The 56,680-nt window shown below is 63.5% G+C and carries 52 protein-coding genes, 1 other RNA gene and 1 pseudogene (1 of these 54 cut by a window edge); 9 read left to right on the forward strand and 45 right to left on the reverse strand.

Translation table 11 applies throughout. The features are described from left to right. Window positions 1-150: 150 nt before the first annotated feature. The 3 genes from NKI18_RS26990 to NKI18_RS27000 form a co-directional block, all read right to left on the reverse strand. On the reverse strand, window positions 151-1,164 hold the full coding sequence (locus NKI18_RS26990; RefSeq protein WP_352619528.1) for a substrate-binding domain-containing protein: 1,014 nt from the start codon (window positions 1,162-1,164) through the stop codon (window positions 151-153). A gap of 170 nt (window positions 1,165-1,334) precedes the next feature. After that, entirely contained in the window at window positions 1,335-2,240 is a 906-nt protein-coding gene (locus tag NKI18_RS26995) for a sugar phosphate isomerase/epimerase family protein (RefSeq protein ID WP_502896976.1), read from the reverse strand. Then, the gene (locus NKI18_RS27000) at window positions 2,240-3,274 is read right to left on the reverse strand and encodes a Gfo/Idh/MocA family protein (protein ID WP_352619526.1); all 1,035 of its coding nucleotides are present in this window, start codon (window positions 3,272-3,274) and stop codon (window positions 2,240-2,242) included. Before NKI18_RS27000 ends, NKI18_RS26995 begins: the two co-directional genes overlap by 1 nt. Before the next feature lie 196 nt (window positions 3,275-3,470). Here NKI18_RS27000 and NKI18_RS27005 point away from each other — a divergent pair, with 196 nt between their 5' ends. Further along, complete coding sequence (locus tag NKI18_RS27005) at window positions 3,471-4,496, forward strand: LacI family DNA-binding transcriptional regulator (protein ID WP_352619525.1); 1,026 nt, start codon at window positions 3,471-3,473, stop codon at window positions 4,494-4,496. A gap of 32 nt (window positions 4,497-4,528) precedes the next feature. On the opposite strand, the gene NKI18_RS27010 is transcribed toward NKI18_RS27005, so the two are convergent. The 6 genes from NKI18_RS27010 to NKI18_RS27035 are packed head-to-tail and all read right to left on the reverse strand — an operon-like array spanning window position 4,529 to window position 11,002. Continuing rightward, a complete protein-coding gene (locus NKI18_RS27010) occupies window positions 4,529-5,425 on the reverse strand; it encodes a ribokinase (RefSeq protein WP_352619524.1) in 897 nt (298 codons plus the stop codon). 31 nt (window positions 5,426-5,456) lie between these two features. Continuing rightward, complete coding sequence (locus tag NKI18_RS27015; RefSeq protein ID WP_352619523.1) at window positions 5,457-6,332, reverse strand: MurR/RpiR family transcriptional regulator; 876 nt, start codon at window positions 6,330-6,332, stop codon at window positions 5,457-5,459. Continuing rightward, window positions 6,329-7,306 carry an ABC transporter permease gene (locus tag NKI18_RS27020; RefSeq protein WP_352619522.1) on the reverse strand — a complete coding sequence of 326 codons (978 nt, stop codon included), beginning with the start codon at window positions 7,304-7,306 and terminating at the stop codon, window positions 6,329-6,331. Before NKI18_RS27020 ends, NKI18_RS27015 begins: the two co-directional genes overlap by 4 nt. 16 nt (window positions 7,307-7,322) lie before the next feature. After that, window positions 7,323-8,855, reverse strand: a complete 1,533-nt coding sequence (locus NKI18_RS27025) for a sugar ABC transporter ATP-binding protein (protein WP_352619521.1) — start codon at window positions 8,853-8,855, stop codon at window positions 7,323-7,325. A 56-nt stretch (window positions 8,856-8,911) separates the two neighbouring features. Further along, window positions 8,912-9,970 carry a sugar ABC transporter substrate-binding protein gene (locus NKI18_RS27030; protein ID WP_352619520.1) on the reverse strand — a complete coding sequence of 353 codons (1,059 nt, stop codon included), beginning with the start codon at window positions 9,968-9,970 and terminating at the stop codon, window positions 8,912-8,914. 42 nt (window positions 9,971-10,012) lie between these two features. Then, window positions 10,013-11,002 (reverse strand): TIM barrel protein, encoded by a 990-nt coding sequence (locus NKI18_RS27035; protein ID WP_352619519.1) that lies wholly within the window; start codon window positions 11,000-11,002, stop codon window positions 10,013-10,015. Between the two features lie 248 nt (window positions 11,003-11,250). On the opposite strand from NKI18_RS27035, the gene NKI18_RS27040 reads away from it, so the two are divergent. Further along, entirely contained in the window at window positions 11,251-12,729 is a 1,479-nt protein-coding gene (locus NKI18_RS27040) for an esterase-like activity of phytase family protein (protein WP_352619518.1), read from the forward strand. 146 nt (window positions 12,730-12,875) lie between these two features. Here the strand turns inward: NKI18_RS27040 and NKI18_RS27045 are convergent. Continuing rightward, window positions 12,876-13,663, reverse strand: a pseudogene (locus NKI18_RS27045) (L,D-transpeptidase). A 190-nt stretch (window positions 13,664-13,853) separates the two neighbouring features. Here NKI18_RS27045 and NKI18_RS27050 point away from each other — a divergent pair. After that, window positions 13,854-15,326, forward strand: coding sequence for an MATE family efflux transporter (locus NKI18_RS27050; RefSeq protein ID WP_352619517.1), 1,473 nt, complete (start codon window positions 13,854-13,856; stop codon window positions 15,324-15,326). A gap of 9 nt (window positions 15,327-15,335) precedes the next feature. Here NKI18_RS27050 and NKI18_RS27055 read toward each other — a convergent pair whose 3' ends face one another. After that, on the reverse strand, window positions 15,336-16,544 hold the full coding sequence (locus NKI18_RS27055; protein WP_352619516.1) for an MFS transporter: 1,209 nt from the start codon (window positions 16,542-16,544) through the stop codon (window positions 15,336-15,338). A 157-nt stretch (window positions 16,545-16,701) separates the two neighbouring features. Between NKI18_RS27055 and NKI18_RS27060 the strand changes: the two genes are divergently transcribed. Then, complete coding sequence (locus NKI18_RS27060; protein WP_023676740.1) at window positions 16,702-17,277, forward strand: TMEM175 family protein; 576 nt, start codon at window positions 16,702-16,704, stop codon at window positions 17,275-17,277. A 7-nt stretch (window positions 17,278-17,284) separates the two neighbouring features. On the opposite strand, the gene NKI18_RS27065 is transcribed toward NKI18_RS27060, so the two are convergent. Continuing rightward, window positions 17,285-17,566: a hypothetical protein gene (locus NKI18_RS27065; protein WP_023721174.1), complete on the reverse strand. Its 282-nt coding sequence runs from the start codon at window positions 17,564-17,566 to the stop codon at window positions 17,285-17,287. Between the two features lie 128 nt (window positions 17,567-17,694). Between NKI18_RS27065 and NKI18_RS27070 the strand changes: the two genes are divergently transcribed. Beyond that, the gene (locus NKI18_RS27070; RefSeq protein ID WP_352619515.1) at window positions 17,695-18,567 is read left to right on the forward strand and encodes an SDR family NAD(P)-dependent oxidoreductase; all 873 of its coding nucleotides are present in this window, start codon (window positions 17,695-17,697) and stop codon (window positions 18,565-18,567) included. Between the two features lie 69 nt (window positions 18,568-18,636). Here the strand turns inward: NKI18_RS27070 and NKI18_RS27075 are convergent, their stop codons facing one another. The 3 genes from NKI18_RS27075 to NKI18_RS27085 all read right to left on the reverse strand — a co-directional run bounded on the left by NKI18_RS27075 (window position 18,637) and on the right by NKI18_RS27085 (window position 20,462). Then, on the reverse strand, window positions 18,637-19,068 hold the full coding sequence (locus tag NKI18_RS27075) for a low affinity iron permease family protein (protein ID WP_031211766.1): 432 nt from the start codon (window positions 19,066-19,068) through the stop codon (window positions 18,637-18,639). Between the two features lie 167 nt (window positions 19,069-19,235). Further along, window positions 19,236-19,877 carry a DapH/DapD/GlmU-related protein gene (locus NKI18_RS27080; protein WP_352619514.1) on the reverse strand — a complete coding sequence of 214 codons (642 nt, stop codon included), beginning with the start codon at window positions 19,875-19,877 and terminating at the stop codon, window positions 19,236-19,238. A gap of 96 nt (window positions 19,878-19,973) precedes the next feature. Then, window positions 19,974-20,462 (reverse strand): CreA family protein, encoded by a 489-nt coding sequence (locus NKI18_RS27085; protein WP_023676745.1) that lies wholly within the window; start codon window positions 20,460-20,462, stop codon window positions 19,974-19,976. Window positions 20,463-20,667: 205 nt separating this feature from the next. Between NKI18_RS27085 and NKI18_RS27090 the strand changes: the two genes are divergently transcribed. Together NKI18_RS27090 and NKI18_RS27095 are read left to right on the forward strand one after the other, a co-directional pair. Then, a complete protein-coding gene (locus tag NKI18_RS27090) occupies window positions 20,668-21,246 on the forward strand; it encodes an SCO family protein (protein ID WP_352619513.1) in 579 nt (192 codons plus the stop codon). 11 nt (window positions 21,247-21,257) lie between these two features. Next, a complete protein-coding gene (locus NKI18_RS27095; protein WP_352570474.1) occupies window positions 21,258-22,130 on the forward strand; it encodes a 50S ribosomal protein L11 methyltransferase in 873 nt (290 codons plus the stop codon). Between the two features lie 39 nt (window positions 22,131-22,169). Here the strand turns inward: NKI18_RS27095 and NKI18_RS27100 are convergent, their stop codons facing one another. Continuing rightward, window positions 22,170-22,514, reverse strand: a complete 345-nt coding sequence (locus NKI18_RS27100) for a hypothetical protein (protein ID WP_352619512.1) — start codon at window positions 22,512-22,514, stop codon at window positions 22,170-22,172. 36 nt (window positions 22,515-22,550) lie between these two features. Between NKI18_RS27100 and NKI18_RS27105 the strand changes: the two genes are divergently transcribed. After that, window positions 22,551-24,395: an aminopeptidase P family protein gene (locus NKI18_RS27105; protein WP_353021195.1), complete on the forward strand. Its 1,845-nt coding sequence runs from the start codon at window positions 22,551-22,553 to the stop codon at window positions 24,393-24,395. Here NKI18_RS27105 and NKI18_RS27110 read toward each other — a convergent pair. From NKI18_RS27110 to mraZ, 25 genes are all read right to left on the reverse strand, one after another. Then, a complete protein-coding gene (locus NKI18_RS27110; RefSeq protein ID WP_352619510.1) occupies window positions 24,385-25,275 on the reverse strand; it encodes a LysR family transcriptional regulator in 891 nt (296 codons plus the stop codon). The genes NKI18_RS27105 and NKI18_RS27110 overlap by 11 nt on opposite strands. A 316-nt stretch (window positions 25,276-25,591) precedes the next feature. Continuing rightward, window positions 25,592-25,888 carry an AzlD family protein gene (locus NKI18_RS27115; protein ID WP_352619509.1) on the reverse strand — a complete coding sequence of 99 codons (297 nt, stop codon included), beginning with the start codon at window positions 25,886-25,888 and terminating at the stop codon, window positions 25,592-25,594. Then, window positions 25,885-26,613, reverse strand: a complete 729-nt coding sequence (locus NKI18_RS27120) for an AzlC family ABC transporter permease (protein ID WP_352619508.1) — start codon at window positions 26,611-26,613, stop codon at window positions 25,885-25,887. Before NKI18_RS27120 ends, NKI18_RS27115 begins: the two co-directional genes overlap by 4 nt. A 98-nt stretch (window positions 26,614-26,711) precedes the next feature. After that, the gene (locus NKI18_RS27125) at window positions 26,712-27,224 is read right to left on the reverse strand and encodes a hypothetical protein (protein WP_352619507.1); all 513 of its coding nucleotides are present in this window, start codon (window positions 27,222-27,224) and stop codon (window positions 26,712-26,714) included. Window positions 27,225-27,329: 105 nt separating this feature from the next. Then, complete coding sequence (locus tag NKI18_RS27130) at window positions 27,330-28,022, reverse strand: DUF2461 domain-containing protein (protein ID WP_352619506.1); 693 nt, start codon at window positions 28,020-28,022, stop codon at window positions 27,330-27,332. After that, window positions 28,022-30,229 (reverse strand): NAD-dependent DNA ligase LigA, encoded by a 2,208-nt coding sequence (ligA, locus tag NKI18_RS27135; protein WP_352619505.1) that lies wholly within the window; start codon window positions 30,227-30,229, stop codon window positions 28,022-28,024. The genes NKI18_RS27130 and ligA overlap by 1 nt, the downstream gene beginning before the upstream one ends. A 140-nt stretch (window positions 30,230-30,369) precedes the next feature. Beyond that, window positions 30,370-32,043: a DNA repair protein RecN gene (gene recN / locus NKI18_RS27140; RefSeq protein ID WP_352619504.1), complete on the reverse strand. Its 1,674-nt coding sequence runs from the start codon at window positions 32,041-32,043 to the stop codon at window positions 30,370-30,372. 13 nt (window positions 32,044-32,056) lie between these two features. Further along, window positions 32,057-32,926, reverse strand: coding sequence for an outer membrane protein assembly factor BamD (locus NKI18_RS27145; RefSeq protein ID WP_352456160.1), 870 nt, complete (start codon window positions 32,924-32,926; stop codon window positions 32,057-32,059). Between the two features lie 204 nt (window positions 32,927-33,130). Continuing rightward, on the reverse strand, window positions 33,131-34,078 hold the full coding sequence (gene lpxC / locus NKI18_RS27150; RefSeq protein ID WP_254818982.1) for a UDP-3-O-acyl-N-acetylglucosamine deacetylase: 948 nt from the start codon (window positions 34,076-34,078) through the stop codon (window positions 33,131-33,133). 279 nt (window positions 34,079-34,357) lie between these two features. Next, the gene (gene ftsZ, locus NKI18_RS27155) at window positions 34,358-36,028 is read right to left on the reverse strand and encodes a cell division protein FtsZ (RefSeq protein WP_352619503.1); all 1,671 of its coding nucleotides are present in this window, start codon (window positions 36,026-36,028) and stop codon (window positions 34,358-34,360) included. A gap of 68 nt (window positions 36,029-36,096) precedes the next feature. Next, window positions 36,097-37,404, reverse strand: a complete 1,308-nt coding sequence (gene ftsA, locus NKI18_RS27160) for a cell division protein FtsA (RefSeq protein ID WP_023676759.1) — start codon at window positions 37,402-37,404, stop codon at window positions 36,097-36,099. Continuing rightward, window positions 37,401-38,342 carry a cell division protein FtsQ/DivIB gene (locus NKI18_RS27165; RefSeq protein ID WP_352456163.1) on the reverse strand — a complete coding sequence of 314 codons (942 nt, stop codon included), beginning with the start codon at window positions 38,340-38,342 and terminating at the stop codon, window positions 37,401-37,403. Before NKI18_RS27165 ends, ftsA begins: the two co-directional genes overlap by 4 nt. After that, a complete protein-coding gene (locus NKI18_RS27170) occupies window positions 38,330-39,256 on the reverse strand; it encodes a D-alanine--D-alanine ligase (protein WP_352619502.1) in 927 nt (308 codons plus the stop codon). The genes NKI18_RS27165 and NKI18_RS27170 overlap by 13 nt, the downstream gene beginning before the upstream one ends. 314 nt (window positions 39,257-39,570) lie before the next feature. After that, window positions 39,571-40,536 (reverse strand): UDP-N-acetylmuramate dehydrogenase, encoded by a 966-nt coding sequence (gene murB / locus NKI18_RS27175; protein ID WP_352619501.1) that lies wholly within the window; start codon window positions 40,534-40,536, stop codon window positions 39,571-39,573. Further along, window positions 40,533-41,939 carry a UDP-N-acetylmuramate--L-alanine ligase gene (gene murC / locus NKI18_RS27180; RefSeq protein ID WP_352619500.1) on the reverse strand — a complete coding sequence of 469 codons (1,407 nt, stop codon included), beginning with the start codon at window positions 41,937-41,939 and terminating at the stop codon, window positions 40,533-40,535. Before murC ends, murB begins: the two co-directional genes overlap by 4 nt. Further along, a complete protein-coding gene (gene murG, locus NKI18_RS27185; RefSeq protein WP_023676764.1) occupies window positions 41,936-43,063 on the reverse strand; it encodes an undecaprenyldiphospho-muramoylpentapeptide beta-N-acetylglucosaminyltransferase in 1,128 nt (375 codons plus the stop codon). Before murG ends, murC begins: the two co-directional genes overlap by 4 nt. A gap of 1 nt (window position 43,064) precedes the next feature. Beyond that, window positions 43,065-44,216, reverse strand: a complete 1,152-nt coding sequence (ftsW, locus tag NKI18_RS27190) for a putative lipid II flippase FtsW (protein WP_352619499.1) — start codon at window positions 44,214-44,216, stop codon at window positions 43,065-43,067. Beyond that, the gene (gene murD / locus NKI18_RS27195; RefSeq protein ID WP_352570481.1) at window positions 44,216-45,616 is read right to left on the reverse strand and encodes a UDP-N-acetylmuramoyl-L-alanine--D-glutamate ligase; all 1,401 of its coding nucleotides are present in this window, start codon (window positions 45,614-45,616) and stop codon (window positions 44,216-44,218) included. The genes ftsW and murD overlap by 1 nt, the downstream gene beginning before the upstream one ends. An 8-nt stretch (window positions 45,617-45,624) precedes the next feature. Continuing rightward, a complete protein-coding gene (gene mraY, locus NKI18_RS27200) occupies window positions 45,625-46,707 on the reverse strand; it encodes a phospho-N-acetylmuramoyl-pentapeptide-transferase (protein ID WP_023676767.1) in 1,083 nt (360 codons plus the stop codon). A gap of 24 nt (window positions 46,708-46,731) precedes the next feature. Beyond that, window positions 46,732-48,165: a UDP-N-acetylmuramoylalanyl-D-glutamyl-2,6-diaminopimelate--D-alanyl-D-alanine ligase gene (locus NKI18_RS27205; protein WP_353021204.1), complete on the reverse strand. Its 1,434-nt coding sequence runs from the start codon at window positions 48,163-48,165 to the stop codon at window positions 46,732-46,734. Continuing rightward, entirely contained in the window at window positions 48,162-49,616 is a 1,455-nt protein-coding gene (locus tag NKI18_RS27210; RefSeq protein WP_023676769.1) for a UDP-N-acetylmuramoyl-L-alanyl-D-glutamate--2,6-diaminopimelate ligase, read from the reverse strand. Before NKI18_RS27210 ends, NKI18_RS27205 begins: the two co-directional genes overlap by 4 nt. A 54-nt stretch (window positions 49,617-49,670) precedes the next feature. Next, window positions 49,671-51,416, reverse strand: a complete 1,746-nt coding sequence (locus NKI18_RS27215) for a peptidoglycan D,D-transpeptidase FtsI family protein (RefSeq protein ID WP_352619497.1) — start codon at window positions 51,414-51,416, stop codon at window positions 49,671-49,673. Further along, window positions 51,413-51,790 (reverse strand): cell division protein FtsL, encoded by a 378-nt coding sequence (ftsL, locus tag NKI18_RS27220; protein WP_352619496.1) that lies wholly within the window; start codon window positions 51,788-51,790, stop codon window positions 51,413-51,415. The genes NKI18_RS27215 and ftsL overlap by 4 nt, the downstream gene beginning before the upstream one ends. Window positions 51,791-51,794: 4 nt before the next feature. Continuing rightward, entirely contained in the window at window positions 51,795-52,826 is a 1,032-nt protein-coding gene (rsmH, locus tag NKI18_RS27225) for a 16S rRNA (cytosine(1402)-N(4))-methyltransferase RsmH (protein WP_352619495.1), read from the reverse strand. Continuing rightward, window positions 52,823-53,281, reverse strand: coding sequence for a division/cell wall cluster transcriptional repressor MraZ (mraZ, locus tag NKI18_RS27230; protein ID WP_254818997.1), 459 nt, complete (start codon window positions 53,279-53,281; stop codon window positions 52,823-52,825). The genes rsmH and mraZ overlap by 4 nt, the downstream gene beginning before the upstream one ends. 405 nt (window positions 53,282-53,686) lie before the next feature. On the opposite strand from mraZ, the gene NKI18_RS27235 reads away from it, so the two are divergent. Then, window positions 53,687-54,802, forward strand: a complete 1,116-nt coding sequence (locus NKI18_RS27235) for a cystathionine gamma-lyase (RefSeq protein ID WP_352619494.1) — start codon at window positions 53,687-53,689, stop codon at window positions 54,800-54,802. Window positions 54,803-54,917: 115 nt separating this feature from the next. Here NKI18_RS27235 and NKI18_RS27240 read toward each other — a convergent pair whose 3' ends face one another. From NKI18_RS27240 to NKI18_RS27255, 4 genes are all read right to left on the reverse strand, one after another. Beyond that, window positions 54,918-55,112 carry a type II toxin-antitoxin system RelE/ParE family toxin gene (locus tag NKI18_RS27240; RefSeq protein WP_352619493.1) on the reverse strand — a complete coding sequence of 65 codons (195 nt, stop codon included), beginning with the start codon at window positions 55,110-55,112 and terminating at the stop codon, window positions 54,918-54,920. Then, entirely contained in the window at window positions 55,109-55,384 is a 276-nt protein-coding gene (locus tag NKI18_RS27245) for a type II toxin-antitoxin system ParD family antitoxin (protein WP_352453147.1), read from the reverse strand. Before NKI18_RS27245 ends, NKI18_RS27240 begins: the two co-directional genes overlap by 4 nt. Window positions 55,385-55,537: 153 nt before the next feature. Next, an RNA gene (rnpB, locus tag NKI18_RS27250) (RNase P RNA component class A) lies at window positions 55,538-55,936 on the reverse strand. Window positions 55,937-55,995: 59 nt separating this feature from the next. Next, a protein-coding gene (locus tag NKI18_RS27255) for a lytic transglycosylase domain-containing protein (RefSeq protein ID WP_352619492.1) crosses the window boundary here: on the reverse strand, window positions 55,996-56,680 show its 3' portion. Its footprint extends 59 nt past the window's final position; 685 of the gene's 744 nt are visible here — the last part of the coding sequence; its start codon lies off the right edge, out of view; it ends in the stop codon at window positions 55,996-55,998.

Here is a 56,680-nt window from a genome sequence, read left to right on the forward strand (position 1 = left end):
TTGGTGTTCTTTTTTCATCGTGGCCGGGGTGTCGGCGTCGTTGCTGGTGGTGGCGGGCGCGTCGGGGGCCGGGGCGTTGGTGGGGGGGGCGGGCCGGGGGGGGGGGGGCGGGCGGGCCGGGCCCCCCCCCCCCCCCCACGGCTTGGGAGGTCAGCGCAGCGCCTGTTTGGCGAGCTCGGCGACGATCTCGTAATTCTGTGGCGTGACGAAACCAGCGCCGGTGTCGACGGTCATCGGCGCAAGGCCGAGCACCACCTGCTGGCAGAGGCTGAGGATCGGCAGATAGCCTTGCAGGAACGGCTGCTGGTCGGCCGTCAGCTGGACCCAGCCGCCCTTGAAGCCCTCGACGATCTGCGGGCTGGTGTCGAAGCCGAAGTTGAAGATATCGCCCGGCTTCCTGCCCGCCGCCTGCATGTAAGTCGGGACGTTGCCCAGCATCTGCCCGCCGGGATAGCCAACTGCCTTGACGTCGGGATTGTTGAGCAGTGCCGCGGTGATCACCGGAATGGCCAGATTTGGGTCGGAAGCCCATTCACCGCTTGGCGGCGAGGAGAGCTGTATGACCTCGACGCCCGCTTCCTTGAGGGCAGCGACAGTGCCGCGCTCGCGCGCGCCGCGGCTCTCGTTCTCGAACGGGCCGATCATGATCGCCTTGTCGCCGGCCTTGAGCCCGGCCAGCTTGACCGCCTCGGCGCCGAGCGCGCGGCCCTGCTGCTCCTGCTGGGCGCCGACATAGCCGCCGCCGAACGCCGCCGTGACCTTCGGCACCGGCACGTTCTGGTACATCATCTTGATGCCGTCCTTGTGCGCCTGTTCGGCCAGCGGCATGATCGAAGCGTCGCCCGGGTGGCCCATCATGGCGATGCCGCCGGGCTTGACCGCGACAGCCTCGCGCAATTGCTGCACCATCTTCTCGACATCCCACTGGGAAAAGATGTAGTCGACCTTCGGCCCGAGATCGGCCGCCGCCTGCTTCGCGCCATTATAGACGATCGTGCCGAAGGCATCGCCCTCGGCGCCGCCGACGAAGAAACGGATATGGACATCCTTGCACCACTGGGCATCGAGCGCCTGCGCCGGCAAGGTCGAGAGTGCGGCGGCGAGTGCCGTGGCGGCCGCCGCGACGGTCGAGCGCAGAACTGTCCTTCTCATCGTAATGCTCATGCACTTATCCTCCCTTTGTTTCCCTCGCTAGCCGAGGGGTTTTGACGATCGCTTCGGCATTGCGCCGCAATCTTTCTCTGGCCGGCACCTCCCGCCGGCTTGTCCTGTTTTTATGCATGTGATTATCGCAAAACCGCTGGGCACTTTTGCGATAATCACATGCATTAGCCTCACACCGGGTTCGGCAGATAGCTCGCGCCTCCCCGGCATTGTTGGAGATAATCCAGTGCCCGCGCCTGGCCGGTGATCTCGAGATCGCCGCGGTAGACCGGGTCGTGCCAGCCCTCGATGTCGATGGCGCCCTTGTAGCCGGCCAGCCGCAGCTCGCTGATCACCCGCGTCCAGTCGCTATCGCCGAAGCCAGGGGTGCGCATCTGAACGAACGGCAGGCGGCCGAACACGCCATGTTCGCGGATCACGTCCCAGCGCACCGTCGCGTCCTTGCCGTGGACGTGGAAGATACGCGGCGCCCATTTGCGGATCTGCGGGATCGGATCGATCAGATAGACCAGCTGGTGGCAGGGCTCCCACTCCAGGCCGAGATTGTCGTCCGGCAATTCGTTGAACATCAGCTCCCAGGCGTCCGGATTGTGGGCGATGTTCCAGTCGCCGCTGGCCCAGTTGCCGTCCATGGCGCAGTTCTCGAAGGCGATGCGCACGCCCTTGTCGGCGGCCCGCTTTGCCAGCTTCCCCCAGACTTCGCGGAAGCGCGGCAGGCTGTCGGGCAGCGGCTTGCCGCGGATGCGGCCGGTAAAGCCGCTGACCACATTGGTGCCGAACAGATGCGCGTTGTCGATGATCGTTTCCCAGGCCTGGAGGACGCCGCGATCGACCTCGCCGCTCTCCAGCGGATTGCCGAACACCCCGATTGACGAGACGACGACATCGGCATCGCCGATCGCCTCGCGGATCTCGCCTGCCAGCCGTGGAATGTCCTTGCCGCCCAGCGTCTGCCAGAAGAACGGCTGGATGCTCTCGAAGCCGAGCGGCAGGATCTGCCTGACATAGGCGGCCGGGTCGTCCAGATTGGCCCGCACCATTGTGCCGATCCTGATGTCGAGCAGCGGGTTTGGCATCATGATCCTTCCTGTGCAGCGATGGCGACCCGGCGCCCGGTTTCGGCGCTCTCGATCGCAGCGAAAACCATGGCCAGGCTCTTGATGTTGTCGGCGCCGCGCGTCTCCGGCTCGGTGCCGGTCTCGACGGCGCGGACGAAATCCTGGATGATGCCGAGATGGCCGCCGACGCGATCTGCCGGGTCGAGCGGCGGCACGGCTATCGGTTCGGTCCGGTCGAACAGGCCTTCACGGACCGGCCGCACGACTTCCGCCTTCAACCCGTCCGCGCCGTCCCAGACAATGCTGCCGCGCTCGGCGACGATCCGCCATGTACTGTCCCAGCTGGTACGGAAGCCGGCCGCGCACCAGCTGCCGGCATAGGTGAACAGCTTGCCGCCGCCGAGGTCGAAGCTTGCGGCTGCCGACGACCCTTGCCGATACCAGGAGTTGGCCGGCTCCCACTCCTGGCAATAGACGTCGGCCGGTTCGCCGGCCACCATGTAGCGGGCCGCATCGAATGTGTGGATCGCCATATCGAGCAGCAGCACATGGCGCATCTCTTCGCGAAAACCGCCGAAATGCGGCGCAACGAAGAAATCGGCGTGGATGCTGGTCGCAGCACCAATAACGCCGGAATCGAGAAAGCGCCGGATGCGCCTGACGTTGGCGACATAGCGGCGGTTCTGCACGACGGCATGGATGCGGCCGGCGCTGCGGGCCGCCTCGACAATGGCACGCGCATTGTCCGGGCTGTCGGCCAGCGGCTTTTCGGTCAAGAGATGGCAACGGTGGGCAAAGGCGGAAAGCGCGACCTCGCGGCGGGCGGCGGGAACCACCACGTCGAACACCGCGTCGGGCTTAGTCTGGTCGAGCACGGCGTCGAGGTCGGTTCCGATGACGGCGCCGGAAAGCTCGTATTCGCGCGCCCTCGCCCGCGCCCTTTCGGCGTCGATATCGACCAGGCCGACAATGGCGAGCCCGTCGATCTGCTTGGCTGCATCGAGCCAGGCCTTGCTCATCGCGCCGCAGCCGACCAGGACCACATTGATCATCCAGCACTCCTCCCTCTCGGCCCCTCCAGACCGATCGTCACGGCGTTCACGGCAGGGCCGTGAATGTTTTTCCGTAAACGTTTACGAGAACACACCCGATGGCGTAGAATGTCAATCGGCCGGCTGTGAAAAATCGTGGCGTCGGCTTGGCCCGGAGAGCAGCCGGTGCTAGCCAAGCAAGGGGGAGAACTGTCCTTTGGCGTCCAGTATTCACGACCTTGCACGTCACCTGAATATTTCGATCGGCACGGTGTCGCGCGCGCTCAACGGCCGCGCCGACGTCAATGCCGACACACGCCAGCGCGTGCTCGATGCGGCCAAGAAGCTGAATTATTCGCCGAACCAGTCCGGCCGCAGCCTGCGGCGCGGCGCCACCCATTCGATCGCCTTCATGCTGCAGCCTCATCCGGGCGACCAGGAATATGGCGAGCCGTTCTTCATTCCGTTCCTGACCGGGTTGCAGGCCAAGCTCGCCGAAAGCGGCCTCGACCTGATCGTAGTGATGGGCGCGCCGGGCGACTATCAGCAGGAGCGCCTGCGCCGTGTCGTCGAGACGCGGCGGGCCGATGCGGTGGTGCTGGCCTGGACGCGGCGCGAGGACGAGCGCATCGACTATCTGACCCAGGCCGATTTCCCGTTCGCGACGCTCGGCCGCAGCCGCTCCGGCGGCGATGCCTATCCCTCGCTCGACCTCGATTTCGAAAAAGCCGGGGCTGACGCGGTCGATCGTCTCGTCGCGCGCGGTCACCGCCGCATCGCCGCCATCCGCCCGTCGCTCGACCTCAATTTCGGCTATCTGTTCCTAGACGGCTATCGCAAGGCGTTGCGGCGGCACGGCATCGAATTCGACCCCGAGTTGATCGCCGACGGCTTCATCAACGAGGCCGGCGGCTACGCGGTGACGCCGAAGGTCGTGCGCTCCAAGGACCCGCCGACCGCCATCATCTTCAACAACGACGCGATGGCGCTTGGCGGCTGCAAGGCTTTGGCCGAGGCGGGCATCAGGCCCGGCCACGACGTTGCGGTGATCGTCATCGTCGACACCCCGCTCTGCCGCTATTTTTCCCCGGCGCTGACCGGCTTCCGCCCGGCGCTTGAGCCGATGGGCGAGCGGTTGGCCGAAATGCTGCTGGCATCGATCCCGGCTTACGCCGGCGCCGAAGGCGCACGCATCATCCGTGAAGTCTGGCCGCTGGAACTGATCGCGCGCGACAGCGATTGAATCGCGGCGGTCACTGAGCAGGCTCAGATTGATCAAGACCCCCCGCGCTTGCGCTCCGGCGTTGCGACCAGCGAGGCAGCGGCGGCATTGGCGGCGGCAAGTGCCGCCTCGACGGGCTGCCCACGAGCAAGCCCAGCCGCGAAGGCCCCAACGAATTCATCGCCGGCACCGTGGGTGCTGATGACCTTCACCGGCATCGCAGGCAGTGCGAACGCCTGGCCGCCACGGTCGCGATAGGCAACGCCCTCGCCGCCTGCCGTGACGATCGCGGCCGGATAGGAATCGACGAGCATACCGGCCGCCTTCGCAGCCCCCTCGAGCGTGTCGACGACCGCAACGCCGGCCAGGAATTCCGCCTCGATGGCATTGACAATGACGATGTCGGTCAGCGCGATCAGTTCGGCTGTCAGCTTTCGCGCCGGCGCCGCATTGAGAACGACGCGGCCGCCATGCGCCTTCACCGCTCGCGCCGCGGCAATGTTGGCGGCTTCCGGTACCTCGTTCTGCAGCAGCAGCACCGCCGTTTGCGCCATCAGCTCGGCCGCCTCCGCAATGTCCTTTTCGCCGAGCGTGAGATTGCTCCCCGAGACGATCACCGCGCCATAGTCGCCGCTGTCGTCGAAAATCGCCACGCTCATGCCCGAGCCGGCGCCCGAAGCCACTCCCACGAAGCGCTGGTCGACGCCGTTGCGACCGAGATTGTCGAGAAGCGCGCGGCCGAAATCATCGTCGCCGACAGCTCCGATCATCGCCGCACGCACGCCGGCCCGCGCTGCCGATACCGCCTGGTTGCCGCCCTTGCCGCCGCATTTCGGATGCCAGGCATGGCCGGTGACCGTTTCGCCCTTGCGTGGGCGATCGTGGGCTTCGACCATGATATCGTAATGCAGGCTGCCGAATACGGTCACCAGCGGCGGTGGAGCCGTCATGTGCCCCAGACCTTCATGAGCCGCTTGCCTTTCATGAGTTCTTATCTTTCCGTTTCGACGTTACCGCAGACATGGTGCGGCCGAGATTGCGCTCCGCCGTCTGGTAGTCGCGTTGCGCGACCGCGACGAACAGCGCGTCGAGGATGTTGAGCTGGGCAATGCGCGCCGCTGCGTTCTCACCCATCAACGGCGAGCCTTGGGCGGTCGAGCAAAGCACGATGTCGGCGACGGCTGCCAATGGCGAGTTGTCATAGTTGGTGATGGCCAGCGTGCGCGCGCCGCTTTTGCGCGCAAGTTGGATGGCGTCGATGACGGCGCTCGTGTTGCCGGAATGCGAGAAGCCGACGGCGATGTCGTCGGCGCCGAGCAGCGAGGCCGACATTAGCATCATGTGCGAATCGTCGTAGACAGAGGTGCGGATGCCGATGCGCAGGAATTTGTGCGAGACGTCGCGCGCGATCTGCGCCGAGCCGCCGACGCCGTAGAAATCGCGATTCCTGGCGCGGTAAAGCAGATCGGCGGCACGGTCGAAATCGTCCATGTCGAGGATGGCGAGCGTCTCCTCCAGCGCCTGGATAGAGGTGCGGAACACCTTCTGCACGATCTCGGCCGAACTGTCGTCCACCGACAGCTCCTGATGCATTTCGGCGGTCGGCAGGCGGCTGTATTCATAGACCGCCGTGCGAAAGTCGCGATAGCCGGAAAAACCCAGCTTCTTGGCGATCTTGACCACCATCGCCTCCGAGACACCGGCCTCCTCGGCGATCTGCTTGAGCGGTATGGTCTCGTCGAAGCCGCGCCGTCCGAAGACGGTTTCAACCACCTTCGCCTCGAGCGGCGTCAGATGCGGCATCATCATGCGGATGCGCGGTCCTACTGCTTTCAGGTCCAGCCCGGTCAAGGTCATCCACGTCCCCTCGTCACGCGATCGATAAGCATCGCGGCGAGGATTATAAGGCCAGTTGCCAGGAGCTGATAGAAGGACTGCACGTTCATCAGCGTCAGGCCGTTGCGCATGCTGCCAAGGATGACGGCACCCAGGATGGTGCCGACGACGCTGCCCTTGCCGCCCATCAGCGAGGCGCCGCCGATCGCCGCCGCCGCTATGGCGTCGAGCTCCCAGAGATTGCCCAGAATGGGTTCGGCCGCACCCAGCCGGCCGATCAGGATCTGCGCTGCAAGCGCTGCCAGCAGGCCCGAGATCATATAGGCGGCGATCTTGGTGCGGGCGATCGGCACGCCGGCTATGTAGGCCGCCTCCTCATTGCCGCCGACGGCGAGCAGATATTCGCCAAACGGCGTCTTCTTGAGGATGATCCAGGCAATCAGCGCGACCACGGCCACGATGATGACCGCCAACGGCAATCCGAACAGCGAGCCGTTGAAGATGGCACGGAAGCCGGCAGGCAGGCCGAGCACCGGATTGCCGCCGGTATAGATCAGCGCCAGCGCCCGGTAGGTGCTGAGCGTTCCCAGCGTGACGATGAAGGGCTGCAGCCCGACATAGGCAACCAGCACGCCGTTGAGCAGTCCGCAGGCGAGGCCGATGGCGAAGCCGGCGGCGATGGCCTGCGGAAACGGCACACCGGCAACCAGCATCGAGGCCGAGATGACCGCCGAAAGGGCTGCCGTCGGCCCGACCGACAGGTCGATGCCGCCCGAGATGATGACCAGCGTCATGCCCAACGCCAGGCAGGCATTGATGCTCGATTGCTGCAGGATGTTGATCAGGTTACGCTCGGCAAAGAAGCCGGGGACCAGTGCACCGAAGAGGGCGAGGATCACAACCAGTCCGATCAGCGTGCCGGCGTCGCGCACGGAAAACCGGTGCAGGAAATCTGCCCTTGGGCGCGCTGCTGTGTGTTGGGTTATATCGGTCATCCGCTGGTCCTGTCCGTTATGCACCGGCCCGACGGCCTTGCGTCTTGCCGGCCTCAATCTCCGTTTGGGGTATGGCGTGTGCGGCGATCGCCTGTTCGCTGAGACTTGCGCGGCCCAGTTCGGCGGCGACCGTGCCGTCGCGCATGACCAGCACGCGGTCGGCGAGCCGGATCACCTCGGGGAGTTCGGACGACACGACGATTGCCGAATGGCCTTCGGCGGCGAGTTCCTCGATCAGGTGGTAGATCTCCGTCTTGGCGCCGACATCGATGCCGCGCGTCGGCTCGTCGAATAGAAGGATCCGCGTTCCCGCCGCCAGCCAGCGGCCGACGATCGCTTTCTGCTGGTTGCCGCCGCTGAACAGGCGGATCGGCCGGTCGAGCAGGAACGGCCTGAGATTGACCCGCTTCATCTTCTCGGCCGCGACCCGTTTCAGCCTTTTGTGATCGATGACGCCGCGCGGCGCGAACACGCCCATCGAGGCCAGCGCCATGTTGCTGGAGATCGACCGCAGCGGCACGATGCCTTCGCGCTTGCGCTCCTCCGGCACCAGGCCGATGCCGGCCGCGATGGCGTCGCGCGGACTGGAAAGCTTTACCGCCTTGCCGTCGATCTCTATTGCGCCTGATGAGGCCCGGTCGGCGCCGGCCAGCAGCCGCAGCAGTTCGGTGCGGCCGGACCCGACCAGGCCGGCAATGCCCAACACCTCGCCGCGATGCAGGTCGAACGAAACGTCACGGACCTTGGTCGCCGAGGCGAGGCCACGCACGCTCAGCCTGATCTCGGGGGAAGCATGCGAGCGGTGTTGTTCCTGGGCAAGCTCGCGGCCGACCATCATCGAAACGACGGCCTTTTCCGACACCTGCGCGAGATCGACGGTTTCGACCACAACGCCGTCGCGCATGACAGTGGCGCACTCGCAGATGCCGAACACCTCGTCCAGCTTGTGCGAGACATAAACGACGGCGACACCGTCGCGTGCCAGACCGGCAATGACTTCCGCCAGCCGTTCGAACTCGCTCGGCGTGAGGCTCGACGTCGGCTCGTCCATCGCCACGATCCTGGCGCGGTCGAGCAGCGCCCGGGCGATCTCGACGATCTGCCGCTGCGCCACCTTCAGGCTGCCAAGCGGGGCTGCCGGATCGATGGTCGGGTCGATGGCGGCCAGGGCTTCCGCAGCGCGGCTTTCCTGCTCGCGCCGTGCGACGAAGACGCCGCCGCGGGTCAGCGGATGGCCGAGGAACATGTTCTGGGCGACGCTGAGGTGCGGCACCTGCTGTAATTCCTGATGGATCATCGCCACGCCGGCGGCGCGCGCCGCGACCGGGTTGTTCAGCGTCACCGGTTTGCCGTCGATCAGCACGCTTCCCGCCGTCGGCCGGTAGACACCTGACAGGATGCGCAGCAGCGTCGACTTGCCGGCGCCGTTTTCACCGAGCAGCCCATGGATTTCGCCGGCGCCGACCGAAAAGGACACATCGCTCAGCGCCCGCACGGCCGGAAACACCTTGGAAATGCCCTCGAATTGCAGCCGAGAGATGACTGACATTGCTTCGGTTCTCCAGGCAAGGTGCCGACCCAAGGCCGGCACCTGCCGGCCCTGCTCTACTGGCCTGCTGCCGCGTCCTCGAGCAGCGCCTTGCGCACGGCGTCGCCGGCGCCAGAGTAGCGGTCGGCATTGTCCTTGGTGATCAGCGCCTGCGGCGTGGCGACGACGCGCGGCAGCTTCTGCCCGGCCACCAGTCGCAGCGCCGATTCCAGCGCCACCTCGCCGGTCAGCACCGGGAACGAATCGACGGTGCCGGTCAGCTCGCCGGCGCGGATCGAGGCATAGGCGTCGGAGATGCCGTCGGTGCCGAACACGGCGACCTTGTCCTGCAGCCCGGCAGCCTTGACCGCCTCGACGATGCCCAGCGCCATGCCGTCATTGTTGGCATAGAAGCCGATCAGGTCGGGGTGCTGCTGCAGGATGTTGGTGGCCGCGTCGTAGGAGGTCTGGCGATCCCAGTTGCCGGGGACGCTGGCGACGACCTCGAACTTGCCGGCCTCGGTGATCGTGGTCTTGAAACCGTCGGTACGCTGGACGGCGGCGTAGACGCCGGCCTGGCCTTCGACGATGGCGACCTTGCCGCCGTCCGGCCGGTTCTTGATGAACCATTTGGCGACGCGCACGCCGTTGTCGCGCTGGACATTGCCGACATAGTGCTCGGCCTGCGGGATGATCGCGTCGTTGACGTTGACCACCGGCACATTGGCTGCCTTGGCCTGTTCCACGATCGGCTGCAGGTTGGAGTCGGTCTGCGGCGAAACGAGCAGCACGTTGTAGCCTTGCGTGACCAGGCCTTCGGCGATGGTGAGCTGGCCGAGCTGGTCGCCCTCGCTCTGCGCTGCCTGGTAGACGACGGGCACGCCGATGCGGTCGCCGAACGACTTGTAGCCCTCTCCCAGCGAGCGCCAGTATTCGTTGGTCAGCGTCTTGGAGACCGCACCCGCCTTGGTGCCCTCGGGCAGCTTGGGGAACGCACCGAACTTGGCCTCGAGCTGCGACCAGTCGATACGATCCTTCTCGGTGTCGGAATTGAGCGGCGCGAGGTCCGCGGAAAACGACGAGCCTATAGACAGCGCCATCAGGGCAGCGGTGGCGGTGGCAAGCAGAAATTTCATGGTCTTTCCTCCCTGGGTGAAAACGGTGATGGCGCCGGAGCTTCAGCTGTCCGGCCCGAGCATGGCTTCCTGGATGATGGCCTGCGAGGCGACCGCGTCCTGACGGTCGACGGCAGTGGACAGGCGATTGTCCTTTTCCAGCCGATCGACGACGCGCAGCATGCGCTTGACAGTCGCGATGTTGACTTCGCATTCGTGGACCGGGTCGAGCCCGGTCATGTCGGGGAACGTGTCGAAGTAGATGGCGCCGGCGTAGCCGTCGCGGCGGATCTGGCGCAGCAGCTCGATCGTTTGCAGCGTGTGCACTGCGCCGACCATCAAGCCGTCGTCGCGCTTGGCGTAGCCGTCGTTGAGATGTACGCCGAGCAGCTTGCTGTGTCGCGCCACCAGCGCAGCGGCGAAAGCCGGCTGCTCGTCGGCGTAGAGCACATGGGCGAAATCGAGCGTCACGCCGAGATTGGGCAGGCCGATCTCGCGGATGGCCAGCAACGTCGCCGCCGCATCGGGCATCAGGCTGTAGGAGCGCGGCTCGTTGGGTTTGTATTCAAGGCTGATCTGGCAATCGGGGTCATGCGCCGCGACTTCACGAATTCCATCGATTTCGTGTTGCCAGAGCGTCGCATAATCGGCCTGGAAAGCATAATCGAAGCCATCCTGCCCGAGCCACAGCGTCATCAGGCCGGCGCCGGCCTCGCGCGCGGCGTCGATCCCGGCCTTGGTCATGTCGATGGCCTCGCGGCGAACGGCCGGATCCGGATTGGTGAAGGCGCCGAGCTTGAAGGCCGGGTTGGAGTAGTAGCGCATGGCGAAACCATTGATGGAAAGCCCGAGATCGCCGAGTTTGCGCGCCATTTCCGCAGGCTTTTCATCGACATGGTCGGGAAAGTTGAGGTCGAGATCGGTCAACTCCGCAACCTTCGCCGCACGTGCCGCCATTTGCAGCATGGACGGTTTGCCGACAAGATCGGGCCACTCGGCCTGTGGCCGCGAGGCAAAGGAATTGAGGCGGGTGGCGAAACGACAGACTGTCATCGGCGGCCTTTCATCGTCATAACTTCACATAAGAACGATAATTTGTAAAGTTGTTAATTGCACTCTCGGCGGCGACGGATTCGCCATGCCCAGGCCAGTTGCGACCACAAGGGTCAAAGCAAGCGCGGCACTGTCACGCAAGTATCATGTTCGCGTCCTAGATCGCTTCTCCGAAGGCTTTCGCGGCATCCTCGATGCGACGCGGCGCTTTTTCGGGCCCCGGCAGCTTTGTCTCAAAGAGGATATCCATGAAAAACCTGCACCGAACCGCGTCCCTCGCTGTCGCGCTGGCGATGTTCACCGCCTTGACTCCGGCCCTGGCAGAAAACTCCGCGACCGTCGGCGGCGTCAGCTTCGTCAACAAGGGCCTGGTCGGCGTCGGCCGCATCCCCGCCAGCCAGAAGGACAAGTTCGGCGAGACGTTTGGCTCCGGCTCAGGCATGTCGATCGATGCTGCCGGCTGGACGCATGGCGCCGACGGCTACAAGGGCTCGTTGTGGCTGTTGCCGGATCGCGGCTACAATGTCGTCGGTACTACCGACTACCGGCCGCGCCTCAACACGATTGCCATCGAGTTCGCCCCGATCACGCCGGGTGCAGTGCCAGCCGCCGGCCAGGAACAGTCGGGCCTCAAGGCGACGCTTGCCGACACCATGCTTTTGACCGACGACAAGGGCGCCGACGCAACAGGGCTCGATCCGCTCAACGGCGTGCGTGCCGCGACCGACGACATGCCGATCCTGCCCGAAGCCAACGGCAAGCTCGCGCTCGATAACGAAGCGATCGCACGGCTGCCCGACGGCACGATGTTCATCTCGGACGAATACGGTCCGAACATCTACCGCTTCTCCGCCGATGGGCGTCTGATATCGGCAACGCAGCCGCCGGCGGCGCTTGTCCCGATGCGTCACGGGACGCCAAACTTTGCTTCCAACAATCCGGGACCTGGCGCGGCAGACCCAGATCCGAAGGATCCCGAAACCGGCCGTCAGAACAACCAGGGCCTCGAAGGGATGGCGCTGGCGCCGGACGGCAAGTTCCTGATTGCCGTGCTGCAGTCGGCACCCAGACAAGATGGCGGCGATTCCGCCTCGACGCGCCAGAACACGCGCGCGCTGGTCTACGATGCCTCGGATCCCGGCCAGCTCAAGCTCGCGCATGAATATGTCGTGCCGCTGCCGGTGTTCACCGATGCCAAGGGCAAAACCAAGATCGCCGCGCAGAGTGAAATCGTGGCGCTGTCGGACAAGACCTTCCTGATGCTGGCGCGCGACAGCGGCAACGGCCAGGGGCTGAAGGGCGACACCTCGCTCCATCGCGAGATCAGCGTCGTCGATGTGTCGGCGGCAACCGATATCGCCGGCACAGAGTTCGACAAGGACAAGCCGCTGGCGCCCAAGGGTGAGCTCGATCCATCGGTGACGCCGGCCAAGCTGACGCCGTTCATCGACATCAACGACAAGAGCGAGCTCGGCCGCTTCGGGTTGCACAATGGCGCGCCCAACGACCGCAACAACCTTTCGGAGAAATGGGAGGCGATGTCGGTGGTGAGCGTCCTCGATCCAAAGCTGCCCGACGACTATTTCCTGTTCGTCGCCAATGACAATGACTTCCTCACGCAGGACGGCTTCCAGGTCGGCGCGGCCTACAAGGCCGAGGATGGCGCCGATGTCGACACCATGTTCCTGGTCTATCAGGTCACGCTCCCAGGCCTCACCGGGAAGTAGCGGCAGCCATACAGGCGGAGGCGCCGAACGCGTCCGCCTGAGCTGGCGCGATTGAACGGTCGTGCCCCTTCAGTTGCGGCTCGCCCGCGAAAAGACGGTGTCCTAAGCATCGCAAAACCTGCGACTGACGATCCAGTCGAAGGCACTTACCTCAACATCTCCGCGTCCCTTGGCACGCCTGCATCGATCGGCTCGGCCGTCCTGTTCGACACGGCGGCGATCTTCCCGGCGGCCGACAGGTTCGGGCGCACGAAGACCGGCGCGACGCCGTCGACGCGGCTGTAGAGGTCGATAATGTCCTGATTCATGAAGCGCACACAGCCGGAGGAAGCGTTCTTCCCAATGGAATCCCACTCCGGCGTGCCGTGCAGCCTATACATCGTGTCCTTGCCGTCACGGAAGAGATACAGCGCGCGGGCACCAAGCGGGCTCTGCGGGCCGGGCGGCATGCCGTCCTTGTACTTCGCAAGTTCCGGCCGGCGTTAGATCATTTCCGGCGGCGGCGTCCAGACCGGCCACTTCTTTCTCGCCTGAACCACGGCGCTGCCGGTCCATCCGAAACCGGCCTTGCCGAGGCTGACGCCATAGCGAATTGCCTTGCCGCCGTCGCGCACCAGATAGAGGAAGTGCTCGGAAGTATCGACGACGATCGTGCCGGGTTTTTCTCCAGTCGGGTCGGCCACGATTTGCCGCACGAATTTCGGATCGACCTTGGCTACCGGGATTGCCGGCAGTTGATAGCCCTCGTCGATGCGCGCGGCATACATGCTTGCGGCATCGCCGAAAGCCGGATCGCTTGGCGCCGCTGTCACTGGCGGCGCTGCCACGTCCGTCGTGGTGCACGACGAAAGAGCCACGGAGGCCCGCCCAGAGCGGATGCACCAAGAAATGCGCGCCGGTTCAGGCGCTCAAAAAACAACGGAATATCGGACATGAGCCCCCGGCTTACCCATGAGATCCAGGAAATGCGGCCCCACGCGTGCGGATCAATATACGATTCCGGAAGGTTTGAGAAATGCTTAGATCAAGGCACGCCAGGCGGAATTTACAGCGCCGCATCGACCTCTCCCGTTAAATCGGCAATCATTGCGGACTCAAGACAAGCCTTCGCCGAGTTGCCTGCCATGGACGACAACATGCCCCCGCGCCGGCAGACCGGCGACCTCACCAGTGGGCCTATCCCGCGCACCCTTTTGCTGTTTGCCCTGCCGGTGCTCGGCTCCAATGTGCTGCAGTCGCTCAACGGCTCGATAAATGCCGTGTGGGTCGGCCGTTTCCTCGGTGAGGCGGCGCTGACCGCCACGTCCAATGCAAACCTCGTGCTGTTTCTCATCCTCGGCACGGTGTTCGGCATCGGCATGGCGGCGACCATCCTGGTCGCGCAATCCGTCGGCGCTCGTGACCTGCCCGAAGCCCGGCGCATCGTCGGCACCAGCGCCACCTTCTTCTTCCTCGTCTCGGTGGTGTTCGCGGTCTGCGGCTGGATCTGGGTCGATGCGATCCTCGATGCACTCGGCACGCCAGCCGATGCTTTGCCGCTGGCGCGCTCCTATCTGCGCATCATCTTTCTGGCTGTGCCGATGATGAACCTGCTCTCCTTCGTCATGACGGTGCTGCGCGGCGCCGGCGACTCGCGCACGCCCTTCCTTTTTATGGCGCTGGCCGTCGTGCTCGATGTCATTTTGAACCCGTTGCTCATCCTCGGCATCGGCCCGTTCCCCGAACTCGGCATCGCCGGCTCGGCCGCCTCGACGCTGATCGGCCAGACGGTAAGCGTGGTTGCCATCCTGATCGTGCTTTATGCGCGCAAGCACCCGCTGCGGCTGGCCGGCGCTAATCTCGCTCTGCTGCGGCCGGACCCGGCGCTGCTGCGCATTGTCGTCTTCAAGGGCGTGCCGATGGGCCTGCAGATGATCGTCGTTTCGGCCGCGGCGCTGACGGTGATGGGCATGGTCAACTCGTACGGCTCGCAGGTTGCAGCTGCCTACGGCATAGCCGCACAGCTCTGGACCTATATCCAGATGCCGGCGCTCGCCATCGGCGCCGCGGTGTCGTCCATGGCGGCGCAAAATGTCGGCGCCAGGCGCTGGGACCGGATTGGACGCATCGCCACCTCCGGCGTCGGCTTCAACCTTGTGCTCACCGGCATGCTTGTCGCGCTGCTGTTCGTATTCGATCGCGCGGTGCTCAGCCTCTTCCTTGGCAGCGACAGTGCAGCAATCGACATCGCCACTCACATCAACAAGATCGCGTCGTGGTCCTTCATCCTGTTCGGCATCACCATCGTGCTCTTCGCCACCGTGCGTGCCACCGGCGCGGTGATACCGCCGCTGATCATCCTGGTGATCTCGGTGCTGCTGGTGCGCACCAGCTTCGCCTATTTCTTCCGAAGCGTGATCGGCGAGGAAGCTCTGTGGTGGAGCTTTCCGGCTGGCTCTATAACCTCGCTCGTGCTGGCCGCGGCCTATTATCGCTTCGGCCGCTGGCGCAGCCTGCACATGATCGAGAGCCGGCCGGCTGCCGGCGAACCGCCGGATACCGGCCTCGGCGTACCGCGCCAGCGCGCGCATCTTTCGTCCGAGACACCGAACGGCTGAAAGGTCGGCTCAGCGCGCGTATTTCGCGCCAAACCCGAGGGCGACCAGGGAAAAGATGACAATCATGCCGGCAAAGGCCAGGCTTGCCACGGTCGCACCTGCCACCGTCGACAGAACGCCGATGCCGATGACCGGCAGCGCGTTGCCGCAAAAACAGCAGATGAAGAAGGCCGAGACCACTTCGGCGCGCCGGTCCGCCGGCGCGATCTCGTTCACCACTTGCAAGCCGCCGCGATAGCCGAGCGCTGCCGCCACGCCGCACAAGGCGGTCCCGGCAATCATTATGGCCATCGAGGCGAAGACCTGCGCCGCAACAATCAGCGCGACGGTTGGGATCATCAGCGCAAGCGCCGCGAACATCGCGGCTCGGCTCGAAAGACGTGCCGTCACTACAATGGTGGCGGCCGTCACGATTGCCAATTCAAAGAACAGAGCGCCGGCTTCGGCATGGTTGGTCACCTGCAGCTGCTGCGCCAAAATGCTCGGTGCGAGTGCTGCATAAAAGCCGACCAGCGCCATTGCGCCAAAGCCGGTCACCGCCGGCGCAACGAAACTTGCGCGGATGTCATCGGGCACGGAAAGCCGCGGCCGCATCGAAACGTCAGCCAGTCTCCCCGGCCGCGAAACGGTTTCCCGCGTGCGCCAGACCAGCAGGGTTACAGTGGCGAGCATCGCCAGGTAGACGACGAATGTCAGCCTGAGCGGCCAAGGCGCGTATTCGGCGAGCAACCCGGCCCCCAGCGCACCGAGGCCGAGGCCGAGAAAATTGGTGCTGGTGGCAATCGTCGCCGCCTGTGACTTGTCGTCGGTCGGGAGCAATTCGGCGAGCCAGGCGGTGCCGGTGGCCGCGCCGACGCCGATTCCCAGTCCGCTCAGAATTCGGGCGATGTCGAGCCAGGCGACATTTTCGGCGAACAGGAAAACCACCGCGCTCACGACGGCCACCGCCATCCCGGCCAATGCCATTGGACGGCGCCCGATGACATCGGACACACGCCCTAACATCAGAAGCGCTGCCAGATTGCCGATGACATAGACGGCGTAGACCACCGTCAAAGTGATCTGCGAGAAGCCGAAGACCTGCTTGTAGATGATGTAAAGTGGCGTCAGCGCCGTGCTGCCGGCGAAAAGAGCCGCAATCATGGCGGCCACGGCGGCCGCTGCAGCGCGGCCGCCGAGTTCGTGATCGCGCGTCATGACTTGAGCGTGAGCTGTCATTTTTTCGACCTTTTGCTGTTCGGGATCTGACATCCTAACGCCTTTTTCGCGTCAGCCGTTCCCCCTCCCCGGCTTGCTCCTGACAAAGTTTGGCATCTTTGCCGATGGCGCTGAGCGAGATCCTCTTTTAACTTCAGCGGATTGTCAGGGGAGATTCATGGGCAAGGGACGAGTCGAAGCATTCACCGATGGTGTGGTCGCCATCATCATCACCATCATGGTGCTGGAATTGAAGGTGCCGCATGGCGAGGATTTTTCCGCGCTGGCACCACTCTGGCCGATATTCCTCAGCTATGTGTTGTCCTTCATCAATGTCGGCATCTACTGGAACAATTTGCACAACATGTTCCATACCGTGCAGCGGGTCGACGGCCGCGTGCTGTGGGCGAACCTCAACCTGCTGTTCTGGCTATCGCTGATGCCGGCGACGACAGCCTTCATGGGTGAGAACCATTTCGCGCCGGTGCCGGTTGCCGTCTATGGCGTCGACCTGGCGCTCTGCGCCATCGGCTTCAACATCCTCACCATGGCCCTGCATCGACTGCACGGCAACGAGACTCTCTTCGCCAGGGCGTTGGGCAATGACCTCAAGGGAAAGATCTCGCTGGTCCTCTATCTTTCCGCCATCGCGCTGACCTTCGTCAATCACTGGATCGGTGTCTCGATCTATGTCCTGGTGGCGATGATCTGGTTCGTGCCGGACAGGCGCTTCGAGCGGCTGATCGAGAAATAGGCCCCGTCTAGCCCCGCATTTCTTTCAGCTTTTCCGCTACCGAAGCGGCAAGGTCGGCGTAGCGCTCCTCCAGCCGTTCGGCCGCTTTGATCACTGAAAAATCATGGCCGAATTTTTCCAGCGCCATGCGCAGCTTTTCGACGAATTCGGCCTGTTTTTCGAGCGCCGAAAACAGCGTTTTCACTTGCGCTTCGCTGATGTCGGGATTGGCAAGCATTTGCGGCACTTCGCGGCTCATCTGGTCGCCGGTTGCGGTCTGTTCTTTCAGGATCTCGATCCAGTCGGTCAATCGTCAGTCTCCTTTTTCGATATCAGCATGCGCAGCGCCCGCCGACGCGGTCAACCCGAAGATGCCGCACCGGCTTGCGCGAGCCTCTTTCCGCGCTAAGTTCGCCGCGGCCAGAACAGGAGAAAATCATGACCACCGACGCCGAGATCCAGACCGCCCTGCCCGCACTTGCCTCCGGCAATGTCGCCGTCATCACCGGCGCGGCCAGCGGCATCGGCCTTGCCGCCGCCAAACGGCTGGCGGCGATGGGCATGAAGATCGTGTTGGTCGATATTGGCGGCGCACGCCTCGATGAGGCCCGACACGCCGTCGCCGCCATCGCCGGCGACAGCGCCGTACTTGCCGTCGCCACCGATGTCTCGAAGGCCGACGAACTCGACCGGCTGGCCGAAAGCACATTCGGCGCCTTCGGCGACGTATCGCTGCTGATGAACAATGCCGGCGTCGGCAACAATCCCGGCAAGCCGTGGGAGAACCGCGACGCCTGGAAACGGCTGCTGGATATCAATTTCTGGGGCGTCGTCCATGGCGTCGAGGCCTTTGCGCCGCGCATGCTGGCGGCGGGAAAGCCGGGCCTGATCGTCAACACCGGCTCCAAGCAAGGCATCACCACGCCGCCCGGCAACCTCGCCTACAACGTTTCCAAGGCGGGCGTGAAGACCTATACCGAAGGCCTGGCGCACGCGCTGCGCAACGAGCCGGGCGCCAGTGTCGCGGCGCATCTGCTTATCCCCGGGTTCACTTTTACCGGCCTGACCGAAGGTGCGACCGAAAAGCCGGCCGGCGCCTGGACCGGCGAGCAGGTCATCGACTTCATGCTGGCCTCGCTACTGCGTGGCGATTTCTACATCCTGTGTCCCGATAACGAGGCGACCCGGTCCATGGACGAAAAGCGCATGGCCTGGGCGATTGGCGACATCATCGAGAACCGCCCTGCCCTGTCGCGCTGGCACCCGGGGTACAAGGAAGCTTTCGCGGCATTCATGACACGCAGCGCATGATCCCGAACCGAAGATCACCGTAGCAAAGAATCGGATCCGATCTTCGCAGGTATGCGCCGGACCTTTATATCACGCTGCCGCGTGCTTCTTCGTGTTCCGCTTCTTCGCCATGGCTTTCTCGGCTGCCAACTCGGCAAGCTTCTGATCATGCCGCTTCGCTGCCTGTTCGCATTTCTTGCGGATCTCTTCGACCTCGGTCTCAGTCAGGTGTTCGATACCGATGAAGGTGTTCTGGGCTGTGCTGACCCGGATCAATTCGTCGAGCTTCGCCTGGATCGCGGCGCCATCGCGGTTCTGGGTGTTCTGGATGAGAAACACCATCAGGAAGGTGACGACCGTCGTGCCGGTGTTGATGACGAGCTGCCAGGTGTCCGAAAAGCCGAACATAGGCCCGCTTGCCGCCCAGACGACGATGATCAGGAAACAGACGGCAAACGTCGGCGGCAGGCCGGCAAAATGGGCGACGTTGTTGGCGATCCTGGTGAAAAGCTTCTCAATCATTCAAACTCCCTCAACAGCCGGGCGACGAACCCGGACGGAAGCCGAGTTCATGTGTCTGCAGAAACAGTTGGCAGCCGCTCCTGGTTCCCTCGTGGCGGAAGGTCGCGGGTACATTGTTGGAGGAGCAGATCGCGCAGGCCGTCGGACCGCTTGCAGATAGCCCGAACTCAGGCGGCGTCGTTTTCCCAGCGGTCGAGGAAAGCCTCGATGGGCAAGGCCTGCATGTCGGGGACTGCCCTGGCCAGTTTCTCGAGCGGCCAGTCCCACCAGGCAAGCCGTTCGATCCGGGCCGTAGTTTCCGCGCTGAAGCGCTGCCGCACTGGCCTGGCCGGAACGCCGGCGACGATTGCATAGGCCGGCAGGTCTCGCGTCACCACCGCATTGGCACCGACGATCGCGCCGTTGCCGATCACTATGCCAGGCATGATCACGGCGCCATGGCCGATCCAGACATCATGGCCGATGCTGACGGCTCTCGCCCGCCGCCGGTCGCGGAATGCCTGATCGACACCCAGCCAGCGGAAGTACTCGTTGGGCCGGTAGCTGATTTTGTGCTGCGTCAGCCGCTCGACCGGATGCTCCAGCGCATTGATGCGGCTGTTGGCGGCGATCGAGCAGAATTTGCCGATCGTCGTATAGATCGCCTCGGCGTGGCGCTCGAAGTAGGAGAAGTCGCCAACCATGACTTCACGTAAGATGACGCGCTCGCCGATCGACGCATAGCGTCCAAGCTTGCACGCCTTCAGCTCCGCCGTCGGATGGATGCGCGGCTCGGGATCTTTCAGGACAAGGTGTTCGGGACGGTCCATGCGCGCGCTTTACGCCCGCGCGCATAGTCTCGCAAGCCGAGTGCAGCGCCGCGCATCCGTTTGGACGCGCCAAGGACCCTGTAGCACCTTAAGTCTCTATTTCGGCTTGCCGCTGGTCCACACCACGTTCTGGCCGTAGAGCGGCACGGTGGTGACCGACATTTTTGCCGAGCCGTCCTGCACCTGGCGTGAATGCGACAGGTAGATCAGGGTCTCGTTGGCCTTGTCGTAGATGCGGTTCACCACCTGCTTCTTCCAGATCAGGCTGATGCCTTGCTTGAACACCTCCTCGCCGGCCTCGCTCATGTCGATGTCGCCAATGGTGATCGGCCCGGTCTGGCGGCAGGAGATCGAAGAATCGGACGGGTCCTCGAACCAGTTGCCTTTCTGCAGGCGGTCGATCACGCCACGGTCGAAATAGGAGACGTGGCAGGTCACGCCCTCGACCTTCGGATCCTTGATCGCCTCGACGATGATATCGTTGCCGAGCCAATCGACGCCGACCTTGCCGACTTCCTCGGCGGCGGCCGCGCCGGCGCCAATGACAAGGCATGCGGCCAACGCGCCGCCAATCAGTTTTCGCAAAGAGGCCTCCTGCGGTTCGAATTTTGCCGACCTCAGGTGGGACGAACGGCAGCGCTTTGCAAGCAGATCGCCTCCCACAGGATTGCCGGTTGCGGCAACGCGACATCTTTGCGTCGGCGCGACCGAACCGCTAAGAGTGTTCGCCAAGCCAGGGCCTTCACGGCGCCAACCCGGCGCCCGATGGAAATAACGACGGACTTCACTGATGATGCGTTCAATTCTGGTCGGTATTCTCGTCCTGATGGCCGCCGGAATCGGCTGGCTCACCTTCGACTGGTACCGCGGACACTATGGCGGCGAGCCGTTCGGAGCACCTTTCACGCTGGTCGACCAGAAGGGCGCGCCGGTCACCGAAGCTGCCTTTCGCGGCCACCCCAGCGTCGTCTTCTTCGGCTTCACGCACTGTCCGGAAGTCTGCCCGACCACGCTTTTCGAGTTGGCCGGTTGGCTGAAGACGATGGGCGACGACGGCAAGAACTTGCGCGCCTATTTCGTTACGGTCGACCCGGAGCGCGATACGCCCGAAATCATGAACACCTATGTCAGCAATTTCTCCGATCGCATCCTCGGCATATCAGGCGATCCCGACAAGGTCCACGCCATGGCCAAGTCCTTCGGCATCTACTGGAAGAAAGTCGACACGAACGACGGCGACTACACGATGGACCACACTGCTTCGGTGCTGCTGCTCAACGTCAAGGGCGATTTCGCCGGCACCATTGCCTATGGCGAAAGCCCGGATGCTGCCATCGCCAAGCTCAAACGGCTGGCGGCGGAAGGTTGACACATCCGGTAATGACGCAGACGCGTTTGTATTTCACCGCGGGCAAGATCGAGGCTGACCGCATCTTTGCGGCGCTCGGTGCGGCATTCGACGATGAGGGCCTGCCGATTGCGGTGCTCGAGGTCGACGAGGACCGCGACATCCACGAAGTATCGCTCTATGCCGACGACGACGTCGATGCGGTCGAGGCGCGGCTTAGGGACATCCTTGCCGGACTGTCGCTGTCGAAACCGATAGCGCGCGAAGCGCTGCCCGACATCGACTGGGTGGCGCGCTCGCTGGAGGGATTGAAGCCGGTGCGGGCCGGGCGCTTCTTCGTCCATGGCGCGCATGACCGCAGGAAGCGCCACAGCGGCGAGCTCGCCATCGAGATCGAGGCCGGCCTTGCCTTCGGTACCGGCCATCACGGCACCACCGCCGGCTGCCTCGAAATGCTGGAGCAGGTCATACAGCGCGAGCATCCGCGCAACGCGCTCGACCTTGGCACCGGCAGCGCGGTGCTCGCCATCGCAGCGGCCAGGCTCGCGCATATACCGGTGCTGGCGACCGACATCGACCCGGTCGCCGTCAAGGTGGCCGCCGCCAATGCGCGGCTGAACCAGGTCAAGGGGCTCATTGAAACGGTGGCGGCGCCCGGTTTTCATCATCCGATCTTTGCCGCGCGTGCGCCCTTCGACCTGATCGTCGCCAACATATTGGCGCGGCCGCTGATGCGTCTGGCGCCGCAAATGGCCGGACATATCGCGCTCGGTGGCTCGATCGTTTTGTCGGGCATCCTCGAGCGCCAGCGCGATGCGGTAATCGCGGCCTATGTCGGCCAGAAATTCCGGCACGTCCGCACCTTGCACCGCGGGGGCTGGGTGACGATTCACCTCAAGCGCTGAGGCGCAGCGCCTTCAACGCAAGCCGGAATCAGCTCGGACCTAGCGCGAGTTCGCCGCTTTCTTCAGCTGTTCGCGATCGTAGCCGTGAGCTTTCAGCGTTTCGTCGTCAAAGCCAAGCAGAACGCCGCTCACATACCGGCTCGCCTCGCGCTGGCGAGCTTCGATCAGCGCTTTCACAGCGTTTCTGAAAAATCCGCGTCTAGGTGAAATCGTGGACATGACGGCCTCCTTTGCAGGGCAATAGGACTCTTTCCTCCACGTGAAGAAGGTAAGCCTTGCTGACGCTTTTTGAAATCGCCGATTCTGCATGGCCTCCATGCGCAAAGAGACACGCAGCAACCGGGAATGATCGTTCCGAAAATCGATTCCGATTTTCGAGGTCATGCGCTACGGTCGCGCCAGCATTCGAGGAGAGCCGACATGTTCCAGACCTTCGATTCCGCCGGCGATCCGGCCGTTGGCAAGCCGCGCGTAGCAATGCTGCGCCAATGGTTGGCGGCGAACGGGCTGGATGGCTTCATTGTGCCCCGTGCCGACGAGCACCAGGGCGAATATGTCGCCGATCGCTCGGCACGGCTGAAATGGCTGACCGGCTTCAGCGGCTCGGCCGGAGTCGCCATTGTGCTTGGCGAGCGCGCCGTCATGTTTGTCGACGGGCGCTACACGCTGCAGGTGCGCCAGGAGGTCGATCTCGACATCTTTTCGATCGAGAGCCTTGTCGACAACCCGCCGGCCAACTGGATAAAGGACAATCTCGGCAAGGGCGTGCGACTTGGTTTCGATCCGTGGCTCCATACGATCAGTGACGTCAAGGCGCTGAAGGCCTCGGCCGAGAAATCAGGTGCGATACTGGTGCCGCTCGAAGAGAATCCAATCGACGCCATCTGGCAGGACCAGCCCGGGCCGCCACTGGGGCCGGTCGAGATCCACCCGATCGGCTTTGCCGGCGAACTGGCCAAGGACAAGCTGGTGCGGCTGGCGGCGGCCACCGAGAAGGACGGCGCCACCCATGCCGTACTGACCGACCCCTCCTCCATTGCCTGGGCCTTCGACATTCGTGGCGGCGACGTACCGCACACACCGCTGGCGCTCGGCTTTGCCGTGCTCGCCGCCGACGGCTCGCATCTGCTTTTCATGGACCAGCGCAAGTTTTCGCGCACCGTCGCGGCCTACCTGACGCAGCTCGCCGAATTGCACGAACCAGGTGAATTCGAATCGGCAATCGTCACTCGGGCCAAGGGCGGCGCAAAAATCGCGCTGGACCCGGTTCTCGCGGCGGACAAGCTCAGAATGCTGGTCGAGGATAATGGCGGCACCGTCATTGCCACGGCCGATCCGGCCCGCATTCCACGCGCAACAAAGAACAAAGCTGAGATCGCCGGCGCACGCGCCGCACATCGCCGCGACGGCGCCGCGGTCGCCAAGCTGCTGTGCTGGCTCGACCGCCAGAAGCCCGGCACGCTCGACGAAATCGCCGTTGTCACCAGGCTTGAGGAGACGCGCCGTCAGACCGGCGAAGAAACGCAGATGCCGCTGCGCGACGTATCGTTCGATACCATCTCCGGCGCTGGTCCTAACGGCGCCATCATGCACTACCGCGTCTCCCGCGCCACCAATCGCAAGCTGGGGGATGGCGAGCTGTTCCTGCTCGATTCCGGCGGGCAGTACCAGGACGGCACCACCGACATTACCCGCACGGTTCCGATTGGCGCGCCAACCGAGGAGATGCGCGAGCGCTTCACGCTGGTGCTGAAAGGCATGATCGGCATCTCCATGCTGCGCTTCCCCCAGGGCACGCGCGGCTCCGAAATCGATGCAGTGGCGCGCCTGGCGCTATGGAGACACGGCTGCGATTTCGCCCATGGCACCGGGCACGGTGTCGGCTCCTATCTTGCCGTGCATGAGGGCCCGCAGCGTATCGCCAAGACCGGTACCGAAAAGCTGCTGGCCGGCATGATCGTCTCCAACGAGCCCGGCTATTACAAGGAAGGTTCCTACGGCATCCGCATCGAGAACTTGATTCTGGTGACACCGGGCGAGGCAATCGAGGGCGGCGACATCGCCATGCACGGCTTCGAGACACTGACGCTGGCGCCGATCGACAAGCGGCTGGTCCGATCGGACCTTTTAACCCGCGACGAGTTGCATTGGCTTGACGAATACCATGCGCGCGTACTGGCCGAGATCGGACCGATGCTCGACGGCGAAACGCTGGCCTGGCTGGAAAAGGCAACCGCGCCGCTGCCGCACGACTTCAAGCAATAGCCGCGGCGGCAACGCCGGTTGACAGGCTTTGCTCCGCAAGCAGTCCCTGCAAAGCGGTGACGTTGGGAGAACCGGCTCCCTTGCGCCAGAACAACACCGTGACGGCGTTGTCTTCGTCAGAGGGCAGTTCGTGCAGCTTTAGCCAGCGGCTTTCCGGGAAACCCGAAAGCACGCTTTTCGGCATCAGCGCTATGCCCATGCCAGCCACCACGCAACCAAGGATGGCATGGTATGAACCAAGCTCGATGGTTTTCTCGGCCATGAACCCTCTGCGCGCATACCATAGTTCCAGCCGCTTGCGGTGCGGACAGCCGTGCTCGAAGGCTATCATGGTTTTGGGCATGTCCAGGTGGCCTTCGATCGAAACGCGCGATGCCGCCGAGACAATGACCAGCTGCTCGTGGAATGCGGGCAGCTTTTCGAACGGAACGTCGGCGATCGGCTCGGCGGCGAAGGCTGCATCGAGTTCGCCGGCAAGCATGGCGGTCGCGAGAACCTGCGGATTGCCGGTGCGCAACTGGATTTCCACTTCGGGATAACGTGCGTGATAATCGGCGAGCAGACTAGGAAGCCGTGCCGCGGCCGTGCTCTCCATGGCACCTAGGCGAAGCGTGCCGCGCGGGCGTGGATCGAGCATCGCCGTTCGCGCCTCCTCCGCAAGCGCCAGCAGCCGATCCGCATAGCCGACCAATTTGTGACCGGCCGGCGATACGTGCAGGCGCTTGCCCTCCCGGATAAACAGCTGCACGCCGAGATCCTCCTCGAGCTGCCGGATGCGTGTGGTCACGTTCGACTGCACGCGAAACAGTTTTTCCGCCGCCCTGGTGATTCCGCCCTCGCGCACCACCGTGCGGAAGATGCGCAGATCGGCCAAATCCATACATCTCTCCTGGAGAACATAACGATCTTAATTATTCATTTTGACTGATTATGCCTTTCCCGTAAATCGCCGGTGTAGCTGCCGATCAACACGGCAAACCAGGGGAGATGGAAATGTCGCGTGAGCCCTTCGGCATCCAGCCGATCGATCTAAGCGCATTGACGCCGAAGCAGCGCGAAGCGCTCTATAGCGACGCCGTGCGTGGCGCCCACCAGGAGAGAGCGGAGGCGATCCGGCTGAGCCTGTCGCGGGTCGGCGCGGCAATAGTCGCTGCGGTAAAGCGCATGTGTGCTCTCGCCGCCAAGGCAAAAGTCGATCACCCGACGAACTGCCTGGCTAGAATCAGCACGGCAGCACCCGCCAGGAACATCGCCATCAGGCCGCCGCGCAGTGAGACCAAGCCGGCAATGATCAAGGCTGCCCATTCCGCCGGCCCGGCGCTGAGCGCCGCCGGCGCCACCAGCGTGGTCAGCACCGCCGCCGGCACGGCGCTGAGCCCGGCTTCGACGCGCGGGTGGATTTGATCGAAACGCGAGATCACCAGATGACCGCCGATGCGGGTCAGATAGGTCGCGATCGAAGCGGCGATGATGATCCACAAGGTCGTGCTCATGGCCGTGCTTCCACGCCGCTGTGGCGGGGCGGCAGGATGACGGCGAGCAGCACGCCGGCCAGCGCACCTATGGAGACATGCCAGGGCGAGCCGACCGTTTTGTAGGCAATGATGGAGGCGGCAGCGCTGGCGACGACCACCGGCAGCCACAGCGGCCGCTTGCGGAAGCTCATGACCAGGCCGAGAAAATAGATCGGCAGCAGGAAATCGATGCCCAATGCATGGGTGTCGGGAATAAGCTTGCCGAACATCGCGCCGAGCGCGCTTTCGATGATCCAGAACACATAGACCGGCAGCCCAAGCCCCACATACCAGGTGAACCCGACGGTTTCGCCGGCCTCAGCCTTGCGCTCGGCCACCGCGAACTGCGGATCGGTAAGCACGAAGTAGCCTATCGCCTGCTGGATCAGCGGCCAATGCGCGATGCGTCGGCCGATGCCAGCCGAATAGAGCACATGGCGAAAATTCACCGCGAAGATCGACAGCACGATCAGCCACGGCGCGACATGCTGGCCGAACAGCTCGATGCCCACCATCTGGCTGGCGCCGCCGAACACCGTTGCGCTCATCAGGAACGCTTCGAGTACGGAAAACCCGTTGTCGACTGCGAGCGCCCCGAACAGCAACGCAAACGGCGCCGACGCCACCACGACGGGTATGCTGAGCCGCACGCCGTCCCAGAAATCGCTTTTCGCTCCGTTTTCGGAGATTGCTTCCGCCGACATCGACCGCTCCTCGGGAAGCGCCTATGTAGGGAGGGCGGCGCGGCTTGTCACACCAATTCGCTTGAGGCAAACGATCAGCAAATTTCGATGATGTCCAACTAAAACCTGAGCTCCACAAACGACGCCTCAAATCCGGACCACTCTAAAACTTTTTGAATATATCTTTTCAGTTGATTCCTAGAAATGTTTGTATCGAACCACCAATCCCCATTTAATCTCTCAGCACTTTTTTCAACTAATTCGGGGTTACCCGGATATATCTCAACGTTTTTCTTTGCAACGACCCTGCGTCCACGTGGAGTCCGGTACGTTGATATTCTCTCAATTGCGCCCTTCTTTGTCTTTTCCATCGCCAAAATGACCGCCTTCAAAACCTCCTTCAGACTATGGCGGACCATTCGCTCGCCATTCACGACAAACTCATACTCCCCTCCCCTCCGCCCATGTCGAACGCGACCTGACTCAAGCTCCATCTGAACCATTTGGCTCACGTTTCCATTGCTGCCAATCCCAAAGACACGCTTCACAATGTCCAGTTGGGTTTCGGACATATTCAGCCGATGGGCTTCAATCGCCTTATGCAAATGCAGATCAATCGGGAGCGTGGTCATAGGCATCACCTCATAAGACACATTCTCTCTTATAAGAGAGCAGAGTAGCACCTGGCTGTCAAGGCAGACGCGGACGCTGCAAGTAGATCAGTTGCCCTGAGGGAATCACGTTTCCGCAACCTTGCCTTCGATTGCCCTGCCCCAGTCGAGCAGCGGTTTTGCCCGCATGACGAAATCGACGAGTTCGTCGACCAATCCAGCTCCGTAGATATCCGCCGGCTCGATTGCGTGCCGGACGGCAAAATGCCGGTTGCGGATCGCGGCGGCGAGATCGGGCTCGGCGATATGCTCGAAGCCGCGCGGCGTGCGCTTCATGCAGCCGTCCGGGTCGAACTCGAGGCCGTTCTTCTTCAGCGCCGCAACGAGGCTGCGGAATTCAGCGGGCCGCTTCTCGATCGCGTTGCGCAGCGCCAGCAATAGCTCCGGTCCGGGCTGCCACCAGGCAATGGCGGCAAAGCAGCGCTCGAGCCCGATATGGACGTAAAACACGCCCTGTTCCATCTTGGTGCCGTCGGGCGAAAGGATCGCCGACAAATGCCGGTTATAAGGCCGTTTGTCCTTGGCGAAACGCACATCGCGGTTAATTCGGAACAGCGACTTCTTGCGGTCGCCGCGCAGGCCGACCCCCGCGGCCGTGAAGCGCTCGGAGAGCGTCTCGACCAGATCGCCGAAGGGATCGCGCAGGTCGCGTTCGAAAAGGTCGCGGTTTTCCAAAAACCACTCCCGGCTCTGATGAAAATCCAGCGCCTTGAGGAAGGGAATGGCCTTTTGCCCAAAACCGTTGAACGCAGCCGCCATCACCCGCCCTTGCCAATCCGCTGCAGCCAGGTGTCCTCGTCGATCACCTCGATGCCGAATTTGGTCGCATCCTTCAGCTTGGAACCGGCGCCTGGCCCTGCCACCAGAAGATCGGTCTTCGCGGAAACCGAGCCGGCGACCTTCGCGCCGAGACGTTCGGCCATCGCCTTGGCCTCCGGGCGCGTCATCTTTTCCAGCGTGCCTGTAAACACGATTGTCTTGCCGGCGACCGCACTATCGGCTGAGACGTTCACAATGTACGGCTTCGGGTGGACCTGTGTGAGCAGCGCTTCAAGTACGGCGTCGTTGCGTTCATTGCCGAAGAAATCGCGAAGCGCGCCTATCACCGTATCGCCGATGCCGTTGATCGAAGGAAAAACGGTGTGTGGATCGGCTGCCGCTGCTGTCTCCTTGCCAATGCGGATCAACTCCTCGATCGTCGAGAAGGTTCGGGCGAGCACAGCGGCCGTCGTTTCGCCGATATGGCGGATGCCCAGCGCAAAGATGAAGCGATCGAGTTCGGGTTCGCGGCGGGCGTCGATGGCAGCGAAGAGCTTGTCGAGGCCGTCATAGTTGCGTTCCTCGACGCTCCGTACATTCTTGCGCGTTTTGCCCGATGCGGCCTCGCGCTGCCTGGCCTGCTCCTCCCGTCGCTCCGCCAGCGCCTTGGTGACGGCGGGACGGCGGTCCCGGAGGGTGAAGATATCGGCGGCAGTCTTGACCAACCCGGCATTGAAGAACAGGTCTATGTTTTCAGCGCCCAGGCCTTCGATATCCATGGCGCCGCGCGACACAAAGTGGCGTAATCCTTCCACGGCCTGCGCAGGGCAGATCAGTTCGCCGGTGCAACGTCGGCGGGAATCTTCCTTGCCGGTCTTCTCGTTGATCTCGCGCGTTGCCGGCGAGCCGCAGATCGGACATTTGTGCGGGAATTCGTAGGGCACGGCATCTGGCGGACGCTTGTCGACGACGACGCTGACGATCTGCGGAATGACGTCCCCCGCCCGCTGGATGACCACCGTGTCGCCGATACGTATGTCGTTGCCGTCGCGGATCGGCTGGCCGTTGCTGTCCAGACCCTTGATGTAATCTTCGTTGTGAAGCGTGACATTTTCGACCACGACGCCGCCGACCGTGACGGGCGCAAGCCGGGCAACGGGCGCCAGCGTACCGGTACGGCCGACCTGAATGTCGATCCTGAGCACGGTCGTCATCGCCTGTTCGGCCGGAAATTTGTGTGCGATGGCCCAGCGTGGTTCGCCGGTGACGAAGCCCCATCTGCGCTGCAACTCCAATTGATCGACCTTGTAGACGACGCCGTCGATGTCGTAGCCGAGCGATGAGCGTTGGGCCTCGATAAGGTGATAATGCGCGATCAGTTCCTCGACCGACTTTGCCCGGACCATCAGCGGACTGACCTTGAACCCCCACTCCGCGAATTTTTGCACGGAATCGTATTGGGTCGGAGCTGGATCCTTTGAAGTATAGCCCCAGGCGTAGGCAAAGAATTTGAGGTTGCGGCTGGCGGTAACGGACGGGTCCTTCTGGCGCAGCGATCCAGCCGCCGTGTTACGCGGATTGACGTAATCCTGGCCACCTATCGCCGCCGAACGCTGCTTCAGCGCCTCGAATTCCGCGTAGGTCATATAGACCTCACCGCGTATTTCGATGACCTCGGGCCAGTCCGATCCCTTCAAGGTCTTGGGAATATCGGCGATGGTCTTGAGATTGGCGGTGATATCCTCGCCGACGACGCCGTCGCCGCGCGTTGCTCCCTGCACGAACACACCGCCTTCATATCGCAGGGAAGCCGATAGCCCGTCGATCTTCGGCTCCGCCGTGAAGGCGATGTTCAGATCCTTGTCGCGGTCAAAGAATCGCCGGCCCCGTTCTATGAAGTCCGCGACGTCCTGGTCGGTATAGGCCTTGGCAAGGCTGAGCATCGGCACCGCGTGGCGCACCTTGGCAAAACCTTCCGCCGGCGGCGCGCCGACCCTGCGTGAGGGCGAATCCTCGCGCACAAGATGCGGGAACCGCTGCTCGATGGCGAGGTTGCGCCGCGTCAGCGCGTCATATTCCGCATCCGTGATTATCGGCGCGTCCTCGCCGTGGTAGCGCCGGTCGTGCTCGGCTATCTCCTGCGCCAACCGCTTCAACTCGCTTGCCGCCTCGCTTTCGCTGAGCGAATCGACTGGTTTTTCGTCCATGCACGGCTCCCTTCACGGTGGCGCGACACAATAGAACAGGATTCTCTCGTGAGGGAGAGACCAGACACGGAAAATCATGCCTGAACAGCAGGATGGAGCCATACCCTGACTCAGGTCGCGAGCGCCGGAAACGAACTTGTCTAGGCTGCCGCGGTGTTCTCCCGCAGCAGCCGCTCGGCCGCCGCACGCGCCTCGTCGGTGATGGTGGCGCCGGCGAGCATGCGTGCGATCTCTTCCTGCCGCGCCGCCCGGTCCATCTCGGCGATGCCGGTCGAGACCCGGTCGGCCCCGCCCGATTTGGAGATCAGGAAATGCGTCGCCGCGCGCGCCGCCACTTGCGGTGCATGCGTGACCGACAGCACCTGCACGCGTTTTGCCAGCCGCGCCAGCCGCTGGCCGATGGCGTCGGCAACCGCGCCGCCGACGCCGGTGTCAATTTCGTCGAAGACCAAAGTCGGCGCCGACCCGCGATCAGCCAGCGCGACCTTGAGCGCCAGCAGGAAACGCGAAAGCTCGCCGCCGGAAGCGACCTTCATCATCGGGCCGGGCCTGGTGCCGGGATTAGTCCGCACCCAAAACTCGACCTGGTCGATGCCTTCTTCCATGCGGCTCTCGGCATCGCTTGCGATCTCGACGATGAACTCGGCCCGTTCGAGCTTCAGCGCCGGCAGTTCGGCCATCACCGCCTTGCTCAGCCCGACAGCTGCCGCATGGCGAAGCGACGACAGCTGGGCCGCTGTAATGTCATAGGCCTGGCGCGCCGCCGCAGCCTGTTTCTCCAGCGCGTGCAGGCGCTCCTCGCCGGCGTCGAGATCGGCAAGGTCGGCAGCCATGGTGTCACGCAATTGCGCCAGGTCATCGACGGCGACGCTGTGCTTGCGCGAGGCGGCACGCAGCGAAAACAGCCGCTCCTCAGCCTTCTCCAGCCGCTGCGGATCATATTCGGTGGCGCGAAGTGCTGCTTCGACGCCCGACTGCGCCGCGTCGAGCGACAGCATCGCCTCGTCGAGCGACTTGACGACATCCTCGAGCAGCCCGGGCGCTTCGGTGACCTTGCGCTGCAGCCGCCTGAGCAGGCTGGCCAGTTGCGGCAAGGGCGAGGACGGACCCGAGAGCACATCCTGAGCATCGTGGATTTCCGAGGCGATCTTTTCCGCTCGCATCATCGCGGCGCGCAGTTCGGCCAGCTCCGTCTCTTCGCCAGGTTGCGGATCGAGCCTGGTCAATTCGGCGACCGCTGCACGCAGATAATCGGCCTCACGGGAAGCTGCCTCGACTTTGGCCCGGTGCCGTGAAAATTCCTGCTCGCAGGTACGCCAATGCCGCCACGCCTCGCCGGTTGCCCGAGCAGCGCCGAGATGGCCACCGAAACTGTCGAGCAACTCGCGATGGGCGCCGGGATCGACCAAAGCGCGCTCGTCATGCTGGCCGTGGATCTCGACCAGCGCACGGCCGATGTCGCGCATCAGCGTCACGCTGGACGGCTGGTCGTTGACGAAAACGCGCGTGCGGCCGTCAGCCGTCTGGACGCGGCGCAGGATGATGTCGCCGTCGTCCTCGATGGCATTCTCGGCAAGCAGCATGCGAGCCGCGTGGTTGCGCGGCACGTCGAACACGGCGATGATCTGGCCTTGTGCCGCGCCATGCCGCACCAGCGAAGCGTCGCCGCGGGCGCCAAGCGCCAGTGACAAAGCGTCGAGCAGGATAGATTTTCCGGCGCCGGTTTCGCCGGTAAGGACCGAAAGGCCGGACGAGAAGTCGATGTCCAGCTTCTCGATCAGAACGATATCGCGGATCGACAGTCTGGAGAGCATGGTGACGCGCCGCTCAGGCGCCGGTGATCAGCTTCCCGGCCTTGGAGATCCACGATCCGGCATTCTCGCGCGGCTCGAGCCCACCACTCTGCAGGAGCTTGTAGGAGTCCTTGTACCACTGGCTGTCGGGATAGTTGGTGCCGAGCACGGCCGCAGCGGTCTGCGCTTCCGACGTCAACCCCATCGCATAGTAGCTCTCGGTAAGACGCGCCAGCGCCTCTTCGACATGGCGTGTGTTGGAATAGTTCTCCACCACGTTGCGGAACCGTTTGACGGCCGCGATGTATTCGCGGCGCTCGAGATAATAGCGGCCGATCTGCATCTCTTTGCCGGCGAGCTGATCGTTGGCGAAGCGGATCTTCTCCTTGGCGTCGTCGGCATATTCGGACGTGGGCCAGCGCGTCACGAGGTCCTGCATCGTCTGCACGGTAAGACGCGCTTCCTTCTGGTCCTGGGTGACGTCCTTGATCTGACGGTAGTAGCTCAGCCCGATAATGTACTGGGCATAGGCTGCATCGTCGGTCGACGGATAAAGGGTCAGGTAGCGCTTGGCCGAACCGATCGCCTCGTCGTAATTGCCTTGACGGTAGTCGGCAAAGGCGCCCATCACCATCGATTTGCGGGCGAATTCCGAATACGGATGCTGGCGGTCGACCGCATCGAATTTGCGGCTTGCTTCCTGCAGGCGCCCGGCATTCAGATTGGCGAGACCCTGATTATAGAGCACGTCGGCCGGCTCGGTCTGATCGACATAGGTCGATAGATCGACGTCCTTCTCGGACGACATGCAGGCCGACAGAAACAGCGATGGAACGACCACCGAAAGCGCCAGGAAAACAGCCCGCCGCGGCGCCTTCGATTGACCAACTCGCTTGAAAAACATGATTGGATTCCGCCCTTTCGGCGTCATTTCAGTCGACGGCAGCAGCCATAAACCATAACCGCCTTGCCCGGCAACGCTATCCCCGGCCAATCGCACATTTTTGTGGCGGTTTGGCGCCACCTGGAAAGCTGTGCGATTTGGCCGGCCAGTGATGCATCCATGCAACACCGCTGATCGCGATAAGAACCGCAAAAACGTTAAGAATCAGATCATCCAGGGCGCATAGAGGGGTGCGTTGACGGCGCTCATCTCGGCGGTACGCCCGCGCTCGCGGCGCGTCGTCTCAACGATCTCGAAAGCCGAACGGTCGGACAAGAGACGGCGCAGCGCAGCTGCGTTCAGCCTGTGGCCGCCACGATAGGAGCGGAAGCAGCCGATGAACCGGGCACCGGCGAGCGCCAGGTCGCCCATCGCATCCATCGTCTTGTGGCGCGCGAACTCGTTGGGATAGCGCAGGCCTCCCATGTTGATCACGCGGTTGTCGTCGCCGATCACCAGGGAGTTTTCCAAAGACGAGCCGAGCGCATAGCCGGCCGCCCACAGCCGCTCGACGTCCTTCATGAAACCGAAAGTGCGGGCCCGCGCGACGTCGCGGCGGAAAATGTCGGCGTTCATGTCGGATGCAAAAAGCTGGCGCCCGATCGCCGGGCTTTCGAAATCGATCTCGATCTCGAAGCGCGTGCCGTCATAGGGCCTGAACTCCGCCCAGCAGGCGCCGTTCTCGATGCGAACCGGCTTGACCACCCTGATGTAGCGACGCTTGACCGGCAGCGTTTCGATGCCTGCCTGGTCAATGGCCTCGACGAACATCACTGCGCTGCCGTCGAGGATAGGCACCTCATGGCCGTCGATTTCGATGACGAGATTGTCGATTCCAAGCCCGAAAAGCGTCGCCATCAGATGCTCGACCGTGGCAATGTGCTCGCCTTGCGGATCGCCAAGCATGGTGCAGAGATCGGTGGCGCCGACCTCGGAGACGAGCGCGCGAAATTCGTGGCTTCCGCTTGCATTCGAAAGCTGGAAGACCACACCCGTATCGGCATCCGCCGGCAGGAAATGGACGGTGACCGGATTGCCACTGTGAACGCCGATGCCAGTCAGCGTCGCGCGCGATTTAAGTGTCGTCTGATAGTCGTGCAAAACAATCCCCATAGCCCATGCTGCCTAGGTCCGCTTCATCTGCCCTGAGGGCGCGGCTCTTGATTGATCGGCAGGCAGGGCCACTTCCCCGAGACTCCCAGCAAACCGACTTTGGTCGGTGGCGAAGATAATGGTCCCGCAGGGAGACTCCAAATCACGGTTTCTTACTCTTTGTAACTGCGGTCCCGAGAGAGAACGCCTCATAAGTCCTTGTTCTGAAATCGTTTTTAACGTTAACGGGCGAACAGTCTCCTGCTCGCCTGTTAACAACTGTTACGAACCGTTAACAGATCAATTGGCCTGTCGGCGCAGAAAGGCGGGAATCTCCAACTGATCGTCTTCCTGGACAGCCCGGCTCTGCGGCGTCAGGCGGCCCTGCTCGTCCAGCTGGCCGCGGCGCGGCGCGTAAAGCTGCGGATCCTGGCTGGCTAGGCGGCGCACTTCGGCCGGCGCCTGGCGCAGTTTCGGTTCGCGCGGCTGCGCCGGCTGCAGCCGTGCAGGCTCCTCTTCGCGGCGGGTCAGACCGTTGGTCAGGCGCTTGAGCAACCCCATCGGGCCGCTGTTCTCGTGGTCGGCCGGGCGGATCTTGGCTTCCACTTCGGCCTTCACCTGCGGCGGGAAATCCTCGACCCGCGGCATGCGCTGGGGCGCTGCGGCAACCGGGTGCGGCATTTCACGATGCGGAGCCGGTTGCATCGCTTGCTGAACCACTGGCTGCATCATCGGCTGCGGCTGAGCCGGAGGCGCCTGGAAGATCTTGCTCTGCGGACGGAAGTCTTCCGCATGCGCGACCGGTGCCGGGCGGGCCTGCGCCATCGCTGCCGCATTCGCCTCGGCGAGCTGAATGGCCTCGGCGACCGGATCGGCAGCACGTGGTTCATAGATCGGCTGCTGGACAGGCGCCGGGCGCATTTCCGTGACCTGAGCCGCCGGGCGGCTGACCGGCTTCGGCGGAGCCGCGCGGATGGCGATCGGCGCGGCAGCGATTTCGGCCGCCGATTTGTCGATGCCGGTGGCGACCACCGACACGCGGATAACGCCTTCGAGTTCCTCGTCGAAGGTGGCGCCCAGAATGATGTTGGCGTCCTGGTCGACCTCTTCGCGAATGCGGGTTGCCGCCTCATCGACTTCGAACAGGGTCAGGTCGCGGCCGCCGGTGATCGAGATCAGCAGACCCTTGGCGCCCTTCATCGAGGTCTCGTCGAGCAGCGGGTTGGCGATGGCGGCTTCCGCCGCGGCCATTGCACGGCCCTCGCCCGAAGCCTCGCCAGTCCCCATCATCGCCTTGCCCATTTCGCGCATGACCGAGCGGACGTCGGCGAAGTCGAGATTGATCAGGCCTTCCTTGACCATCAGGTCGGTGATGCAGGCAACGCCCGAATAGAGCACCTGGTCGGCCATGGCGAAGGCATCGGCGAAGGTGGTCTTGTCATTGGCCAGCCGGAACAGGTTCTGGTTGGGAATGACGATCAGGGTATCGACGCATTTCTGCAGTTCCTCGATACCCATGTCGGCCGTCTTCATGCGGCGCTGGCCTTCGAAGTGGAACGGCTTGGTGACGACGCCGACGGTGAGGATACCCTTTTCGCGGGCAGCGCGGGCAACGACGGGAGCCGCCCCGGTGCCGGTGCCGCCGCCCATGCCGGCAGTGACGAAGCACATATGCGTGTTGGAGAGATGATCGATGATCTCGTCGATGCATTCCTCCGCCGCCGCGCGCCCGACTTCAGGCTGCGATCCGGCGCCGAGACCCTCGGTGACATGCGCGCCGAGCTGGATCAGCCGCTCGGCCTTCGACATCGTCAGTGCCTGCGCGTCGGTGTTGGCCACCACGAACTCGACGCCGCGCAAGCCGGCGGTGATCATGTTGTTGACGGCATTGCCGCCGCCGCCGCCGACACCGAACACGGTGATGCGCGGCTTGAGCTCGGTGATGTCCGGCTTCTGCAGATTGATGGTCATTGTCTTCGTCCTTTGCCTTTCCCGCCGCTTCGCCGCCGCGGCCGCCTATGGGGCTGTCCCCGTCAAGATTAAAAACTGTCTCTCAACCACTGACTCATTCGATGCAGTTTTCCGCCTGTTCCGGTCATCCGAAGACCGGAAATTCCCTTCGCCGGCCGGCTCTCGAAGCTCGCCATCTGTGGATAGATCAGAAGCCCGACGGGCGTCGAAAAGGCCGGCCCCTTGGCCGCCTCGGGCAGGCCTGCCACGCCAAGCGGGCGTCCGATGCGCACATTGCGGCCGAGAATGCGGCGTGCTGCTTCTGGCAGGCCGGCAAGCTGGCTGGCGCCGCCGGTCAGCACCACACGCTTGCCGACGGCATTGCCGTAGCCGGACTTGTTCAGCCGGTCGCGCAGCAATTCCAGCGTCTCGTCGATGCGGGCGCGGATGATGCGCGTCATCACCGAGCGCGGGATCTGCAACGGCACCTCGCCGTCCTCGCCGATCGGATGGATGGAAACCAGGTCGCGGTCGTCGGCACTGCCAGGCAGCGCCGAGCCATGCATCACTTTCAGCCTTTCGGCGGCATCGAGCGAGGTCGACAGGCCCTTGGCCATGTCCAGCGTGACGTGGTTGCCGCCGATCGCGATGGCATCGCCATGGACGAACTTGCCTTCCGAAAACACCGAGATCGTCGTCGTGCCGCCGCCCATGTCGATGCAGGCCGCGCCCATTTCGAGCTCGTCGTCGACCAGCGCAGCAAGCCCACTGGCATAGGGCGTCGCCACCATGCGTTCGACCGACAGATGCGAGCGGTTGATGCAGAGCTCCAGATTGCGCAAGGGCGCTGCGTCGCCTGTCAGCACGTGCATGTCGACGCCAAGCTGGTCGCCAACCATGCCGCGCGGATCGCGCACACCGCGCTCGGCATCCAGCGAAAAGGCTACGGGAAGCGAATGGATCACCTCGCGCTCGGCCCGCAACGCCTGCTTGGCGCCGGCGGCAAGTACGCGCTTGATGTCGGCCTCGTCGGCCTCATGGCCGCCGAGATTGATGGTGGCCGAAAAAGCCTCGCTCTTCAGCCGGCCGGCAGTCATGTTGACGATCAGCGAATCGACCGTCAGTCCCGCCATGCGTTCGGCGGCGTCGACGGCAAGACGGATGGCGTGCTCGGCACGGTCAAGATCGATGACGACGCCCGATTTCACGCCTTGCGATTTCTGGTGGCCGATGCCGATCACCTGGACGCGATGCGAGCGTCCGCGCAGCAGCTTGCCATCGTCGCGCGGCTTGAGTTTGGCCACCACGCAGCAGACCTTGCTGGAGCCGACATCCAGCACCGTCAGGATGCCGGACCGGCGCGACGAGGCATCGCTATTGCCGCCAAGCCAGCTCATATCTTCGTCTCCGGCTTGCGCTTCAGCATCTTGGGCTTTTCGTCGAGCGCGGCTTGGCGCTGTGTCGCCGCTTCCGGCGTCAACTGGACGACCAGACGATCGGAAAGGCGCATGTCGACGGCGGCGATGTCGCGCGTCAAAAGCCCGTTCTCGTGATCCATCCTGACTAGGTCGGCAATCGCCTGATCCTCACCGTCTTCGGGAAGCTTGATCGTGATGCCGTTTTCAAGCTTGAGATCCCAGCGCCGTTCGCCGATGCGGATATAGCCCTTGATCCGCGCGGCGAGCTCCGGATAATTCTTGATCTTGGCTAGGAAATCCGGCGCTTTGGCCGGTGCGCCGGTGCCGATGATCAGCGGCAGCAATATCTGCTTGCCGCCGGAGAACGGCGCAATGACGGTGCCGGATTTCTCGATGACCGAAAGCGCGCTGCCTTGCTGCCACAGCGCGAACGGCTCGCGCTCCTCGACGCGCACTTCCAGCGTATGCGGGTAGACCTTGCGCACTGCCGCGGCTTCGACCCAGGGTAGCGTGGTGATGCGTTCGCGCGCGGCTTCGGCATCGAAGCCGATCAGCGAGGTCCAGCCGTCGAGTTCCAGCCTGTCGAGAATATCGATCTCGGACGTTTCGCGGTTGCCGACGACCTTGACCTGGTCGACGGCAAAGCCGGTGCGGGCGGTAACACTCTGGACGATGGCGTCGGAATATCCGCCGAGATAGGCGCCATAGGCACTGCTCGAAACAAGCAGTGCCGCCGACAGCATGGCAGCGCAATAGGGCGGCGCTTCGAAGTCGCCCTCGCCGAGGCGCGCCAGCACGCGCACCGGCCGGCGGAGCAGGCGTGGCAGCACGAAATGGTCGAACGACAACGGCATGCCGAACAGCGCCGGCCCGGCCGCGCCCTTCCCCTTGCCCTGTCCCCACTTCAACGCAGACACGAAGCGTCCTCCACCATCCAACTCAACAAATCGCCGAACGAGTGTCCCGCTTGCGCGGCGATTTCCGGCACCAAAGACGTCGGCGTCATGCCCGGCTGGGTGTTGACCTCGAGCCAGACAATTTCGCCGTTTTCGGAGTGACGATCGTCATAACGGAAGTCCGACCGGGAAACGCCCCGACAGCCGATAGCTTGGTGAGCCTTGAGCGTCAGTGTCTGTATTTTTTGGTAAATATTCGGTGAAAGTTTTGCCGGGCATTCGTGTTTTGATCCTCCCGCGACGTATTTTGAATCATAGTCGTAGAAGGAATGGCCGGTCGGGATGATCTCGCAGACACCGAGCGCCACATCGCCCATCACCGCGCACGTCAATTCCCGCCCGTGCACATAACGCTCGACCATCACCGCGTCGCCATATCTCCACTCGGACGAGCCGATGATCTGCGGCGGATGCGACTGGCCTTCATGCACAATGACGACGCCGAAGCTCGATCCTTCGTTGACCGGCTTGACTACATAGGGCGGCTTCATCGGGTGCTTGTTCTGGATGGCGAAGCGATTGGCCACCTTCGATTCCGCCACCGGAACGCCGGCCGCCTTCGCGACCTTCTTGGCCTGTTCCTTGTTCATCGCAAGCGCCGAGGCAAGCACGCCGGAATGGGTGTACGGAATGGCGAGGTACTCGAGGATGCCCTGGATGGTGCCGTCCTCGCCGAAGGGGCCGTGCAGCGCATTGAAAACGACGTCAGGCTTGAGCTCGGCAAGCACCGAGCCGATGTCACGCGAGACGTCGACGCGGGTGACCTGGTAGCCCTCCCCCTCCAGCGTATCGGCGCAGGCTTTGCCCGACGACAGGGATACGGGCCGCTCGGACGAGAATCCCCCCAGAAGGACGGCCACGTGCTTGCTTGTCATTCCCCGTCATTTCCTCTCACAGCAGGCCTGCACCATCGTGCATGCCCCGAAAAGCATCGCGCGCACTCAAATGCGCCCGAGCAACTTCGCTCCCGTGTTTCCGCAACATTGAGTCCGAGTCTCCCGGCAGGTTGCCCCCCAGACGGAAACGCGAGTAACGCGTCGAAACGACTCAAATCAGGAAACGCTTCAGGGCAGAGAATCAGAGAGTTGATTCGCTGGCAAGTGCTTACGATTCCGATGGATTCACTTTCCGCAAAAACGGCAGCAAAATGTGAATTCATGACTCCGAAAGGCAACGGCGGTCAGCTTGCCTAAAGCAACTGCCCGAGAAATTCCTGGACGGCATGGCCCGGCCGAAAATTACCGATGCGCTTGATCTCCCACTGCAGCCGGATGCCTGATCTTTCGAGCACGCGCGCACGCACCGTCTCACCGAGATATTCAAGCTCGTAGCCCGTGGCGGTTCCGGTGTTGATCATGAAGTTGCAATGCATCGGCGACATCTGCGCCCCACCAACCATCAGGCCGCGGCAGCCGGCCTTGTCGATCTCCTTCCAGGCCGAGGTGCCCTCGGGATTCTTGAAGGTAGAGCCACCGGTCTTTTCGCGGATCGGCTGCACGGTCTCGCGATGGTTCTGGACAGCATCCATCGCGGCCTTGATCGCCGCCTTGTCCTCAGGAATGCCTTCGAGCAGCGCCGACGTGAAGATCAGCCCGGACGGCGCCGCTGAATGGCGATAGGCATAGCCCATGTCGGCATTGCTCAGCGTATGAACATTGCCCTTGCGGTCGAGTGCCCGCACCTCGACCAGGCGCTCGCGCGTCTCGACGCCATTGGCGCCGGCGTTCATCCTCAGCGCTCCGCCAATGACGCCGGGAATGCCGTGGTAGAAATGAAAGCCACCGATGCCGGCCTCGTAGGCAACGGCCGCAAGGCGCTTGTCGGGTGTCGCGGCGCCCGCCTTGATCGTGGTCGGCGCAATCACTTCGGTCTCGCCAAAGCCTTTGGCCGAAAGCCGGATGACAAAGCCCGCAATGCCGCCGTCACGGACAAGCAGGTTCGAGCCAACGCCGACGATGGTCAGCGGAATTTCCTCCGGCACCGCCTTCAGGAACGTGGCAAGATCGTCCTCGTCGGCCGGCTGGAACAATGCGTCCGCGAGCCCGCCGGCTCGAAACCAGGTGATCTTGTCCATCTCGGCATTGGGCGTGATGCGGCCGCGCAGTCCGGCAAGCCGGTCGCCAAGCTTCTCGATCAACGCCTGGCCGCGCATCATGAGATGGTCCCGCCGAGTTCCTTGGGCAGCGCATAGGCCCATTGGGTGATGTTGCCGGCGCCGAGGAAGACGACGAAATCGCCCGGCTTCGCCACCTCGCGCACGATCGGCGCAATCGCCGCCGGACCTTCGATGTAGCGTGCGTCGCGATGGCCGCCGGAGCGGATGCGCGACACCAGTGCGTCGGACGTGACGCCGTCGATCGGTTCCTCGCCGGCTGCATAGACGGGCGCCACCATTACCGTATCGGCGTCGTTGAAGCAGACGGAAAACTCGTCGAACAGATCGCGCAGCCGGGTGAAGCGATGCGGTTGGGTAACGGCGATGATGCGACCCTTGGTAGCGCTGCGCGCAGCCTTCAGTACCGCCGTGATCTCGACCGGATGATGACCGTAATCGTCGAACACATCGACACCGTTCCACGAACCGGTATGGGTGAAGCGCCGCTTGACGCCCGCGAAAGACGACAGGCCCTTCTTGATTGCCTCAGCCGAAAGGCCGAGCTCATGCGCGACGGCAATCGCCGCCGTCGCATTGGAGACATTGTGGCGCCCGGGCATGGGCAGCCGCAGGCCTGATATCGTTATCTGGCCGTGCGTCTTGCGGTCGCGGATCACCACGTCGAATTCCGAGGTCGGGCCGTCCATGCGGTGATTGGTGAAGCGCACGTCGGCCTGCGCATTTTCGCCATAGGTGATGACGCGCCGGTCCTCGATGCGGGCGACCAGCGCCTGCACCTCGGGATGGTCGGTGCACATCACACCAAAGCCGTAGAACGGCACATTCTCGACGAACTGACGAAACGCTTCGCGCACTTTGTCGAAGGAGCCGTAATGGTCGAGGTGCTCGGGGTCGATATTGGTGACGACGGCAATCTCGGCCGGCAGCTTGAGGAAGGTGCCGTCGCTCTCGTCGGCCTCGACCACCATCCATTCGCCGTCTCCCATGCGGGCATTGGTGCCATAGGCATTGATGATGCCGCCATTGATTACCGTCGGGTCGAGCCCGCCGGCTTCGAGTAGCGTCGCCACCATCGAAGTCGTCGTCGTCTTGCCATGCGTGCCGCCGATCGCCACCGCTTGGCGGAAACGCATCAGCTCTGCCAGCATCTCCGCGCGGCGGACAATGGGAAGCAATTTTTCCCGCGCGGCCTTCAGTTCCGGATTGGATTTCTTGATTGCGGTGGAGACGACGACCACTTCGGCCTCGCCGAGGTTCTCGGCCTGATGGCCGACGAAGCATTCGATGCCCTTGTCGCGCAGCCGCTGCACATTGGCGCTTTCGGCCTGGTCGGACCCTTGTACCTTGTAGCCGAGATTGTGCAGCACCTCGGCGATGCCGCTCATGCCGATGCCGCCAATGCCGATGAAATGCACGAGGCCGATCGTCTGCGGCATCTTCATGCGTGCGTCTCCTTCCTGAATTCCGAAACGGTTTTCCTGGACGCAATAGCCTCTGTCAGATCGGCGAGCAACCGCGCGGCATCCGGTTTTCCGGACGATTTCGCCGCCGCGGCCATTGTCGCCGCCTTGCCTGGATCATCCATCAGCCCGCCGACAAGCACGGCGATCCGCTCCGCCGAAAGCGTGGATTGCGGATGCACCTCGGCGCCGCCCGCTGCCGCAAGGGCCGCCGCATTCGCCGCCTGGTCGTGGTCGAGCGCGTGCGGATAAGGCACCAGCAGCGCCGGCCGGCCGATCACCGCGATTTCCGATACGGTCGATGCGCCGGAGCGCGACATCACCAGATGCGCCGCCGCCAGCCGCGCCGCCATGTCGGTGAAGAAGGGCGACACCTCGGCCTCGATGTCAAGCGTGGCATAGGCCGCTTTCACCCGCGGCACATCGTCGGCGCGCGCCTGCTGGGTGATCGCCAGCCGCCTGCGCTGTGCATCGGAAAGCCGGGCGATCGCCGCCGGCACCGCATCGGAAAAGAACTGCGCGCCTTGGCTGCCGCCAAACACCAGAAATCGGAACGGCTCTTCACCGGCCGATGCGGCATAAGGCGTCTTCGCCGCTTCCAGCACTTGCGGCCTGACCGGATTGCCGGTGGTCACCGTCTTGACGCCTGTAGCACTTGTGTCTTCCGGTAGGAAACCACCGGCAATAGCGTCGACGCGGCCGGCGAGCGCCCGGTTGGCACGGCCCATCACCGCGTTCTGCTCGTGGATCAGCGTCGGCACCTTGCGCCGGGTCGCGGCATAGAGCGGCGGCAGCGTCGGATAGCCGCCGAAGCCGACCACGATGGCGGGCTTGACGCTGGCGATGACGGCCGATGCCTGCCGCACCCCGCGCCAGATTTTCCAAAATGCGGCGAGCACGGCAAAAGGATTTTTCGACCCCATCGTCGCCGACTGGATCGGATGGATGGCGGCCGCCGGGAACTGCCCGGCAAAGCGCTCGGCGCGTTCGTCCGTCGCCAGGTGCACCGCCCAGCCGCGCCCGGTCAGTTCGTGCGCCAGTGCCTCGGCCGGGAACAGATGTCCGCCCGTTCCGCCCGCCGCCAGAAGGATGACCCCCTTGGCCATCTCACTCCGCCGGCATCGCACGCGGCGACGGCATGAAGCCCAGCTGCTTGCGCTTTTCCGGGCGCTTGCGCGTCAGCGCCAGCACCATGCCCATCGAGATGGCGATCGCGATCTGCGAGGAACCGCCGTAGGAAATGAACGGCAGCGTCATGCCCTTGGCGGGCATCAGCTGCAGATTGACGGCCATGTTGATGACCGACTGCAGGCCGAAGACCGTGACCAGGCCGCCAACCGCATAGCGTGTGAAATCGTCCTGCTCCTTGAGTGCCGTGTTGAGGCCGCGCAGCACGATGAACCCGAAGATGGACATGATGAAGAAGCACATGATCAGCCCGAATTCCTCGCCGGCGACCGAGAAGACGAAGTCGGCATGGCTGTCGGGGATGACCCGTTTGACGGTGCCCTCGCCCGGCCCGACGCCGAACCAGCCGCCATTGATCAGCGCCTCGCGGCCCATGTCGACCTGGAACGTGTCGCCCTCGCCGGTCATGAAGCGGTCGATACGGCCGGCAACGTGCGGGAACACTGCATAGGCGGCGAACACGCCGCCGACGCCTGCAGCACCCAGCGCGACGATCCACAGCCACGGCAATCCGGCCATGAAGAACATCACCCCCCAGGTGCCGAGCACCAGCATGGTCTGCCCAAGGTCAGGCTGCGCCACCAGCAGCGAGATGACCAGTGCAAGCAGCAACATGGCGAACAAATTGCCCGGAATGTCGGGCTGGCGCTTGTGCTCGGCGAACAACCAGGCGCAGATGATGACGAAGGCCGGTTTCAGGAACTCGGACGGCTGGATCGACAGGCCGGCTAGCGACACCCAGCGCCGCGCGCCCTTCACCTCGACGCCGATATAGAGCACCGCCACCATCAGAAACAGCATGATGCACAACATGACCAGCGCCACGCGCCGGATCTGCCTGGATTCAAGGAACGAGACGGCCAGCATTACCCCAAGCGCCGGAATGGTGAAGATAATCTGGCGTGTCGCGAAGTGGAAACTGTCGAGCCCGATGCGCTCGGCCACCGCCGGGCTTGCGGCGAAGGACAAAACGATGCCGAGCCCCATCAGCGACAGGAACGCCGCCAGGAACCAGCGATCGATCGTCCACCACCAGGTCGCCACAGGGCTTTTGTCGAGACGGCTTTGCATTATCGTGTCCCTCCGATGGGCTTCACGCCATCAATGGCGGTTGCGGCTTGCCTGAACGCCTCGCCGCGGACTTCGAAATTCTTGAACTGGTCGAAACTGGCGCAGGCCGGCGACAGCAGCACCACTGCCTCGCCGCTACTATCCCTGGCCGCATCGCGGGCGGCGTGTTCGACTGCCGCCGCCAACGTGCCTGATATCTCGTAGGGCACCGCTTCGCCCAGCGTCGCCGAAAAGGCCGGTGCGGCTTCGCCGATCAGATAGGCCTTGGCGATGCGCGGGAAGAAGCCGCGTAACGGCTCGATGCCGCCCTCTTTCGGCAGGCCGCCGGCAATCCAGTAGATACGCGCAAAGCTCGACAGCGCCGGTGCAGCGGCATCGGCATTGGTCGCCTTGGAATCGTTGACGAACAGCACATGCCCTTTGCGGCCGACCTGCTCCATGCGGTGCGCCAGCCCAGGGAAACTCTCCAGTCCGGATTGGATCTCGCCGAGCTCGAGCCCGACCTTGAGGCAGGCGGCGGCGGCGGCCAGCGCGTTCTGCGCATTGTGCTGGCCGCGCAACGAGCCGATGCCTTCGAGGAAGGCGACACGGCTGTAGCGGCCGTGCACGGCTTCCATTAAGTTGGTGCCGTCAGCGAAATAACCGTCGGTCAGCGGCAGGCGCTTGGAGATGCGGATGACCTGCCGGCCGGCCCGCTCCAGCCGATCGGCGATCTGGGCGCACCAGGAATCGTCGACACCGATGATTGCCGTCTCGCTGCCGGCCACCAGCCGCTCCTTGATCGAGGCGTAGTGTTGCATCGTGCCATGGCGGTCGAGATGGTCCGGCGTCAGGTTGAGCAGCACACCGGCCGTCGGATTGATCGAAGGGGCAAGATCGATCTGGTAGGAAGAGCACTCAACCACATAGTGCCGTTCAGGCTGCGGCGGATCGAGCGTCATCACCGCGCGGCCGATATTGCCGCCCATCTGCGTGTCGCGCCCAGCCGATTTTAGGATGTGCGCCGTCAGTGCCGTGGTCGTCGACTTGCCGTTGGTGCCGGTAATGGCAATGAAAGGTGCTGCCGGTGCCAGCAGCATCCGCTCGCGGCAGAAAAGCTCGATGTCGCCGATGATCTCCACGCCTGAGCCCCGCGCCAGCTCGACGGTCCAGTGCGGCTTGGGATGCGTCAGCGGCACGCCGGGCGACAGCACGAAGGCGGAAAACCTCGCCCAGTCCGCACCGCGCAGGTCCGCTGTCGTGATGCCGACCGCGCCGGCCTTGGCGACGCTATCGGGATTGTCGTCCCAGGCCAGCACATCCGCGCCGCCCTCGATCAGCGCGCGCGCCGTGGCAATCCCCGAGCCACCGAGCCCGAAGAGCGAAACGCGCTTGCCTGAAAAGGATGCGGCGGGGATCAAGCGGCCTCCTATCTGAGCTTCAGGGTCGACAGGCCGACCAGCGCCAGGATGACGGCGATGATCCAGAAGCGGATCACCACCTGGCTTTCGGTCCAGCCGAGCTTTTCGAAATGATGGTGGATCGGCGCCATCAGGAAGACGCGCTTGCCGGTCATCTTGAAGTAGCCGACCTGGATGATGACCGAGAATATCTCGACGACGAACAGGCCGCCGACGATGACCAGCACGATCTCGTGCTTGGTCGCCACCGCGACCGTGCCGATCAGCCCACCCAGCGCCAGCGAGCCGGTGTCGCCCATGAAGATCGCCGCCGGCGGCGCATTGAACCAGAGGAAACCGAGACCGGCGCCGATCACCGCTCCAAGGACCACCGCAAGTTCACCGGTGCCGGGCACGAAATGGATCTGCAGATATTCGGCGAACACCGCGTTGCCGGAGAGATAGGCGATGACGCCGAAGGATGCGGCTGCGATCATGATCGGCACGATCGCCAGCCCGTCGAGACCGTCGGTCAGGTTCACCGCATTGCCGGCGCCGACGATGACGAAGCACGAGAACGGGATGAAGAACCAGCCGAGATTGACGAGAAACTCCTTGGCGAAAGGGAATGTCAACGATGACGAGAACGGCGCCTGGCCGTTATGCATGATCACCCAGGCGGCGATGCCGGCGATGACGAATTCGAGCCCCAGCCGCGCCTTGCCGGAAAAGCCGAGATGCGATTGCTTGGTTACTTTGAGATAATCGTCGTAAAAGCCGATCGAGCCGAATCCCAGCGTCACCAGCAGGACCACCCAGACGTAGATGCTCGACAGGTTCGCCCACAGCAGCGACGAACCGACGATGCCGGACAGGATCATCAGTCCGCCCATTGTCGGCGTTCCCGCCTTCTTGAAATGCGTCTGCGGCCCGTCGGCACGGATCGGCTGGCCCTTGCCTTGCCGCAGCCGCAGCGAATTGATGATGGTCGGTCCGAAAATGAACACGATCAGTGCCGCTGTGATCAGCGCTCCGCCGGTGCGGAAGGTTATGTAGCGGAAGACGTTGAAGACCGAGATCTTGTCCGCAAATTCGACGAGCAGTGTTAGCATGCGCTTGCGTCCCCCGGACCGATCCTAGGTCTGTCTGCTGGTTGTGGCTTCCGCCGGAAACTTGCCGAGCAACGCCTCGACCAGCTTTGAAAAGCCTATGCCCTTCGACGATTTGATCATGACCACGTCACCGGGCTTCAATTCCGATAGAAGAACCGGTTTCAGATCTTCCGCACCGGCGCGGTATTCCGTCTTGATCTCGCCGGGCAAAACGTCGGCCAGCGCCCGCATTTCCGGACCGCCGAGAAAGACCGTGCGCGTGTCGGTGCCGACGATCAGACCGGCAAGCGCGGCATGCAATTTCGCCGAATGGCTGCCGAGCTCGAGCATATCACCGAGCACGGCAATGCGCCTGCCCTCGCCCGACACCGGCGTCGTGTTGAGCAGTGCCATTGCAGCGCTCATCGACGCCGGATTGGCGTTGTAGCTCTCGTCGATCAGCGTGATCGGCCCGTTGGGGTGACGCAACACATAGCGCTTGCCGCGTCCGCGTTCGGGCGAAAGATCGGCCAGCGCCTGCGCAACTCTGGTGACGTCGGCGCCGACCAGATGCGCGGCACCAAGCACCGCGAGCACGTTCTGCACCATATGGCGGCCCGGCGCGCCGATCCTGGCGACAATCTCGTGCCCGCCAATCTTGGCGGTGATGACCGAGTGATCGGCATTGAGCTCGCATTTGATCAGTTTGAAGGTCGCCCGGGCATTCTCGCCGAACCCGTAGACATGCTCGACGCCGGCCTCTTTGGCCATCTTCTCCAGCAGCTTCCAGCGCGCATCGTCGCGGTTGAGAAGGGCGGCGCCACCGGGCTCCAGTCCCTCGAAAACCTCTGCCTTGGCCTTGGCGATCTCGTCCAGGTTGCGGAAGAAGCCGAGGTGAGCCGCCGCGATCAACGTGACGATGGCGACATGCGGCCGGACCATCTTGACCAGAGGCCGGATCTCGTCCGGATGGTTCATGCCGATCTCGAAGACGGCATAGTCGCAATCCTGCGGCATGCGCGCCAGCGTCAGCGGCACGCCCCAGTGATTGTTGAACGACTGGGCCGATGCATGCACCGTACCGACCGCGGAGAGAGCGTGGCGTAGCGCTTCCTTGGTGGTGGTCTTGCCCGCCGACCCGGTCACGGCAATCACCCTGGCCCTTGAGCGCGCGCGCGCGGCAACGCCGAGCTTTTCCAGAGCGACAAGCACGTCCTCCACGACGATCATCGGTGCCGTCAGCCGCCCCAGCGACGGCAGCTTGCCCTCGGCGACGACCAGCACGCCGGCGCCCGCCTTGATGGCGGCGGTGACGAAATCATGGCCGTCCATCGCCTCGCCCTTGATGGCGAAGAAGGCGTCTCCCGGCTGCAGGCTGCGGCTGTCGATGGAAATGCCGGCGATGCCTTCAGGCATCGGACCGAGCGGCCGGCCATCCATGGCGGCAACCAGCGCCTCGGAGGTCCACAGATAGCTCACGCCGCTTGCTCCCGCAGCGCCGAGCGAACTTCCTCATGATCGGAAAAATGCAGCGTCTCGGTGCCGATGGTCTGGCCTTCCTCATGGCCCTTGCCGGCGACGATCAGCGTGTCGCCGGCATGTAGCATCCCGACCGCCTCGTGAATGGCCTTGCGCCGGTCGCCGATCTCGATCGCGCCAGGTGCCGCCGCGAGGATTGCGGCGCGGATCGTCTCGGGGACTTCCGAGCGGGGATTGTCGTCGGTGACGATGACGATGTCGGCCAGCCTTGTGGCGATTTCGCCCATGATCGGCCGTTTGCCCCGGTCGCGGTCGCCGCCGCAGCCGAATACGACGATGACGCGGCCGGTGGTAAAGGGGCGCACCGAAGCCAGCACGTTTTCCAGCGCATCCGGCTTATGAGCGTAGTCGACATAGACGGGCGCGCCGTTGGCCGCCGTCCCGACAAGGTCGAGCCGTCCCGGCGCGCCCTTCAATTTCTCCAGCGCCATCAACGCCTTGGCAACAGATGTTCCAGTCGAAATGGCGAGGCCGGCCGACACCAGCGCATTTGCAATCTGGAAGTCGCCGGCCAGCGGCAAGTCGACTTCATGGAGAACGCCGTCCGCTTCGACCTCGGCGCGCTGGCGGTGGCGCTCGTGCTCGACCCGCTTCAGCCGCAGGAAATCGCCGTGGCGGCCGACCGTCAGCACATTCAGTCCCCCTGCCCGCGCCGCCTTGATCGTCGGCTCCGACCACGGGTCGTCGGCAAAGATGACCGCCGGCGCGCCCTTCGGCAGCAGCGCGTCGAACAGACGCAATTTGGCGCGATGATAGTCCTCGACCGTCGGATGATAGTCCATATGGTCGCGGCCGAGATTGGTGAAGCCGCCGGCCGCAAGCTTGACGCCGTCGAGCCGGCGCTGGTCGAGGCCATGGCTGGACGCTTCCATCGAGGCATGGGTGACGCCGGCCTCCGCCAGCTCCTTGAGCAGCCTGTGCAGTGCCACCGGATCCGGCGTGGTCAGCGAGCCATATTCGTTGCGGCCCGGCGCCACCACGCCGGTCGTGCCGATCGAGGCGGCGGCGAAACCCGCCTGCTCCCATATCTGCCGGGTGAATGCGGCGACCGAGGTCTTGCCGCTGGTTCCGGTCACCGCGACCATGGTTTGCGGTTGCATGCCGAAAAAACGGGCAGCACTCAGCGCCAGCGCAAGGCGCGGATCGTCTACGACAAGAACCGGAACTGGCAGCCCGGCGACGGCACTGCCCTTGCCGACCACGATCGCTGCGGCGCCGCGGCTCGCGGCATCGGCTGCGTAGGCTGCGCCATCCGCCTTGGAGCCGGTGAGCGCGAAAAAGACGACGCCCCGTGTTACCTGGCGGGAATCCGACGAAATCCCTGTAACCTCCATGTCGAAGGAAGCTGTCCCCTCGACAGGCAGGATACCGGCTAGATTTTTCAGCTTCATCGAACCTCGTTCATCGCAACAAAATAGCGCGCAGTTGCCGGCGCGCCCCAAGAATCACTGATAGGAAACCAGCGTTGCACCATTTTCATGGCTGAAATCTGGCTTCACGCCAAGCATGGAAGCCGCACGTCGGATGATGTTTGCAGCCATGATGCCCGCGTTCGAGGCGGCCGTAGCACCCATGCCGGGCTTTTCCGGCTTCGGTTCGTCGGCGATCGTAAGCACTATGTATTGCGGATCGTCCATCGGGAAAGCCGCAACGAAGGCGTTGAAATTCTTTTCCTTCGAGTAACGGCCGTTGACAACCTTCTCCGCCGTTCCCGTCTTGCCGCCCACCCGGTATCCTGGCACCCGTGCATTGCGGCCGGATCCCTTTTCGGCATTGAGTGCATAGAGATAGCGCATGCCCTCGACCGTCTTGTCGCTGACCACTTTCTTGGCCACCGCCATCGCCTGCTCCTGCGTGCGCGGCAGGAAGGTCGGGTCCATCAGATAGCCGCCATTCATCAGCGCGGCGCAGCCGACCGCTGTCTGCAGCGGCGTCGTCGACACACCGTGGCCGAAGGCGATGGTGATCGAATTGACCTGCTTCCAGACCTTGGGCTCGGTCGGCCGAGCGACTTCCGGCAGTTCGGTCTGCATCTTCTCGAGGATTCCCAGGCGATGCAGGAATTCGCGGTGTCCGTCGATGCCAACCGCTTCGGCTTCCTTGGCAGAGCCGATATTGGAGGAGTAGATGAACACTTCCGGCACCGACAGTACCCGGCCCTTGCCATGGAAATCATGGATGGTTTGATGGCCGATCCTGATCGGGCGCGATGCGTCGAAACGGCTTTGCAGCGTTATCTTGCCGGAATCGAGCGCCATGGCGGTGGTGAAGCTCTTGAAGGTCGACCCCATTTCGTAGAGGCCGGCCGACATGCGGTTGAGCCGGTCCTTGTCCTGCGCGTTATAGGGGTTGTTCGGATCGAAATCCGGAACCGACGCCATCGCCAGCACCTCGCCGGTCTTGACGTTGAGCACAACGGCGCCCGCCGCGATCGCGTGGTACTTTTCCATGCCGGTGGCGACCTCGTCGCGCACGATATGCTGGACGCGCAGGTCGATCGAGAGCTGCACCGGCTTCAAATCCTTGGCCACCGCCAGACCCGACGCCTGAAGGTCGCTCAAGCCTTGTTCGTCGATGTATTTCTCCATGCCGGAGATGCCCTGATTGTCGATGTTGGTGAGGCCGACAATGTAGGACGAGGTTTCGCCGGCCGGATAGAACCGGCGCTTTTCGGTGCGAAAGCCGAATCCGGGGATGCCGAGTTGCATGATGTCGGCCTGCTGCTTCGGCGTCAGTTGCCGCTGCAGCCAGACGAAGCCGGCGCCGCTCTTCAGCTTGTTATATGTCTGCTCGTAGTCGATCTCGGGAAGCACCGTCGACAGCTTTTCGATCGCCTCGTCGGCATCGACGATGCGGCGCGGTTCGGCAAACAGCGACGCGGTCTTGATGTCGGTCGCCAGCACTTCGCCGTTACGGTCGACGATGTCGGGTCGCGATGCCGTCACCCGGCTCTGCGGCCCGCCCGACAGGTCGGGATTCTGGAAACCCAGATAGACCAGCCGCCCGGCAATGGTCGAATAGATGCCGAAGAACACCGCCATCGTCATGACGATGCGGGTCCTGCCCTTGCCACCGGTCACCTTGCGGGCACCTTCGACCACGATCGATCCGCCCGCGCTGGGATTCGAACCGCGCTTCAGCAGCCTGCCAATCTTTGGAAATCTGGCGGCGATTGGAAATCCGGTGATCATTGGACGATGCCTCCGGTCACCACGGGATCCTTGCCGCCCATATCGGCCATGCCGCCCAGCCGCTGCGATGAAAGGTCCTCGATGTTGACGGGTTTCGCCGGCAGATCGTCCAGCCCGACGATCTGCCGCGCATTGACCGGCTCGAGTCCGAGTTGCGATTTGTAGATTTCGGTGAGTTTCTGCAGGCGCGACGGCTGGGTAAGCAGGCTCCAGTCCGCCTTGAGCAGGTCGATCGTGTCCTCCTCATAACGGATCTGCGCCTGGATCTTGTGCACTGCCGCCAGTTGCTCCTCGGCCTCGCGCTTGGTCTTGTAGGTCAGGGCAGCCGCCGAAACCATGACGGCGATCAGGACTATGTCGCTGGTACGAAACACGTGCTCACCTCTCTCCCGCTCGATCGGCGCCGGGAAGCTTTGGGCCAGGCAGTTTTGGCAGGCCGAAAATCGAAAAATCGCCGGCACGCGCCGGCGCCTCTGTACGGATTGCAGTGCGCAGCCTTGCCGAGCGCGCCCGCGGATTTGCCGATATCTCGGCATCGCCAGGCGTCACGCCGCCGCCCTTCTTGGTGAAGGTGGCGGTGCGCGCCTGCGCCTCGGGCAGGTGCCGCGATCCGGTCGCTGAATCGGCTCTGTCGGCGATGAAGCGCTTAACGATGCGGTCCTCGAGGGAATGGAAGGTCACCACGACAAGCCGCCCGCCCGGTTTCAGCGCGCGCTCTGCGGCAAACAGTGCCTTGGCCAGTTCGCCGAGTTCGTCATTGACGAAGATGCGCAGCGCCTGGAAAACGCGGGTGGCCGGATGGATCTTGTCTTTCGGCGCGCGACCGATATGCGTCTCGATGGCATCGGCAAGGTCGAGCGTGCGCTCGAAGGGGCGTTTTTCGCGACGGCTCTCGATCATGCGGGCGATGCGCCCGGCATGGCGTTCCTCGCCGAGAAAACCGAAGATGCGGGCAAGATCGCCCACCTTGAAGGTGTTGACGACGTCGGCGGCGCTCAGGCCCGCCTGCGCCATGCGCATGTCGAGCGGTCCATCGGCCCGGAATGAAAAGCCGCGCTCCGGCTGGTCGATCTGCATGGAGGAGATGCCGATGTCGAGCACGACGCCATCGGCACTTTCAACCTGCTCGTCGAGCGTCGAGAACGGTGCCTGGACAAGCCTGAGCTTGCCGCCGGACTGCTGTTCAAGGGCCCGCCCCGCCGCGATCGCATCCGGATCGCGGTCGATGGCGACGACCGAGGCTCCGCTTGCCAGAATGGCCTTGGTGTAGCCGCCGGCACCGAACGTGCCGTCGACGATCACCTCGCCTTTTGTCGGGGCCAGCGCCTCCAGAACTTCGGCAAGGAGGACCGGAATGTGACGGGCTGGTCCGCCAGCGGCATGAACTTCATCGCCGTCGCCCGCCATCATTCCGGCCGCTCCCCGGGCTTCGTCCCCTGCCGAAGCTGCAAAAGCCGGGCGCGTGCTTCCGTCCCGTAGGCGCTGAGCCGTCCCGGCTCCCAGATCTGAAAGAAATTGCCGCGGCCAACGAAGGCCACCTCCGCTGAAATGCCGGTATGCTCGCGAATGAAATCGCTCATCGTGATACGGCCGTCCTGGTCGAGCTTCAGAAACGTTCCATCGCCATGGCAGAAGAACGACATGTCGTCCGCCGTCTGCAGGAACGGGTCTTCCTGGGCGATACGCTGCTCGTAGCGATCGAGCAGGTCGAGCCCACCGACATCCATCGCCGGGCGATCCAGGCAGCGTAGCGCATAAAGTTCCGAATAGCCGCGTTTCTGCACAACGGCACGGAAATGCGCCGGCACGGACACCCGTCCCTTCGCATCGATCCTGTTCACCGCGTTCGACAGAAACCGGTCCATTACGCGTTACGGCCGCTTGCGCCGCCGCACCCCTCTGCATCTTCCTGTCCGCGCCGCCCCGGCCCGGTCGGCGTCCAAAACCCGCTTCGTTGTGACGGGCGAACGCAGGCAAACGCGCAGCCGCCGCGGCTGCCCGATTGGCGTACGCTTCACCCTGACACGGAACGAAGGCTTGAGTATCGGAATGGGATATCATGGGGTGTTATGGGCGTCAACGGGAACAGTCTTCAAAACGCGCCTGCCACGACTGGGGAGAGCAGCTTTGACGGCACTCCCGTCTTTATCGTCTATTAAGCCTAACGAAGCGTTTAGAGCCGTGTGGCCCAACCGGAGCCGGCTTGCTGCGGATCGCTGCCGCGCATAGCCTCAGCATCTCCTTTTCCGGTCAGTAACGAGGTTGAAACCATGTCCGAAACAGCCAAGTCACGCGCCGCGGCACTTCCCCATCTGCGCCGCGGCGGGCTGGCCAAGGGCGACCCGATCCCCTTGCCCCTGACCATGGCCGCCATCTTTCATGCGCCCGGCGACGCCACCGGCTACGATCAATATGGCCGCTTCAGCAATCCGACCTGGGATGCGGTCGAGCACATGCTGGCGCATTTGGAAGACGCCGCATGCGTCGCCTTTCCCTCGGGGATGGCTGCCATCTCGGCGGTATTTTTCGGCCTGCTCAAAGCCGGCGACCGTATCCTGCTGCCGTCCGACGGCTATCACACGACGAGAGCGCTGGCAGAGCGCTTCCTGAAGTCCTTCGGCGTCGCTTATGATGTCCGGCCAACATCGAGCTTCCTCGACGGCGGCTTCGATAGGTATCGGCTTGCGTTCGTCGAAACGCCCGCCAACCCAGGACTGGACATATGCGACATCGCAGCCGTCGCCGAGGCCGTGCATAGAGCGGGTGCGGTGCTTGTGGTCGACAACACGACGATGACGCCTTTCGGCCAGCGCCCGCTCGATCTCGGCGCCGATATCGTCATTGCTGCCGACACCAAGGCACCAAACGGCCATTCCGATGTGCTGTTCGGCCATGTCGCCAGCCGCGACGCGGATTTTATCTCGAGGGTGACCGACTGGCGCGAGACGTCGGGCGCCATCCCCGGGCCGTTCGAGGCATGGCTGGTGCATCGCGGCCTCGAAACGCTGGACGTGCGCTTCGACCGCATGTGCGCTTCCGCCGAAATGATAGCGCGACGGCTGAAAAACCATCGCGCGATCAGCGGCTTGCGCTTTCCGGGGCTGGAGAGCGATCCATCGCACAATCTTGCCCGCGCCCAGATGGAGCGCTTCGGCTTTCTCATCTCGTTCGTGCTCGCCTCGGAGGACAAGGCCGAGGATTTCATCAACAATTGCGCCTTGATGCAGGCCGCGACATCGTTCGGCGGCGTGCACACTTCGGCCGAACGGCGATCAAAAAGGGGAGATGCCGTTCCGCCCGGCTTCGTTCGCCTGTCGATCGGCTGCGAGCCGGTGGAAGAGCTTTGGCAGGCGATCGAGGCGTCGCTGGACGCAATCGGTGGCTGAATCAGCAATCACGAACTTAGATCGTCGGCCGCGATCTTGCGCCGGCCGTGCAGCACGCGAACGATTTCGATCGCCTCTTCACTGACGCGGTACAGGGTGAGGTATTCGCCGACGATCAGGTGAAGGATGCCGGGCGCGATGTCTTCGCGCGGGGCACCTGAGAAGGATAAGTGGCCACTTGTTGCCAGCGGGCTTCGATCCGATCGAGCAATCGATCGGCTGCAGCCTCGTTGTCTTGCGCAACATGAAGCCAGATCGCGATTAAATCCTCTTCCGCATTTGCGGTTCGGATGATGGGCAGCAAATTCATGCCGCGCTGTCGGGTTTCAATCGTCTCCGCGCTTCGGCCTTTATTTCGTCGATCGACGCAAACCGTCCCGGGCCGCTGTCGATCCCTTCCTGCACCAGCTTGCGCAATTCCTCGACGGTGTAGCCGAGCAGGTCGCGCCGGTCCTTCCATTGCCGCAGCGCGTCGCGGATCACCTCGCTCGCCGAGGCATATTCGCCGGCGGCGACCACGTCGTCGACTGCGGCGGCCAGTTCCGGCGACAGCGTGATGCTGCGTTTATCGACCTGTCCCATGACGCGCTCCTGAATACCGTCATCCAAATGGTACGATTTAATCGCACCATTTTCAAGGAATGCCGCGCTCGATTGCGGAGCGAAAACTGAATCAACGGCTGCGCCCGAAAACGCAACCTGCTGATATCGGGAGATTTCCTTTTATCGGGGAAAACTGCCAGCTGGCCTGTAAGCCGGGTTCTGTATGGCCCTCGCCCCTTGCGGGGCGAGAACGTGGCGGCCATTCATCTTGGGCGCATGTTGCCATGCGCCTCACGCAACCTACCCGGACGGTGAGCCGGAAACAGCCCTCGAGGGTTTCCCCTCGCACCGCCCCTATTCGGTCTTGCTCCCGGTGGGGTTTACCGTGCCGCTCCTGTTGCCAGTCGCGCGGTGGGCTCTTACCCCACCCTTTCACCCTTGCCACGATTGGATCGTGGCGGTTTGCTTTCTGTGGCACTTTCCCTGGGGTCGCCCCCGCCGGCCATTAACCGGCACCGTGTCTCCATGGAGCCCGGACTTTCCTCACCCGCAGCCTTTCGGCTTCGCGGATGCGGCCGCCCGGCCAGCTGGCAAGGCGTATAAAGGGGTTCAGGCCCGAAAACGCAAACGAAAAAGCAAGTTGTCGCTTGTCAGGCGGGCGCTCCAAGTGCTGCCAGCTGCACCTTGACCTTGCCGCAATAGGCTGCGGACACCGGGTTCATCCGTGTGGCGGCGTGGCCGGCATTGTATTTCAGGATCGTACCGCAGGTCGTGCCGCCGCCGAGATCCCGCGCCATGGCAAGGTACTTCATGCCGTATTTGATGTTGGTATCGGGATCGTAGAGACCCTGAACCGAACCGCTATAGCCCATCATCCTTGCCGTCGCCGGCTTGATCTGCATCAGGCCGATCTCGCCGGCGCTGCCGACCTGGTTCGGTTGGTAGTTGCTTTCGATCTTGATGACGGCGTTGGCGAGCAACACCGGGACGCCATAGCTGGCGGCATAACGCGCAATGATCGCCGAATACTGTCCGCTGCCGCCGACTACCGCCGCCTGAGGCGCTGGCCTGCTCTTCGGAGCGACTGACGCCGTTGCCATGCGGTCGATGCGTTTGCGGTTACGCTTCACATGCTGTTTGGCGATTGTCTTTCTCGCAGCGGTTGGCCTTTTCGCGGAGACTGGCGTTTTCGTCCTTACCGCGGCCGCTTTTTCCACTTTTGCGGTGGCGGTCTTCTCTACTTTTGCACCACCCTTCGGCATGGCGGTTTTGCCGGCTGCGGCACTGAAGCCCTGATCGGCCCGCTGGCTCAGCGGTGCGCTGTTCGCCGCACTG

This window comes from Mesorhizobium sp. M0800, from assembly GCF_040320095.1.
Lineage (GTDB): Bacteria > Pseudomonadota > Alphaproteobacteria > Rhizobiales > Rhizobiaceae > Mesorhizobium.

Coding starts and splice junctions, on each gene's coding strand:
- NKI18_RS27055 (WP_352619516.1), bottom strand. CDS start 16,544: ATGACAGCTCACGCTCAAGTCATGACGCGCGATCACGAACTCGGCGGC.
- murG (WP_023676764.1), bottom strand. CDS start 43,063: ATGGCCAAGGGGGTCATCCTTCTGGCGGCGGGCGGAACGGGCGGACAT.
- NKI18_RS27145 (WP_352456160.1), bottom strand. CDS start 32,926: ATGTTTTTCAAGCGAGTTGGTCAATCGAAGGCGCCGCGGCGGGCTGTT.
- rsmH (WP_352619495.1), bottom strand. CDS start 52,826: ATGATGGCGGGCGACGGCGATGAAGTTCATGCCGCTGGCGGACCAGCC.
- ftsW (WP_352619499.1), bottom strand. CDS start 44,216: ATGCAAAGCCGTCTCGACAAAAGCCCTGTGGCGACCTGGTGGTGGACG.
- NKI18_RS27100 (WP_352619512.1), bottom strand. CDS start 22,514: ATGACCTCGAAAATCGGAATCGATTTTCGGAACGATCATTCCCGGTTG.
- mraY (WP_023676767.1), bottom strand. CDS start 46,707: ATGCTAACACTGCTCGTCGAATTTGCGGACAAGATCTCGGTCTTCAAC.
- NKI18_RS27095 (WP_352570474.1), top strand. CDS start 21,258: ATGACGCAGACGCGTTTGTATTTCACCGCGGGCAAGATCGAGGCTGAC.
- NKI18_RS27020 (WP_352619522.1), bottom strand. CDS start 7,306: ATGACCGATATAACCCAACACACAGCAGCGCGCCCAAGGGCAGATTTC.
- ftsA (WP_023676759.1), bottom strand. CDS start 37,404: ATGAGCTGGCTTGGCGGCAATAGCGATGCCTCGTCGCGCCGGTCCGGC.
- NKI18_RS27245 (WP_352453147.1), bottom strand. CDS start 55,384: ATGGGACAGGTCGATAAACGCAGCATCACGCTGTCGCCGGAACTGGCC.
- NKI18_RS27000 (WP_352619526.1), bottom strand. CDS start 3,274: ATGATCAATGTGGTCCTGGTCGGCTGCGGCGCGATGAGCAAGGCCTGG.
- lpxC (WP_254818982.1), bottom strand. CDS start 34,078: ATGGGGATTGTTTTGCACGACTATCAGACGACACTTAAATCGCGCGCG.
- NKI18_RS27080 (WP_352619514.1), bottom strand. CDS start 19,877: ATGGACCGTCCCGAACACCTTGTCCTGAAAGATCCCGAGCCGCGCATC.
- NKI18_RS27235 (WP_352619494.1), top strand. CDS start 53,687: ATGTCCGAAACAGCCAAGTCACGCGCCGCGGCACTTCCCCATCTGCGC.
- NKI18_RS27050 (WP_352619517.1), top strand. CDS start 13,854: ATGGACGACAACATGCCCCCGCGCCGGCAGACCGGCGACCTCACCAGT.
- ligA (WP_352619505.1), bottom strand. CDS start 30,229: ATGGACGAAAAACCAGTCGATTCGCTCAGCGAAAGCGAGGCGGCAAGC.
- NKI18_RS27070 (WP_352619515.1), top strand. CDS start 17,695: ATGACCACCGACGCCGAGATCCAGACCGCCCTGCCCGCACTTGCCTCC.
- NKI18_RS27120 (WP_352619508.1), bottom strand. CDS start 26,613: ATGTCGGCGGAAGCAATCTCCGAAAACGGAGCGAAAAGCGATTTCTGG.
- murC (WP_352619500.1), bottom strand. CDS start 41,939: ATGAAGATGCCGCAGACGATCGGCCTCGTGCATTTCATCGGCATTGGC.
- recN (WP_352619504.1), bottom strand. CDS start 32,043: ATGCTCTCCAGACTGTCGATCCGCGATATCGTTCTGATCGAGAAGCTG.
- NKI18_RS26990 (WP_352619528.1), bottom strand. CDS start 1,164: ATGAGCATTACGATGAGAAGGACAGTTCTGCGCTCGACCGTCGCGGCG.
- NKI18_RS27025 (WP_352619521.1), bottom strand. CDS start 8,855: ATGTCAGTCATCTCTCGGCTGCAATTCGAGGGCATTTCCAAGGTGTTT.
- murB (WP_352619501.1), bottom strand. CDS start 40,536: ATGATGCGCGGCCAGGCGTTGATCGAGAAGCTTGGCGACCGGCTTGCC.
- NKI18_RS27010 (WP_352619524.1), bottom strand. CDS start 5,425: ATGACGGCTCCACCGCCGCTGGTGACCGTATTCGGCAGCCTGCATTAC.
- NKI18_RS27015 (WP_352619523.1), bottom strand. CDS start 6,332: ATGACCTTGACCGGGCTGGACCTGAAAGCAGTAGGACCGCGCATCCGC.
- NKI18_RS27105 (WP_353021195.1), top strand. CDS start 22,551: ATGTTCCAGACCTTCGATTCCGCCGGCGATCCGGCCGTTGGCAAGCCG.
- NKI18_RS27115 (WP_352619509.1), bottom strand. CDS start 25,888: ATGAGCACGACCTTGTGGATCATCATCGCCGCTTCGATCGCGACCTAT.
- NKI18_RS27075 (WP_031211766.1), bottom strand. CDS start 19,068: ATGATTGAGAAGCTTTTCACCAGGATCGCCAACAACGTCGCCCATTTT.
- NKI18_RS27170 (WP_352619502.1), bottom strand. CDS start 39,256: ATGACAAGCAAGCACGTGGCCGTCCTTCTGGGGGGATTCTCGTCCGAG.
- NKI18_RS27210 (WP_023676769.1), bottom strand. CDS start 49,616: ATGAAGCTGAAAAATCTAGCCGGTATCCTGCCTGTCGAGGGGACAGCT.
- NKI18_RS27060 (WP_023676740.1), top strand. CDS start 16,702: ATGGGCAAGGGACGAGTCGAAGCATTCACCGATGGTGTGGTCGCCATC.
- mraZ (WP_254818997.1), bottom strand. CDS start 53,281: ATGGACCGGTTTCTGTCGAACGCGGTGAACAGGATCGATGCGAAGGGA.
- NKI18_RS27110 (WP_352619510.1), bottom strand. CDS start 25,275: ATGGATTTGGCCGATCTGCGCATCTTCCGCACGGTGGTGCGCGAGGGC.
- NKI18_RS27215 (WP_352619497.1), bottom strand. CDS start 51,416: ATGATCACCGGATTTCCAATCGCCGCCAGATTTCCAAAGATTGGCAGG.
- NKI18_RS27240 (WP_352619493.1), bottom strand. CDS start 55,112: ATGAATTTGCTGCCCATCATCCGAACCGCAAATGCGGAAGAGGATTTA.
- NKI18_RS27130 (WP_352619506.1), bottom strand. CDS start 28,022: ATGGCGGCTGCGTTCAACGGTTTTGGGCAAAAGGCCATTCCCTTCCTC.
- NKI18_RS27040 (WP_352619518.1), top strand. CDS start 11,251: ATGAAAAACCTGCACCGAACCGCGTCCCTCGCTGTCGCGCTGGCGATG.
- NKI18_RS27030 (WP_352619520.1), bottom strand. CDS start 9,970: ATGAAATTTCTGCTTGCCACCGCCACCGCTGCCCTGATGGCGCTGTCT.
- NKI18_RS26995 (WP_502896976.1), bottom strand. CDS start 2,240: ATGCCAAACCCGCTGCTCGACATCAGGATCGGCACAATGGTGCGGGCC.
- NKI18_RS27125 (WP_352619507.1), bottom strand. CDS start 27,224: ATGACCACGCTCCCGATTGATCTGCATTTGCATAAGGCGATTGAAGCC.
- NKI18_RS27035 (WP_352619519.1), bottom strand. CDS start 11,002: ATGACAGTCTGTCGTTTCGCCACCCGCCTCAATTCCTTTGCCTCGCGG.
- NKI18_RS27090 (WP_352619513.1), top strand. CDS start 20,668: ATGATGCGTTCAATTCTGGTCGGTATTCTCGTCCTGATGGCCGCCGGA.
- ftsZ (WP_352619503.1), bottom strand. CDS start 36,028: ATGACCATCAATCTGCAGAAGCCGGACATCACCGAGCTCAAGCCGCGC.